A 57,671-nucleotide genomic window follows, 5' to 3' on the forward strand; every position below is an offset into this window, starting at 1 on the left:
ATTCCTGCAGCATTGCTTGCCGAATCAGAGGTCGTGCTGGATAACCTGCCACTTTTGAGTGATGTGGCGGTTTATGCTGAAATTTTGGAGGAACTCGGAGCTCGTGTATTCTGGGAAGGCAGTCAGATGAAGATCGATCCTTCCGATATCAAATCTATACCTATGCCGAATGGTCCCGTGAAGAAGCTGCGTGCTTCGTATTATATGATGGGAGCATTGCTTGGACGATTCAAAGAAGCAACAATTGGTTTGCCTGGAGGCTGTAACTTTGAGCCTCGTCCGATTGACCAACACATCAAAGGTTTTGAAGCGCTTGGCGCAACAGTAACGAACGAACATGGATCCATCCATCTGCATGCCAAAGAGCTGCGTGGAGCTAAGATTTATCTGGATGTAAGCAGTGTAGGTGCAACCATTAACATTATGCTGGCGGCCACACGTGCCAAAGGCTCTACAATTATCGAAAACGCGGCTAAAGAGCCTGAGATTATAGATGTAGCAACACTTTTGAATTCAATGGGTGCCAGCATCAAGGGTGCGGGTACTGAAACTATTCGTATTGAAGGCGTGTCGGAGCTCAAAGGCTGCCGTCATTCCATTATCCCGGACCGCATACAGGCGGGTACGTATATGATCGCCGCAGCGGCAACGCGCGGTAATGTTTTGATCGACAATGTCATTCCCAAACATCTGGAGGCGTTAACTGCCAAATTGCTGGAGATGGGTGTGGGCATTGAAGAGATGGATGAGAGTATTCGTGTCATTGGACAACCTTCCTATAGTCATGTGGATGTTAAGGCACTGGTGTACCCGGGGTTCCCAACCGATTTGCAGTCACCGATGACAAGTGTATTAACTCAAGCGACAGGCGTAAGTGTCCTGAGCGATTTTGTATACAGCAATCGATTTAAGCATGTGCCAGAGCTGGTGCGTATGGGCGCCAAAATTCGAGTGGAAGGTCGTTCAGCCATCATTGAAGGCGGTGCACTGAATGCGGCCAAAGTAAAAGCATCAGATCTTCGTGCCGGAGCAGCGCTGGTCATTGCCGGTCTGACGGTTAAAGAAGGTGTGACTGAAGTGACAGGCGTCGAGTTTATTGATCGTGGCTACGACCATCTCGTCACCAACCTGCGTCTTCTTGGTGCAGATGTGTGGCGTGAAACGGAATAGCGTAAGTTACCATATTGCAAGATTGGTGACTTGACGTTATTATTTTGACAGAACTGCATAACCTTACAACAATTGGGTAAACCTATTCTAATAGAGTTCTCAGCCTCTCCGGGATAAGACGAAATGGTTTTTATTTCCTTAACCGGAGGGTCTTTTTTTGGATCAAATATCATATGGCTGTATGAACTGACATCATTCCTTTTCCCCAAACCCCGATTTGTCTGTGCTCCATGACTGGGTACCCGGATCGAAAGCCTCGTGAATTATATGTTCACTTACAAGTGTGTAACACTGTATCATGGTCATCCCACCCGGAAACTTACACTCAACGACAAGTATTTGCATTATAACGGTTACATTCCGTACAATGGACAGAAGAGAACGCAGCTGATTTGTGTTGTTCTCCTATAGCCGATCATCAAGCGAAACTATCCATTTCACGGACTTATTAATTGAATAGGTGGTTATTATATGGATCTACAAATTTCCGATTTGGAAGAAATGAAACTAACGGACCTCTACAAACTGGCCAAAAAATATCAGATTCCCTACTATGGCACACTGAAGAAGAAAGAATTGATCTTTGCCATACTACGAGCTCAAGCTGAACAGAGTGGTTTGATGTTCATGCAAGGTGTGCTTGAGATCCTTCCGGAAGGTTACGGTTTTCTCCGCCCGATTAACTACCTGCCTAGCACCGAAGACATTTATATATCTGCCTCGCAGATTCGTAAGTTTGATCTTAGAACGGGTGACCTCGTATCTGGTAAATGTAGAACGCCGAAGGAAAACGAGAGATATTTCGGTTTGCTGCAAGTCAATGCGGTAAACGGTGAGAATCCTTCAGCTGCTGCGGAAAGACTTCACTTCCCGGCATTAACCCCACTGTATCCGCAGAAAAAGCTGGTTCTCGAAACATCCCCCAACCATTTGTCTACACGCATTATGGATGTGCTGGCTCCTGTAGGTTTGGGACAGCGCGGATTGATCGTAGCACCTCCCAAAGCAGGTAAGACGCTTCTCCTCAAAGAAATTGCCAACAGTATTTCAACCAACAATCCAGAAATTGAACTGTTTGTCCTGTTGATTGATGAACGTCCGGAGGAAGTAACGGATATGTCTCGTTCGGTAAAAGGGGAAGTTGTGGCTTCTACGTTCGATGAGCTGCCTGAGAATCATATCAAGGTTGCGGAACTGGTGCTGGAACGTGCTCTGCGTCTGGTTGAGGCGAAAAAAGATGTAGTTATTTTGCTGGACAGCATTACGCGTCTTGCTCGTGCATATAACCTGGTTATCCCACCATCCGGACGGACACTTAGTGGGGGTATTGACCCTGCAGCATTCCACCGCCCAAAACGTTTCTTCGGATCTGCGCGGAATGTGGAAGAGGGTGGAAGCCTGACTATTCTGGCAACAGCGTTAATCGATACGGGATCTCGTATGGATGATATTATCTATGAAGAGTTTAAAGGTACGGGCAATATGGAGCTTCATCTGGACCGCAAACTGGCAGAACGCCGTATCTTCCCGGCCATCGATATTCGCCGTTCGGGTACACGCCGAGAAGAAGTGTTGCTAAGCAAGGAAGAGCTGGATACTATCTGGACCATTCGTAAAAATATGAATGACTCCCATGATTTTGTGGAAAGCTTCCTGAAAAAACTGCGCAACAGCAAAACGAATGCTGAATTTTTGGCTGCGTTCGATGCAGCGGGCAACAATACAAGCAATTCGGGGACCACAACGACTCGGCGTTCGCCGAGACAGACGGCTACCTCAGCAACAACAACTTAAAAAGTAATACTTTTACGCATTCGAATTTGGCAGTTCTGCTGCTGGATTTACCATAAACTCGTCGTTCGGTTTAACCCATTAGATGTGAGGAGAACATCATGTATTTAGTATACGCAGATGAAAAAGGAAATGTATTTGATCACCCATCCCTGTATGGGCTTGCCCGTAGTGGAGATATGATCGTTGAAATTATGGAGGATGAACTCATTCCTCTACCAGAGGGAGCAACTCTGGTTGGATTACCAAGCACTCGTCCCATTGGGATGGATCCAGACACCGGCGAGATGATGCCTCTTCCGAGTGATACACAGGCGGTCGGAGCTTTGCTCCCGCAAGGGTTTACTCGGCTGTGTTTGCCGGGTTATGTGAAAACAGATAAAGAGTATAAGCTTCCTTTGTTCGGGTACTCCGCAGTGGTATGGAAAGATGACGCATTCTACGTTACAGCCCGGATGTCCGATCATCCGGATCAGTGGAATCCGCTGAACTGTGACCGTGATGACGTACGTGCTGGAGTTACGCGCATGACCGAAAAGTATCCTGAGAATCGTCTGTATACCCATTTGTCCAACTGTGCACTTGGATATGAATGTCTGACATCGTCAAATACGTTCCTGAATCGTTGGGAAGGTGGAGTTCCGGTATCGTATTCCTGTAACGCAGGCTGCTTCGGATGTATTTCAGAACAACCAGATGACAGTGGCTTTGTTTCCCCGCAGACTCGAATGAATTTCCGGCCTCGTGTGGACGAAATTGTTGAGGTTATGCTGGAACACCTGAAAACACCAGAGTCCATTATCAGCTTTGGGCAGGGATGTGAAGGTGAGCCGTCAACTCAGGCTAAGTTGATTATTGAGGCCATTCGTGAGGTGCGTTCCATTACGGATATGGGATATATCAATATTAACACCAATGCAGGTTTGAATGACCACATTCGGGGCATCGTGGATGCGGGGCTTGATTTAATGCGTGTGAGTACGATCAGTGCACTGGATGACCACTATAATGCGTACTACAAACCACGGGGCTATACACTTGCAAACGTTGAGAAGTCAATGAAGTATGCGGCTCAACAAGGTGTGTACACATCGATTAACTATTTGATCTTCCCAGGTGTCACGGATCGTGAAGAGGAGATTGAAGCAATGATTGAGTTTGCCCGGAGAACAGACCTGCGCTTAATTCAAATGCGGAATCTGAACATCGACCCGGAGAGTTATCTGGAACTTATCCCTCCAGCTCAAGGTGATATTCTCGGAATGAAGCAAATGATTGAGATCTTCGAAGAAGAGCTGCCTGATGTTGTTATTGGCTCGTATACACACGTTCCTCCAGCCGGGATGGCGCGTCCGAAACGACTCATCACCTCTTGATAATATTCGATTGCAACACGCATGAGGCCGTGTTATAATCTCTGAAGTTGTGCCATTTACTCTGGGTCCGCTTGAGGCTCAGGGCGGAAAGAGGTGAAAGGTAATGAAAGAAGCAATTCATCCTAAATACACGATCGGTCAAGTAACCTGCGCTTGCGGTAACACTTTTGAGACTGGTTCAGTTAAAGAAGGACTTCGTGTAGAGATTTGCTCCGCTTGCCACCCGTTCTTCACCGGTAAACAGAAGTTTATCGATGCTGGCGGCCGTGTCGATCGTTTCAAGAAAAAATACGGAATCTAATTCAGCAATTCCCTGGGGATTGTCTGCTAATTGCATCCAACCCACCCCTGCCTATTGGCAGGGGTTTTTATATAGGGATAAAGGTTCCAGTTCACACCTGGTTGCAATTTGGATAAGCTTACGTTATACTATTTCTTACCGTGCTAGATGGGGAGGTAGCGGTGCCCTGTAACTCGCAATCCGCTATAGCGAGGTTGAATTCCTGCTAGAGGTTTTGTCGATGTGAGGTTTGGTCCCTGAACGTGGTGTTGACGGTTGGGTCCTCCGCAATGAGTACTCATGAACCTGGTCAGGTCCGGAAGGAAGCAGCCATAAGTGAGATCACTCTTGTGCCGGAGGGTTGCCTAGCCTGAGCTGTTGTTCAGGGGTGCCACTTGGATCGCAATTATCGATAGCAGGTGCACGGCTTACCATTTGAAATGTAGAGACCTTTGCAGTTGTATGTATGCAGAGGTCTTTTTGATATGTACAAAAAAACTACGCATCATGAGTCAGATAAAGTTTGGAATCACCCCGGAATATAGTATAATGGGGGAACGACAAAGGACTCGAATGCGAAGTGGAAGGAAGGTAACGCATCATGGAGCATATCGCGTTATACCGGGCTTGGCGTCCCCAGTCGTTTCAAGATATGGTGGGACAACAGCATATTATTCAGACCTTGCAGAACGCGATTCGTGAACAGCGGACTTCCCATGCCTACTTGTTTAACGGGCCCAGAGGAACGGGGAAGACCAGTGCCGCCAAGATTTTGGCCAAAGCTGTAAACTGCGAGCGCGGACCTGCGCCTGAGCCTTGTAACGAATGTGAAACTTGCCGCAGGATCACGGCCGGTTCGGTAATGGATGTGCAGGAGATTGATGCTGCATCCAACCGGGGTGTTGAGGAGATCCGCGATCTTCGTGAAAAGGTTAAATATGCCCCAACGGAAGTCCGGCAGAAAGTCTATATTATTGATGAAGTGCACATGTTAACGACAGAGGCGTTTAACGCTTTGCTCAAAACATTGGAGGAACCTCCTCCACATGTAATGTTTATTTTGGCAACAACCGAACCACACCGCCTTCCGGCCACGATTATCTCCAGGTGTCAGCGATTCGATTTCCGCCGGGTTTCCCTAGAGGAGCAGACGGCCAGACTTACGTTGATCTGCGAACAGGAGGGTATGGAGGCTGATCAGGATGCGCTCCAATACATCGCTCGTCTGTCGGACGGGGGAATGCGAGATGCGCTCAGTGTTCTGGATCAGATCTCTTCTTTCACAGATGGAAGAGTAACATATCAGCAGGTTATGGATATGACCGGAGGAATCCCTTCAGAGCAATTTGCCAAGCTTGCCGCTTCACTGCTTAAAGGTGATGTCGGACATATTTTGCAGATGATCGAAGGGTTTATGCATGAAGGCAAGAGTGCAGATAAATGTATGGAAAACTTGCTGTATTACTTCCGTGATTTACTTATGATCAAGATGGTACCGGATGCTGATAAACTGACAGACCGGGTGCTTAACCCCGAGTCTTTCCGTGATATGGCAGAATCCTTCACGAAGGAACAGCTGTTCCAGATGATTGATACACTTAACCGATACCAGAGTGAGATGAAATATGCAGTACAGCCGCAAACGTTATTTGAAGTGGCCCTGCTCAAGCTGTGCAGTATACCTGCGCAGGGAGGGGTACCGAATCAAGCCGCTGTGTCAGCGGGAGCGACGGCGTCCTCGCAAGCTGACAGCGGCGAAATTAACCGCTTAAAACAACAGCTTGCTGAGCTGGAGAAGAAGCTGGATCGTGCACTGAAAAGTGGTCTCTCTGGTGGAGAGGCTGCACCAAGCAGTCCTTCACGATCGGCAACTCGTGCTCCCGTATCCAGGGGAAATTCTCCGGCGAAGCTGCCTGCACAGCTGGATCAATACGTGGCGCGCAAGGGATCTCCAGAATTCGTGGAGATCAGCAGAAAGTGGAGTCAAATCTTGCAGCGTGTTAAAGAAGAGAAGGTTACGGTCCATGCCTGGTTTATGGATGGTGAGCCTGTATCCATGCTGGAAGACAATGTATTGGTTGCTTTCAAAAACAACATTCACCGTGAAACGACAGAGAAGCAGGCTAATCGTGAAGTGATCGAGCGTGTGCTGTCTGAACAGCTTGGGCGTTCAGCACGTCTGGTGACGATGATGCTTAAGGACTGGACGGGAGCTATGGAAGGAGCTGCTGAAGCGCCAAAGGAGGACTTTAAGCTTGAACCTGAGCATGAAGACGGCGGGTCAGGCAGCAAGCAACCTTGGATTGATGAAGCCATCCAGCTCTTCGGTGAGGATCTTGTAGTGATTAAGGAATAGACGATGTACCTAGCGCTAGCGCGCATCATTAACTATAACAAAGGAGATGAACAATCATGAACAACATGAACCAAATGATGAAGCAAGTGAAGAAAATGCAGGAGCAAATGCTGAAGGCACAAGAGGAACTGGCTGACAAAACGGTTCAAGGTACTTCGGGTGGCGGTGTAGTTACAGCTGAGGTTAACGGACACAAGAAATTGCTGTCCATTACCATTAAACCTGAAGCGGTGGATCCGGAAGATGTAGAAATGCTGCAGGATCTCGTTATGACTGCTGTAAATGATGCGATGACCAAAGCTGATGAAATTGCTAACCAGGATATGGGCAAATTCACAGGCGGTATGAAAATTCCGGGATTGTTTTAATTAAAATTGATCCTGTCAAAGGAGACACAATCGATTGTATTATCCCGAACCGATAGCGAAACTTATTGATGCTTTTACCCGTTTGCCGGGTATTGGCCCCAAGACAGCTGCGCGACTAGCTTTTCATGTGCTCAACATGAAGGAAGATGACGTTATTGATTTTGCCAAGGCGCTTGTTAGTGTGAAGCGTAACCTTCATTACTGCTCGATATGCTGTAATATCACAGATACCGATCCATGCCGCATTTGTCAGGATAAATCCCGGGATGGTTCTGTCATTTGCGTGGTTCAAGATTCCAAGGACCTTGTTGCGATGGAGCGTACCAAAGAATTTGATGGGTACTATCATGTGCTGCAGGGTGCGATCTCTCCAATGGAGGGAATCGGCCCTGATGATATTCGGTTGAAGGAGCTGTTGACCCGGCTGAGTGATGAACGGGTGCAAGAATTAATTCTGGCAACGAATCCGAATATTGAGGGTGAGGCGACGGCGATGTATATTTCCCGTCTGGTTCGTCCGTTCGAGATTACAGTTACCCGGATAGCCCATGGACTGCCTGTGGGTGGAGACTTGGAGTATGCAGATGAAGTGACGCTATCCAAAGCGCTGGAAGGTCGCAGAGAGATCCGATAAGGTGTATGTGCGATTAAGAGGCAAATGGCTCTGCATAGAGTGAAATAGTTGAAGATTTGAATGAATTCATCCAGAGAGCCGAGAGGCTCTCTTTTTTTGTTGGCGAGAACGAAGTATCACGGAGAAATTTGTGGCTCATAGTTCTAAGTTTGTCCTTCCCTTGATAAGTATGAGAATATGCTGTGCTGAATCAAAGGGGGGGAGCTTATGTTTTTCTGGAAAAATGCAGGACGGGCAGTGGAGAAACGCACCCAAATGCAGAAGGAGCTTGAAGAAGAACAGATCTACTTGGAGATTGAAAAGGCAAAAGCGGAGTGGGAGCGTGCTGTAAGGCAGTTTGAAGAAGCGCAGGGGGAAGATGAAATTGATTATGCTATATATGTTCTGGAAGCAGCAGAGCGTAAGTACCAGATTCATCTGAAGCGGGCGAAAAGGGCAGGAATGAAGAAGTCAGCTGTAATGGATCGGGGTATGAGTGTGTGATGAAAGAATAAGACAGGGAGGTGCTTATTATGAAAAGTGTGATTCTAGGAAGTGTGCTTGTGGTTTCATTACTGGCGCTGGTGATCATATTGTTCAGAAAGCGAATCGGATTGTCGTGGGTAACATCATTTGGGATACATCTGGCTTTGGCTGCGATCGGGATCTATGTTGTCAATTATTCCGGTTGGATTACGGGGGCCTACATACCGCTGAATCCTGCTACAATCGGTACAGTAAGTATTTTGGGCCTGCCAGGAGTAGGGCTTTTGCTGGGGCTGAAAATTTCTTTGTTTGGGTAGTTGACTCTGTGCAGAGATCTATGATACATTATATCTCGTTGCTTTGCTTGCTTGGTCGAGAAAATTTGGAGAATAAACAAAGATCACTAAGAGCTTTGAAAATAAACTTCAAAAAAAGTGCTTGACGAAAACAAACGAAGTATGATATATTATAAAAGTCGCCGCTGAGAGAAAATAGTGACGACAACGAATGAATGTTTGATCTTTGAAAACTGAACAACGAGTGAGTAAACGATCTTGCTTGCAAGATCAACAATGAGATTTTTAATCTCGTCAGATTCAAAATGAGCTAATCGCTCTTTTCAATACTTTATTGGAGAGTTTGATCCTGGCTCAGGACGAACGCTGGCGGCATGCCTAATACATGCAAGTCGAGCGGACTTGAAGAGAAGCTTGCTTCTCTGATGGTTAGCGGCGGACGGGTGAGTAACACGTAGGCAACCTGCCCTCAAGCTTGGGACAACTACCGGAAACGGTAGCTAATACCGAATACTTGCTTCCTTCGCCTGAAGGAAGCTGGAAAGACGGAGCAATCTGTCACTTGAGGATGGGCCTGCGGCGCATTAGCTAGTTGGTGAGGTAACGGCTCACCAAGGCGACGATGCGTAGCCGACCTGAGAGGGTGATCGGCCACACTGGGACTGAGACACGGCCCAGACTCCTACGGGAGGCAGCAGTAGGGAATCTTCCGCAATGGGCGAAAGCCTGACGGAGCAATGCCGCGTGAGTGATGAAGGTTTTCGGATCGTAAAGCTCTGTTGCCAGGGAAGAACGTCCTTGAGAGTAACTGCTCAAGGAGTGACGGTACCTGAGAAGAAAGCCCCGGCTAACTACGTGCCAGCAGCCGCGGTAATACGTAGGGGGCAAGCGTTGTCCGGAATTATTGGGCGTAAAGCGCGCGCAGGCGGTCATTTAAGTCTGGTGTTTAATCCCGGGGCTCAACCCCGGATCGCACTGGAAACTGGGTGACTTGAGTGCAGAAGAGGAGAGTGGAATTCCACGTGTAGCGGTGAAATGCGTAGAGATGTGGAGGAACACCAGTGGCGAAGGCGACTCTCTGGGCTGTAACTGACGCTGAGGCGCGAAAGCGTGGGGAGCAAACAGGATTAGATACCCTGGTAGTCCACGCCGTAAACGATGAATGCTAGGTGTTAGGGGTTTCGATACCCTTGGTGCCGAAGTTAACACATTAAGCATTCCGCCTGGGGAGTACGGTCGCAAGACTGAAACTCAAAGGAATTGACGGGGACCCGCACAAGCAGTGGAGTATGTGGTTTAATTCGAAGCAACGCGAAGAACCTTACCAGGTCTTGACATCCCTCTGACCGTCCTAGAGATAGGGCTTTCCTTCGGGACAGAGGAGACAGGTGGTGCATGGTTGTCGTCAGCTCGTGTCGTGAGATGTTGGGTTAAGTCCCGCAACGAGCGCAACCCTTGATCTTAGTTGCCAGCACTTCGGGTGGGCACTCTAAGGTGACTGCCGGTGACAAACCGGAGGAAGGTGGGGATGACGTCAAATCATCATGCCCCTTATGACCTGGGCTACACACGTACTACAATGGCCGGTACAACGGGCTGTGAAGCCGCGAGGTGGAACGAATCCTAAAAAGCCGGTCTCAGTTCGGATTGCAGGCTGCAACTCGCCTGCATGAAGTCGGAATTGCTAGTAATCGCGGATCAGCATGCCGCGGTGAATACGTTCCCGGGTCTTGTACACACCGCCCGTCACACCACGAGAGTTTATAACACCCGAAGTCGGTGGGGTAACCGCAAGGAGCCAGCCGCCGAAGGTGGGATAGATGATTGGGGTGAAGTCGTAACAAGGTAGCCGTATCGGAAGGTGCGGCTGGATCACCTCCTTTCTATGGAGAATCGTTTCCCGTAGCGGAAACATTCAAAAAGTCTTCAGGAAGCATTGCTTCCGAAGCGAGCTTTACTTCGTAAAGCTTTTAACTCACTCGTTGCTCAGTTTTGAGAGCTCAAACTCTCGAACGTTTGGTGGCGATAGCGAAGGGGTTCCACACGTTCCCATCCCGAACACGACCGTTAAGCCCTTCAGCGTCGATGGTACTTGGACCGCAGGGTCCTGGGAGAGTAGAACGCCGCCAAGCGTAAACCCTATTGGGTTTCAATAATAATATACGGGCCCTTAGCTCAGTTGGTTAGAGCGCACCTCTGATAAGGGTGAGGTCGGTGGTTCGAGTCCACCAGGGCCCACCATTTACACTTTCATAATTTGATATGGGGCCATAGCTCAGCTGGGAGAGCGCCTGCCTTGCAAGCAGGAGGTCAGCGGTTCGATCCCGCTTGGCTCCACCAACAAGATTTCAAGCTTGTTCTTTGAAAACTAGATATCGAAACGAAAATTGCGAATTAGAACATTCCTTTTAGCTGAACTTGTGTTAAAACAAGTTTCAAATATTAGTGATACTGTATGAGTGAGTGATCGAATGGAACGACTTTTGGATTTGCGCAAGCAAACCAAGGGAAGAGACAGCTCGAACACGAGCGAATTGGTTAAGCTACTAAGAGCACACGGAGGATGCCTAGGCGCTAGGAGCCGATGAAGGACGTGGCGAACAACGATACTGCCTCGGGGAGCTGTAAGCAAGCTTTGATCCGGGGATGTCCGAATGGGGAAACCCAGCTGGGGTAATATCCAGTTACTCATAACTGAATACATAGGTTATGTAGAGGCATACCAGGGGAACTGAAACATCTAAGTACCTTGAGGAAGAGAAAACAATAGTGATTCCGTCAGTAGCGGCGAGCGAACGCGGAACAGCCCAAACCAGAGAGCTTGCTCTCTGGGGTTGTGGGACGTCTCACATGGAGTTACAAAGGAGCCGGTTAAACGAAGAGGTCTGGAAAGGCCCGCCAAAGAAGGTAAAAGCCCTGTAATTGAAAGTCTGCTCTCTCCGAGACGGATCCCGAGTAGTGCGGGGCACGTGAAACCCCGTATGAATCCGGCAGGACCATCTGCCAAGGCTAAATACTTCCTAGCGACCGATAGTGAAGCAGTACCGTGAGGGAAAGGTGAAAAGCACCCCGGAAGGGGAGTGAAATAGAACCTGAAACCGTGTGCTTACAAGAAGTCAGAGCCCGTTTTAGGGGTGATGGCGTGCCTTTTGTAGAATGAACCGGCGAGTTACGTTCCCGTGCAAGGTTAAGGTGAAGAGCCGGAGCCGCAGCGAAAGCGAGTCTGAATAGGGCGAGTTAGTACGTGGACGTAGACCCGAAACCGGGTGATCTACCCCTGTCCAGGGTGAAGGTGCGGTAACACGCACTGGAGGCCCGAACCCACGCACGTTGAAAAGTGCGGGGATGAGGTGGGGGTAGCGGAGAAATTCCAATCGAACTCGGAGATAGCTGGTTCTCCCCGAAATAGCTTTAGGGCTAGCCTCGGAAAACAGAGTCGTGGAGGTAGAGCACTGATTGGGTGCGGGGCCCGCAAGGGTTACCAAGCTCAGTCAAACTCCGAATGCCATAGACTTACTTCCGGGAGTCAGACAGTGAGTGCTAAGATCCATTGTCAAAAGGGAAACAGCCCAGACCATCAGCTAAGGTCCCCAAGTGTGTGTTAAGTGGGAAAGGATGTGGAGTTGCACAGACAACCAGGATGTTGGCTTAGAAGCAGCCACCATTGAAAGAGTGCGTAATAGCTCACTGGTCGAGTGACTCTGCGCCGAAAATGTAACGGGGCTAAACACACCACCGAAGCTATGGCTTGATGCTTTGCATCAGGGGTAGGGGAGCGTTGTATAAGGGTTGAAGGTGTACCGTAAGGAGCGCTGGACATTATACAAGTGAGAATGCCGGTATGAGTAACGAAAAGATCAGTGAGAATCTGATCCGCCGAAAGCCTAAGGGTTCCTGAGGAAGGCTCGTCCGCTCAGGGTAAGTCGGGACCTAAGGCGAGGCCGAAAGGCGTAGTCGAAGGACAACAGGTCGAAATTCCTGTACCACCGTAAATCGTTACGAGCGATGGGGGGACGCAGTAGGGTAGTGACGCAGACTGATGGATGTCTGTCCAAGCAGTGAGGCTGATGTGTAGGCAAATCCGCACATCGACAGGCTGAGCTGTGATGGGGAGTGAAAATTACAGTAGCGAAGGTCATGATCTCACACTGCCAAGAAAAGCCTCTAGCCAGATGAAGGTGCCCGTACCGCAAACCGACACAGGTAGGCGAGAAGAGAATTCTAAGGCGCGCGGAAGAACTCTCGTTAAGGAACTCGGCAAAATGACCCCGTAACTTCGGGAGAAGGGGTGCCCCGGTAGTGTGAATAGCACGAGGGGGCCGCAGTGAAAAGGCCCAAGCGACTGTTTAGCAAAAACACAGGTCTGTGCGAAGCCGTAAGGCGAAGTATACGGGCTGACGCCTGCCCGGTGCTGGAAGGTTAAGGGGAGCGGTTAGGGAGTAATCCCGAAGCTGTGAACCGAAGCCCCAGTAAACGGCGGCCGTAACTATAACGGTCCTAAGGTAGCGAAATTCCTTGTCAGGTAAATTCTGACCCGCACGAATGGCGTAACGACTTGGGCGCTGTCTCAACGAGAGATCCGGTGAAATTTTAATACCTGTGAAGATGCAGGTTACCCGCGACAAGACGGAAAGACCCCATGGAGCTTTACTGCAGCTTGATATTGAATTTGGGTACGATCTGTACAGGATAGGTGGGAGCCTTTGAAGCATGAGCGCCAGCTTGTGTGGAGGCACCGTTGGGATACCACCCTGATCGTATCTAGGTTCTAACCTGGTGCCCTTAGCGGGTACGGGGACAGTGTCAGGTGGGCAGTTTGACTGGGGCGGTCGCCTCCTAAAGAGTAACGGAGGCGCCCAAAGGTTCCCTCAGAATGGTTGGAAATCATTCGAAGAGTGCAAAGGCATAAGGGAGCTTGACTGCGAGACCTACAAGTCGAGCAGGGACGAAAGTCGGGCTTAGTGATCCGGTGGTACCGCATGGAAGGGCCATCGCTCAACGGATAAAAGCTACCCTGGGGATAACAGGCTTATCTCCCCCAAGAGTCCACATCGACGGGGAGGTTTGGCACCTCGATGTCGGCTCATCGCATCCTGGGGCTGAAGTAGGTCCCAAGGGTTGGGCTGTTCGCCCATTAAAGCGGTACGCGAGCTGGGTTCAGAACGTCGTGAGACAGTTCGGTCCCTATCTGTCGTGGGCGTAGGAAATTTGAGAGGAGCTGTCCTTAGTACGAGAGGACCGGGATGGACGTACCGCTGGTGTACCAGTTGTTCCGCCAGGAGCACCGCTGGGTAGCTATGTACGGACGGGATAAGCGCTGAAAGCATCTAAGCGTGAAGCCCCCCTCAAGATGAGATTTCCCAGTATGTAAGACCCCTTGAAGACGACGAGGTAGATAGGCTGGGGGTGGAAGTGCAGTAATGCATGGAGCTGACCAGTACTAATCGGTCGAGGGCTTATCCAAATTGCAGGTTTTAATCGCACGTTTCGTTTCGGATCTAGTTTTCAGGGAGCAATCCTTGTTATATTGTTTGATTGACTGTTTGGAGAGATACCCAAGTGGCTATAAGGGGACCCTCTGCTAAGGGGTTAGACTGCGTAAGCGGTGCGAGGGTTCGAATCCCTCTCTCTCCGCCATTTTTATTCTAAGATGGACAAGCAATCAGCGTTTATTAATATGGCGGTGTAGCTCAGCTGGCTAGAGCGTACGGTTCATACCCGTGAGGTCGGGGGTTCGATCCCCTCCGCCGCTACCATATTACCCAGGAGGCTTAGCTCAGCTGGGAGAGCATCTGCCTTACAAGCAGAGGGTCGGGGGTTCGAGCCCCTCAGCCTCCACCATATACGCCGGTGTAGCTCAACTGGTAGAGCAACTGACTTGTAATCAGTAGGTTGGGGGTTCAAGTCCTCTCGCCGGCACCATTAATGCCTGGAACCGTGGTGTAGTTGGCCTAACATGCCTGCCTGTCACGCAGGAGATCGCGGGTTCGAATCCCGTCGGTTCCGCCATTAATCTAAAAAATTAAATATGGCTCGGTAGCTCAGTCGGTAGAGCAGAGGACTGAAAATCCTCGTGTCGGCGGTTCGATTCCGTCCCGAGCCACCTTTTAATCCTGGAGGATTAGCGAAGTGGCCAAACGCATCAGACTGTAAATCTGCTCCCGTACGGGTTCGGTGGTTCGAATCCATCATCCTCCACCAGTTTTATGAGTCATTAGCTCAGTTGGTAGAGCACCTGACTTTTAATCAGGGTGTCGAAGGTTCGAGCCCTTCATGACTCATCTTGTTAAAAAGAGCGATTAATCATTAATTTGATTAATCGCTCTTTTTGTATATTTGAAAATTAAACAGCTGATTACAGATCCAAGGCATGGAAGGCGATGTATTGTAAGATATGATAAAATAATAGAAAAAAGCAAAGTGGTGGCGTTCATTATATGAAGCTCATACTTGGTCTTAAACAACAGATTGAATCCATTATTGGCACTAGCTTGGATGAATACGAGATTACCGTAGAAGAATGGAATCAGTCTGCAATGCAGTTAATTGGTTGGGAACAGAATCAAAGCGGTTTGCCTGAGATGGAAACTCCCGAGGAAGGGCAACCTAAACAGGAGTTTGCTTCTGACGCGATAGCGAGTGTAAAGAGTTTAAATACAGAGGAACGTATCTACTTCAAAGTTAAGTTTAATGAAAATGAAAGAACTTTAGTATGTTGGGGTTGTTCTGCTAGCTCCATAACCACGGAAACAAGGCGCTTAATTGAATTGCTGATTACCAACAGTTCAGACAGAATAGCTGAAGAGCTGCCAGTAATATATGAGAATAATCGGGAACAGGAACTTGCTGAACTGGGGAAATGGCTTCGGCAGAAGATAGAGCACCCGGCGGGGCAGGAATCCATTCCGGAGCGCTTTTCATTTCGGGATGAGATGCATTCTGAAAAGATCCCGTTTCTACTGCAATGCGAGACACCAGACGCCCATCGTATTCGTTCAAAGGAATTGAACAAGTTGCTGGGGAGTTATTTTGGTGAGGACATTATGCTGATTCCTCTGGGAGAGCAGGACTGGCTCTTTCTGAGCGATGAGCAGATTGTAACAGGTGAAGCGGAAGAGGATACTCTCGAAGCAAAAAAGGATTTACTTAATGCTTTTTGTTTAGGGCTATATGAATTGGTGGCGAGTGAATGGGCAGGAGTATTTCATTTATCTGCGTCCATGCCGTGTATTCCAGTACATGAGTTATCGGCAATTACAGGTCTGCTTCAAGAGAGCATTCATTTGGGAAGAGCATTTCACGTGGCTCAGCATATTCACTTACCATGGGAACTGCATCTTGAGCGATTGGTGGCGAGTATTCCTGAACAGCAGCGTCTTCGTTTTATCAAGGAGACAGGTAAGGATACGGTGATCTTTGAGGATAGTGAGACACTTGCAACACTGGAGACCTATTTTAGTCTGGACTGCAATGTCAGTGAGACAGCAAAGCGCCTTTTCATCCACCGCAATACGCTTATATACCGTCTGGATAAGATCAAACAGGAGATTGGTTACGATGTAAGAAGCTTTGAAAGTGCTGTTCTGGTGCGGCTTTTGCTCCTTATGTACAAAGTGACGAAAAAGCTCTGATATTTTTGTGCAGTTTGCGAATAGTCAAACATCACATGGATGGGTTAATATAAAACTACAAAATGTATTCGATTACAAAATGATCTCTGAGGAGGCAACAATCATGGCTGGTGTACGTTTAGAGCATATTTTCAAAAAATACCCGGGTTCTGATAAAGCAACAGTAGTTGATATTAACCTGGACATCAAAGATAAAGAATTCTTGGTACTGGTTGGACCGTCCGGTTGTGGTAAATCAACAACACTGCGTATGATCGCAGGCCTTGAGGAAATTTCTGAAGGTAAACTCTATATCGGTGACCGTGTCGTTAATGATGTTGCTCCTAAAGACCGCGATATCGCGATGGTATTCCAATCCTATGCCTTGTATCCGCATATGAGCGTATATCAAAACATGGCGTTTGGTTTGAAACTGCGTAAAGTGAAGAAAGACGAGATCGACAAACGTGTTCGTGAAGCAGCTAAAATCCTGGATATCGAGCATTTGCTTGAGCGTAAACCTAAGGCATTGTCCGGTGGTCAACGTCAGCGTGTCGCTCTGGGACGTGCGATTGTCCGTGATCCACAAGTCTTCTTGATGGATGAGCCTCTTTCCAACTTGGATGCGAAACTTCGTGGTCAGATGCGTGCGGAAATCACAAAGCTTGCTAAACGTTTGGAAACAACAGTTATCTACGTAACGCATGACCAGATCGAAGCCATGACCATGGGTGATCGGATCGTCGTTATGAAAGATGGTATCATTCAACAAGCAGCTTCTCCTGAAGAGCTGTACAACCACCCGGCTAACCTGTTCGTAGCAGGTTTCATCGGTTCCCCGACAATGAACTTCATCTCGGGTAAACTGGCTGAGCAAGGTGCTAACCTGCACTTCGTAGCTCCAGGCGTGGACGTTGAAATCCCGCAAGGTAAAGCACAAGTGCTGAAATCAAGAGGATACATTGGCAAGGAAGTTATTCTGGGTGTTCGTCCAGAAGACATCCACGAAGAGCCAGTATTCCTGGAAGCATCCCCGAACTCTGTATTCTCTACACACGTAGACGTAACAGAGAACCTGGGTCACGAAATGCTCCTCTACTTGAGCGGTGTGGGTAACGATACGACTATCGCACGTGTAGATGGACGTTCCAATACTCGTGATGGTTCCACAGTTAAAATGGCAATTGACATGAACAAGGTTCATATCTTTGACAAAGAGACTGAAGTGAACGTTCTCCTTCAAGACTAATCATACTGGGATTCCTCGGATCCGATGGAACATCAGTTAACGCAATCATACATTGTATTCAGAGCCCCTTCCGTTGTTGCTGGAAGGGGCTTTTTTGATTAATGGGCGGCTGTGGTCCGCGATTGCATTCAACACTGAATTCATTTAAGATTATTTGAAGGCTGGTTTTGTTTCGTAAAGTCTGTAACCTGAAACAAACAAAATGAATGCGCTAATAATGGAATGGAAAAGACGCAAAAATGCTGATGTACATAGAGAGGCAGCGAATGCTGAAAGGAAGAGACAAATGGCGAAAAAAGTGAAAGTATCTGAATTGGTACAGCAGTTCCAGCTTGAGGTCGTTTCCGGATCTCAAGGTTTGAAGAGAGTAATTACTGTAGATGACTTAAACCGTCCTGGCCTCGAAATGGCCGGTTATTTTGAATACCATCCACAAGAACGGGTACAGCTGCTTGGGAGAACAGAGCTGGCCTTTTTTGCAATGTTACCTGAAGCAGAGCGTCGTGACCGGATGCAGCGTCTATGCACGGAGGAAACACCGTGTATCTTGGTGACTCGTGGACTGGAAGTACCACAGGAACTTATCGAGATCAGCGAGGAGCAGAATCTGGCTGTGCTTCGCAGCAACATGGCAACGACGATTCTGTCCAGCCGTATTACCGGATTCCTGGAGCGTAAGCTTGCGCCAACGGCAACCATTCATGGCGTACTATGTGATGTGAACGGTGTTGGGATGCTGATTACTGGCAGCAGTGGTATTGGTAAGAGTGAAACGGCACTTGAATTAGTGAAGCGTGGACACCGCCTGATTGCCGATGATGCCGTTGAAATCCGTCAAACATCAGACTTCCAGCTGCACGGAACCGCACCAGAGCTTATCCGTCACCTGCTTGAGATTCGTGGAGTCGGGATCATCAACGTAATGACATTGTTTGGTGCAGGAGCTGTTCGTAACAATAAACGAATTACCCTGGTAGTGCGTCTTGAGGCTTGGCAGCAGGACAAACAATATGATCGCCTCGGTCTGGATGAGGAAACAACACGAATCATCGATACGGATGTACCGCTGGTAACCATTCCTGTTCGTCCGGGACGAAACTTGGCTGTCATTATTGAAGTAGCGGCGATGAACTATCGTCTCAAGCAAATGGGACTTAACGCTGCACTGCAATTTACGAACAAGCTAACAGCAACGATTTCGGAAGACATGGAAGACATGGATTAGGATAGTAGAAATATTTTTTAGAAATGTAGGAACATGAGTTATACGTATTTAAAATAAGGACCAAGAGTGGCCTGCTCTACTTCTTACGGAATTTGGAGCAGGTCCCATTTGGTCATGCATACAGATGAGTGAATTTATAGGAGTGTGAATGAATGGATACATTATTACTGTTGAACCCCATTGCGTTCTCCATTGGAGCGTTAAAGGTTCATTGGTATGGACTTATTCTCGGTACGGCAGCACTCGTAGGACTGCTACTGGTTATCCGGGAGGGCAAGCGGTACAACATACCACAGGAAGTATTTATGGATATGGTCCTGCTGGGTGTACCTTCAGCCATTATCGGAGCACGTATATACTACGTAGCTTTTCGATGGGATGATTATAAGGATAATTTCTGGGATGTCTTTAAGATATGGAATGGTGGTATCGCCATATATGGTGCGCTGATTGGTGCAATCATTTGTGCCGTTATTTTCTTCCGACGCAAAGGGTACAATTTTTGGCGCATGGCTGACATTTGCGCACCTGGACTCATTGTTGGTCAGATGATTGGACGCTGGGGGAACTTTGTAAACCAGGAAGCCTACGGTGGACCTGTGGAGGAGTCCTTTTTACGGGACAAGCTGCATTTGCCAGACTTTATCGTCAATCAGATGAATGTGGAAGGTGTATTCCACCATCCTGCATTTTTGTATGAGTCGTTATGGAGCCTTGTTGGCTTGGTCTTGTTGCTGGTTCTTCGCCGTCAGAAGTTTTTGCGTGCTGGTGAGTTGTTCATGTCCTACTTTATCTGGTACTCCATCGGTCGTTTCTTCATTGAAGCTCTGCGTACAGATAGTCTGGGCTTCCAGGCGCCTCAATGGCTTGCATCGCTCGTCAACGGTCTATGGTCTCCAATGACTGCACTGGGCTTCGAACAGGGTTACCTGGATTCAGCCTACGGTAACGTAAGAATTTCACAATTGCTCGCCATTGGCATCATTATTGCAGCTATCATATTTATTGTAGTGAGAAGAGTAACTGGAAAAGCTGATGCACGTTATAGCGATCCGATTGTATCTTCCAAGGTCTCATCTGAACCAACGGATGATATGCCGCAAGCAGGCCCGGTTGCCAGCAAAGAGAGTAAAGCAAGCCCAAGCCCCGCTAAAGAGGAGCCGAAGCAAGCTGAGGATAAAAAGGAGTAATGCAGCATGATTGAAACGGTACTATTTGATCTCGACGGAACCATTATTGATACAAATGAGCTGATTATCAGCTCGTTCCAACATGTCATGGAAGGATGGGAACATTCTGCTCCATGGACGCGTGAGCAGATTATCCCGCATATGGGGGGCACCCTGGAGCAGCAGATGCGTACCTTCTCAGGACAGGAGGAAGTAGCTGAGTACGTTAAAGGGTATCGTGCTTATAATGATATCCATCATGAAGCAATGGTAAGACCTTTTCCGCATGTGAATGAGGTTGTTGAGGCACTGCACCAAGCGGGTATTGTGATGGGAGTAGTGACAACCAAGATTCGCCCATCTACACTTAAAGTGCTGGAACGTTTTGACCTGATGAAATATATGAAATCCATTGTAACGGTGACCGATGTAACCCATCCGAAACCTCATGCTGAACCTGTGCTTAAAGCGATGGAGGAGTTGGGTGCAAACCCGGCTACAACGCTGATGGTTGGGGATAGCCCGGTCGATATCCAATCCGCCAAAAATGCAGGTGCACTTGCGGCAGGCGTTGCCTGGTCTCTTAAGGGGGAGGCAGCGCTGAGTGAATATGGCCCGGATTACATATTGCATAACATGAAGGATTTACTTGCGCTGACCCGTATTGAAACGGGACGTTCATGAGGAAAGTCACCCGCTATCCGGTAGAGGGCCACAATGCACTCTGGCATATCTACAAGACGGTAAGTCCGTGGAAGGGTGTTCGCAACTTTATATGGATTCAGTTGTCTCGATACTGTCCTATTCTTCCGGTGAAGAACTGGATCTATCGCCACATGCTCGGTATGAAGGTGGGCAAACATACGGCATTTGGACTGATGGTTATGGTGGATGTGTTCTTCCCCGAAAAGATCACAATCGGTGAAAACTCAGTCATCGGCTATAACACGACGATTCTCGCGCATGAGTACCTCATTAAAGAGTACAGATTGGGAGAAGTTATTATCGGCGAAAATGTGCTGATCGGTGCCAACACAACAATTCTCCCGGGGGTAACCATCGGGGATGGAGCAGTGGTCGCTGCAGGAGCGGTCGTTCATAAGGATGTAGCCCCAGGAGCTTTTGTCGGTGGGAATCCACTTCGTGAATTATCGCGCAATGTGGATACCAGTGAAGTGGAGCTTCTCGTGAAGATAGATGAGCGTGTCCATTAGGGTAGGGTATCAAAGGGCATAGCAGTGGACACCCCATGTAAGTTATGAGGAGTCGTCCAAAATTAAATGATATACAGAGGCACACGGTAATTGTGCTTCTGATGAGTTAAGCTGCTGATGGCAGCTTTTTTCGTATACAGATGTTGCTTAGAGGACTTGTTTCAACAGAAATAAATGTTAAGGCAGAGCGGGTAAGCTAGAGGACTGTATTGTTGACGATGAGGAGTCATTCATGTTATCATATCCCATATCCTTTAGTTTATTAGCACTTTACCATACGAAAGCATTATGGAGTAGTAAGAACTTATCATCAATCAAGAACAGATCAAGAATGCATCAAGAAGGCTGCCCGGCAGCATCTGAACACAGTCCCTTAATATAGGGTAATAGAAGATGGAATCGGGATTTACGATACATAAATCCTATTTAAGATAAAGCTAAAGCCCATAAACCAAACTACTGACTCGGGGTGAATGATACCAATGTCCAAACCAAAAGGCTTCGAAAAACCGACAGGTTTTCGTGACTATACACCGCTTGTGGTAAACAAGCTGAGAACGATTGAACGGAACGTACTGGAATGCATGGAACGCTGGGGTTACCGCCAGATTATAACGCCAACGATTGAATATTACGATACGGTAGGAGTGGCGAGTTCGACCTCGGATCGAAAGTTGTTCAAACTGCTGAATAGCCGGGGAACTACACTTGTACTGAGATCGGATCTGACAGCACCCATTGCGCGAGTAGTATCTTCTCTATTAAAAGATGAATTGCTCCCGCTGCGTCTGTCCTATCATGCGAATGTGTTTCGTTCAATTGAAGAAGAAGCCGGACGCGAGGCGGAATTCTTCCAGACAGGTGTAGAACTGGTTGGAGATGACTCACCAGAGGCAGATGCTGAAGTCGTTGCGCTCGCGATTGCCTCGCTGCAGGCAGCAGGGGTGTCTTCTTTTAAAATAGCGATGGGTCATATGGGTTTTCTAAACGGGCTACTGGAGGAAGTCATTCCAGGGCAGACGGCACAACAGGCTGCACTCAAAGAAGGGTTGCTCGGACGCGACTATGTTGGATATCGTCAGTCGATCGAGGAACTTAACCTGGAACCCAAACCGAAAGAACAATTGGAAGCCATTCTGCGGTTGCGTGGCGGGAAAGAAGTATGTGCACATGCAGCAGAACTTAGCTCCAGTGCTGAAGCAGCGCAATCGATTGCTCATCTGTGTGCTGTGTTTGAAGTGCTGGAAGCCTACGGTGTATCAGAACATGTACTGATTGACCTGACCATGATCGGAGACTTCTCCTACTATACAGGTATGACCTTCGAAGGGTATGCGGCAGAGCTAGGATCACCGGTGTGCAGTGGGGGACGATATGACAATCTGCTGCAGCAGTTTGGCCGCTCGCTTCCTGCAACAGGATTTGCGCTGAAAACGAACCGGATCATCGATGGAGTGCACGGCATTACGATGGAAGAGAACAAACCTGTGCTTATCCAGTATGACAAGGCACGCCGAGCTGAAGCACTGGCGGAAGCGGCCCGTTTACGGAGCGCCGGACAAAACGTGGTGACTAGCCTTTTATCGGATCATCAAGTAACAGAACCAGCAGCAGAAGTGGATGTAACATCCGGTGGTAGCTCAGTACGTTCGGCAAGGGACGTCTACGATCAGGTTATCACCTATCAAGCTGAACAAGGAGGACGCTGAGATGTCGGATATTTTGAAGGTAGCTATGCCCAAGGGCCGAATCTATAAAAAAGCTTCGAAGCTCTTCCGTGAAGCGGGCCTCGATATTCCAGTCGATGTGGACGATACACGCAAATTGGTCATTGAAGTACCCGAAGCAGGAATGGAGTTCATCATGGCGAAGCCTGTAGATGTGCCAACGTATGTTGAATACGGTGTAGCGGATATCGGAATTGTCGGTAAGGACGTACTGCTTGAGGAAAATCGGGATGTCTACGAACTGTTGAATCTGGGGATTGCACAGTGCCGCATGTCGGTGATCGGTCTGCCGGATTGGACACCAGGTATCCAGCAGCGTGTGGCAACGAAATATCCGAGAATTGCCTCTCAATATTTCCGCGAACAGGGTCAGCAGGTGGAAGTTATCAAGTTGAACGGCTCCATTGAACTTGCACCTCTGATCGGGCTGGCTGACCGGATTGTGGATCTGGTGGAGACGGGACAGACACTGCGTGAGAATGGATTGGTTGAGATGACAGGCATTCTGGATATCACGAGTCGCCTTATCGCGAACCGGGTGAGTTATCGGATGAAAAATGGACGGATTCAGGCATTGTGCGATGCATTGCAGCAGGTCATTCCTACGCCTAATGAATTTTCGGCAGGAAGCCTTCAGGGATAAATGATCGGGCAAGAAAGATTAGAGGAATGGATGAACACTTATGGCTGACAGGGAAGACAGGGCCAGGGAGGTAGAACGCATGAAAATTGTACCTGTACGGGAATTTGATCTGAAGCGTGAAGTGGATTACGGTACACCTGAGCAAAATGAAACAGTCCGGCGCATTGTCAGTGATATCCGCCGGGAAGGGGATGCGGCACTACTTCGCTATACGGAGGAGTTGGACCGCACGAAACTGACTGCTGCGGGACTACGCGTGCCGCAGGAAGAGCTCCAAGCGGCCTACGCTGCTGTAGAACCTTCCTTCGTGACAGCGATTCGGCAAGCCGCTGCCAACATTCGAGCGTTTCACGTGAAACAGAAACGTAATTCGTGGATGGATTGGCAGCCGGACGGCAGTCTGCTGGGCCAGGTCATCCGGCCGCTGAAGCGGGTCGGGGTATATGTGCCTGGCGGCAAAGCAGCATATCCTTCGTCGGTGCTGATGAATGTCATTCCGGCACAGGTTGCCGGCGTGCCGGAGATTGTTATGGTGACGCCGCCGGCAACCAACGGTGGCGAGGGAATTGACCCGTACATTCTCGTAGCTGCCGCGGAAGCAGGCGTGAACGAGATGTACCGGGTTGGCGGCGCGCAGGCCATCGCCGCCCTGGCTTACGGCACGGAGACCATTGCCCCGGTCGACAAGATCTGTGGACCGGGTAATATCTACGTGGCGCTCGCGAAGCGTGAGGTCTACGGCGCGGTCGATATCGACAGTATCGCCGGGCCGAGTGAGATTGTGGTGCTCGCCGATGAAACGGCGAACCCGGTGTTTGTCGCCGCAGACTTGCTGTCGCAGGCGGAACATGACGAGATGGCATCGGCCATTCTCGTCACGACCTCGGCCGTGCTGGCGGAAGCCGTGCAGGCCGAAGTGCAGCGCCAGCTTGAGGCGCTGCCGCGGAAGGCTATCGCCGCTGCTTCGGTGGAGCAGTATGGCGCGATTATTGTGGTCGATTCCATGAATGAAGGAATCGACGTGGTGAACCGGCTTGCACCAGAGCATCTGGAGATTCTGGTGCAGGAGCCGATGGCTTATGCCGGCCGGATCGAAAATGCCGGTGCGATCTTTCTTGGTCCGTACAGCTCGGAGCCGGTAGGAGATTATTTTGCCGGACCGAATCATATCATTCCGACAAATGGAACTGCACGGTTCAGTTCTCCGGTAGATGTGGATGACTTTATTAAGAAATCAAGTTTGATATACTACAGCAAGGAAGCGCTGCTTCAAAACGGAGCGGCTATCATAGAACTGGCCCGCCATGAAGGGCTTGAAGGGCACGCCCGTGCAATCGCTGTACGGTTAGAACAGGAAGGGAAGGCGGAATCGGACAATGGATAAGCAAAATAACGGAGTAGAACTTGAAACTAAAGGCGCTGTGCGCCAGGCAGAGGTTGACCGCAAGACGAATGAAACCAATATTCAATTGGCATTTGCCGTAGATGGTACAGGGCAATCGACGATTGAGACGGACGTTCCTTTCCTTAACCATATGCTCGATCTGTTCACGAAGCACGGACAATTCGATCTAAATGTACAGGCGCGTGGCGACATTGATATTGATGATCACCACACCGTTGAGGATATCGGAATCTGTCTGGGACAGACCCTTCGCGAGGCGCTCGGAGACAAGCGGGGCATCAAGCGTTATGCGAGTGTATTTGTACCTATGGATGAGGCACTTGCTCAGGTTGTCATTGATGTAAGCAACAGACCTCACTTCGAGTATCGTGCGGAGTACCCATCCCAGCAAGTGGGCAGCTTCTCGACAGAATTGGTGCATGAATTTCTGTGGAAACTGGCGCTGGAAGCGCGGATTACCCTGCACGTCATTGTTCACTACGGCCAGAACACACATCACATGATTGAGGCAATATTTAAGGCATTGGGACGTGCACTGGATGAAGCAACGATGATCGATCCACGTGTAACGGGCGTGCCTTCCACGAAGGGAGTGCTGTAGACGATGGCGATTGCAATTGTCGATTACGGTATGGGGAACCTGCACAGCGTCGGCAAAGCGGTCGAACGTCTTGGCTATGAAGCGCTGGTGACAGGTGACAGGGAAACAATTTTACAGGCAGACGGGGTTATCCTTCCTGGCGTTGGTGCATTTGGTGATGCCATGGAGCACTTGCGGGAGAGTGGATTGGACGCTGTTGTGAAAGAAGCGGCAGCTGGAACTAAACCACTGCTTGGGATCTGTCTGGGCATGCAGCTGCTATTCAGCTCCAGTGAGGAGCATGGGGAGCACACCGGATTGGATATCCTGCCAGGTAAAGTGGTGCGTTTTGCAGCAGGAGAACTGAAGGTACCTCATATGGGCTGGAATCGACTGGAGTTCCTTCATCCGGAAAATCCTCTCTTTGAAGGGCTTGAAGCCGGACATGTTTATTTTGTTCATTCCTATCATGCACGTACCGAAGTGGAGAGCGATCTGCTGGCAGTAACGGATTACGGACACCCGGTGACAGCCATTGTAGGAAGAGGAAGCAACTTCGGCATGCAGTTTCACCCGGAGAAGAGCGGTGAACTGGGCATGAAGCTGCTCGGAAACTTCCTGGCGTTGACAGGCAAGCCGAATCAGGGATAAATCGAATTCCCGAACAGAGACCCGTTTAGATTAAAGCTATGCTATGCAGGATAGGCAGCCCCTATCCTACTTTTAATAAGCAGTCATACTCATATAGATGGATAAACAAATAAAGAACAAATCAGGAGGCCTTGTATGTCATCTTTTATCATATATCCGGCAATTGATATCCGGGACGGCAAATGTGTAAGACTGGTGCAGGGGGATTACAATCAGGAGACGGTATATAATGATGACCCTGTACAGGTTGCCCTTTCCTGGGAGAAGCAAGGTGGTACATACGTTCATCTGGTCGATCTGGATGGTGCAAAGGCAGGTCACCCCGTAAATGACGAACTCATTGGTCGCATTGCATCCGCAGTGAACGTGCCTGTTCAGGTAGGCGGCGGACTGCGTACCGTAGCTGATGTAGAACGCTTGCTGGGTCTTGGTGTGAGCCGGCTCATTATCGGAACAGCCGCAATTGAAGACCGTGCATTTACCGAAGAAGTGTTAGGACGTTATGGAGATAAAGTGGCGATCGGTATCGATGCCCGAAACGGTTATGTGGCTACTCGCGGCTGGCTGGAAACATCTGAGGTACAAGCTGAAGTACTGGCGAAAGAACTGGCTACATTCGGTGCCGAGACGTTTATCTTCACCGACATTTCCCGTGATGGAATGATGCAGGGGCCAAATGTGGAAGCCATTGTATCACTTGCCAAGGCGAGCGGACGTAATGTTATCGCTTCCGGAGGTGTAAGTGTGATGGATGATCTGCTTCGCCTGAGCCGTCATGCGGATGATGGAATCGGAGGAGCAATCGTTGGAAAGGCGCTGTATACCGGAAGTATCGATCTGTCCGAAGCAGTGCGCGCAGTCAACAAGTAAAGGAACTGGATAGAGAGGAAGAGGAGTATGCTGGCAAAAAGAATTATCCCCTGTCTGGACGTTAAGGATGGCCGGGTTGTCAAAGGCGTGAACTTCGTGAATCTCCGCGATGCGGGTGATCCGGTCGAGCTGGCGGCACTGTATGACCGTGAAGGTGCAGACGAACTGGTATTTCTCGATATTTCAGCTTCTGTCGAAGGTCGCGAAACGATGGAAGAAGTGGTACGGCAGACCGCTGGCGAAATCGCCATCCCCTTTACTGTTGGTGGTGGCATCTCCAAAGTTGAAGACATGAAGCGCATCCTGCGTGCGGGTGCAGACAAAATTGCAGTCAACACGGCTGCTGTGCTGAATCCCCAGCTGATTGCCGACGGTGCTCGCCGCTTCGGTTCCCAATGTATTGTAGTGGCCGTAGACGCCAAGTACAATGAAGCCTGGGGAGAGTGGGAGGTCTACACTCATGGTGGACGGAAACCTTCAGGAATCAAGGCGCTCGAATGGGTGAAACAGGCTGAGGAACTGGGAGCCGGCGAAATTCTGCTGACCAGCATGGATGCGGATGGAACCAAAGATGGATTCGACCTGAAGCTGACGGCTGCTGTATCCGAATCAGTACGAATTCCTGTCATTGCTTCAGGCGGTGCGGGTAAGGAATCTCATTTCTACGACGTGTTTACTGCTGGCAAAGCAGATGCAGGGCTTGCTGCTACGATATTTCATTATAAAGAGATCGCTGTACCGGCGTTAAAACAACATTTGAGAGAACAAGGGGTGGAGATCCGTGAGTAATGTAAGTAACGAGATCAGGGAGCGCTTATCCCTGGAGCAGGTTGTAGAGCATATCCGCTGGAGTGATGGTCTGGTACCTGCGATCGTGCAGGATGCCGAGACACGCCAAGTGTTAATGATGGCATATATGAACCGGGAATCATTGAAGTTGTCGCTGGAATCGGGAGAAACTTGGTTCTGGTCGCGTTCACGCCAAGAGCTATGGCACAAAGGTGCTACGTCCGGGAACGTACAGACAATTACCTCACTAAAGTACGATTGTGATGGGGATACGCTGCTGGTAGAGGTAAAACCAAACGGTCCTGCTTGCCATACAGGTGAAGTGACCTGTTTCCATAATGAAATTGTGGGTCTGCCTCAGAAATCTACAGAACAATCCGGAAATGAGACAAACGCAGACTCTTCGGAATCAAGAGCAGAAGGCCGCTTTGACGTACTTGCTGAACTTGAATCCGTCATTGCTAAACGTGAAGTGGAACGTCCGGAAGGTGCATATACCACGTATCTGTTTGATAAGGGCGTTGATAAAATATTGAAAAAAATCGGTGAAGAAGCTTCCGAAACGATCATCGCCGCCAAAAATAAAGATAATGACGAGCTTCGACTTGAGGTCAGTGATCTGATGTATCACCTGCTCGTTCTATTGCAAGAGCGCAAACTGCCGCTGGACGACATTATGGCTGAGCTGAGCCGCCGTCATGAACGGCCACGCCGCGATTAGGGGGTGCTCTAATGCGCATTGATTATCACACTCACCATGAGCGCTGTGGTCATGCTGTCGGCAAGCTTGAGGCTTATGTACAGCGAGGCGTGGAGATTGGACTGTCCCAGATTGGACTGTCTGATCACATGCCTTTGCTGCATGTAGATCCATCGAATTATTATCCCGAAATGGCAATGCCCATGGAGGAGCTGCCTCGCTATGTGGAAGAATGCTTCTCGCTGAAAGAGCGGTACCGCGGACAGATCGAGGTGCGTGTTGGCCTTGAAGGGGATTACATCGAAGGATGGGAGTCCGAAATCCGGTCAATCATTGAACGTTATCCTTGGGATTACATCATCGGTTCGGTTCATTTCCTTGGGGAATGGGATATCACCGACTTCCGTCAGACCCATCACTGGGAAGGCAAAGATATTTTGGAGGTATACCGTCAGTATTATGATGCTGTAAGTAAAGCTGCTGCTACAGGCATGTACGATATTATGGGGCACACTGACGTTATTAAGCGTTTTGGCTTCAATCCCTCACCGGAGCAGACGGAAGAGCATATTGCACTGGAGAATGCTGCTCTGCAAGCCATTGCGAAGAGTGGCTGTGCTATGGAGCTTAATGCGTCGGGATTGTCGAAGCCTTGTGCTGAGATGTTCCCTAGTCGCCGGATGTTAACAGAAGCCATTAAGCTGGGTATCCCGCTCACCCTTGGTTCTGATGCCCACGACCCACTTAAACTGGGTGAACATTTGCCTGAAGCCGAGCAACTTCTGCATGAGCTGGGTTGTACGGAGGTGGCTGTTTTTGAAGGCCGCCGCCGCTCTTTCGTTCCTTTAAATGTATAAGGCAGTGGGGTATAATGAGGTTAGGAAATAACCTTGTTCAATAAGGGATTATATAGGGAATCTAACCCTCGGGAGGGGCATTATGCAACATTCGTTACGTATTTTTTCCGGTTCATCGAACCCCAAGCTGGCAGAACAGGTATGTGACAAGCTGGGTGTACAGTTGGGCAAAATTAAGCTGTCCCGGTTCAAGAGCGGAGAAATATACGTTCATTACGAAGAAACCATCCGTAACTGTGATGTGTTTCTGGTCCAGTCACTGTCTCATCCGATTAACGAGCTGTTTGTCGAACTGCTCGTGATGATTGATGCAGCCAAACGGGCTTCTGCCCGCACAGTGAACATTATCGTTCCCTATTACGGATATGCCCGTCAGGAGCGCAAGTCTGCACCACGTGAGCCGATCTCGGCTAAGATGGTAGCAGATGTCCTGACGACAGCCGGTGCAAACCGGGTGGTAACGATTGATTTGCATGCAGCAGCGATCCAGGGCTTCTTCAACATTCCTGTCGATCATATGACATCGCTTGATCTGATAAGCGAGTACCTGCTCAGCAAAGGCATTGAAAATCCGGTGGTCGTATCCCCGGATGCAGGACGGGCATCCATGGCGGAGAAGCTGGCCAATCGGTTGGACTCACCTTTTGCCATAATGATCAAAAAGCGGCCGAGCCACAATGAATCCATCATTACACATGTGATTGGAGATGTGGAAGGACGCACGCCGATTATTATTGAGGATCTAATTGATACAGGGACGACCATTTTGAATGTGGTGGAAGGGTTAAAGGAGCGCGGGTCCAAAAATGTGTATGTGTGTGCCACACACGGTCTGTTCTCGGATAATGCGCTAAGCAAGCTTAATCATCCATCCATAGCCGAAGTGGTTGTCACAGATTCCATTGCGCTGCCTGATGACCATCCGGAGTGCTTCAAAGTCCTGCCTGTCGCACCAATGCTGGCACGAGCTGTTCGCATTATTGTGGATGGCGGCTCCATGGCGACATTGTTCAGAGATTCGGGAATCTAAAGTGTTCATGAAGATTTGCTGTTCCGTGTTTGAGTAGTTTGCTGCTCAGCACGGTTTTTTGTTTTTTATCTAAATTATATATGAACTGCTTGATGCTATAATTCCCTGCTTGGCTGCTCTGAAGCTTGTGCTATAATAACATCAAATTGTATCTATCGGACTTATTTGGAGTTACCCGAAAGCGCCACAACCAGAGCAAGAATGAATGAAAGTGTGATAAATAGGAGAACCACAGCTGATGTACATTAGCTCAGTGGAGTGAGGAGTGGGGTCTATTGTCCCGTACTTGGTATTATCGGTTACTCTTTTCGTATTTCCCTATTTTTTTTCTTACCGTGACCATACTCATTTTTATTGCTTTTGTGTTCATTAACGATATTTCCAGAGAAGAAACGAGAAAAGCGGACCGTATATCCTCCAGTTATCTGGTAGATAACCTGGATCGTACTATTCGTGATATTGAACTGTCGGTGACGGAGGCCGTACAGAGTGAGCAGGCGTATAAGCTCTACTTCAATAATCCAGGTCAGGCAAGTAAGGAAACGGTCTATACGATTGCGCAGAGTTTGCGTGAACTGACGAATTCCTCTTCATGGATTCAATCGATTTATTTATATGACAAGAAAAATGATAGCGCTTTAACTTCAAGCGGAGCACGAGAAATAGAAGGCTTTGCAGATCAAAACTGGATTGATCAAATCATATCTGGCTCTCTTGCTCCCGGGTGGCAGCCCGTCCGAGTATATGATGTGGAGTCGGTTCAGCGTACCCCAATCCGGGTGCTCACGGTTAATAAGGACATGCCGTTACCCTTTGGTACCGATGGTGTACTGGTCATTAATATCAAGATGAGCAGTATTGAGCAGGGCATCGATAGCATGGTGAATGGACAACTTTCCTTCATGACTGTTACGGATCAGAAGGGTCAGGTTGTATATAATGCCCACTCAGACAGTGAAGGCGCTCATGGGGGACAACCATTAAATACACTTCACCTCGAAAGGCTTGGTTGGACGCTCCATAGTGGTATTAAGGCAGGTAATCTCTTTGGCTGGGTATCAGTCGTTTCTTATGTATGGGTGTTTATTGCTGCCCTGACCGTTGTCTGTGCCATCATTTATATTGTCTATATTACTCGCCGCAATTATAAGCCTATTCAGATTATCATGAACCGAATTGAGGCCCATCAAATTAGAGCATTGGAGCAATCAGGGTCAAGTGTGGACGAAATGAAGCTGATTGACGGCGTGCTGGAAAATCTGATTAATCACATGATGGATTATGACGAGAAAAGCAGGGAAAATGCGCTGCTGCAGCGGAGCAAGCTATTCAATGATCTATTGCAGGGTGACAATCTGGATCGTGCCACTGAACGATTAAAGGAGCTATCACCGTTAACGGATACGGATCAGTCATCACACTTCACGGTTGTACTGGGAGAAATCAATCGATATGAGAAGGGGTTCCAGGAACGATATACGCGAGGTGAGCAGAACACGCTAAAATTCGCTCTGATGAACGTCTTGCAGGAGCTCACTCGTAACACAGGCATGCAATGCTGGATGGAGTGGGTGAGTGCGGACCGGATTGCGATCCTGTTCCAGTCCCTGGAACCCAGTGAAGATATGACTGACCGAATCTGTGCAGTTGCAGAAGAGTTCAGGTCTTGGGTGGAACAGAATCTCCGTATCTCGCTTAGTTTCGGAATCGGGCCGATTGCCAGGGGCGTAGGAGCGATTCGTGACTCATATACAGCAGCAGAAGCCGTAATGCAGCGCAAGCTCCTGATGAATGGAGATGTGGTTCTGGCCGGGTCCGGTGAAACCTCTCAGCAGTTGCTGGAAACCTACACCTACTTGCAGATGATCGCCGATTTTGTGAAGCGATTCCGAATGTCGAGCGGCCAGTGGCGTGACCTGCTTGAGGAGATTTTTACTGCCTTCGAGCACAACATGCTGCCTGATGACGATATTCTCTCTCTTCTAGAGGCCATGCTGCAGATGCTTCGCCGCGAAGTGGCCATGATGTCAGAGGAGCTGCAGGAGAAATTATCCGAAGATAACATGAACAAGTGGTTAAAATCGATGAAGGAAGCGAAGACGCTTGAGGAATGTAAAGCCATGCTGTTTGATGATCTGACCGAACTGTTCCGAACCTATGTATCGGTGACCGAAACCAAGAGTTACAGAGCATTGGTCAATGAGATGAAAACATACATTGAAGAACAGTTTGCGAATCCGGATCTTTCGCTGAAGCATCTGAGTGATCGATTCCAGGTTTCGGGCAAGCATGCAAGTTATTTATTTAAAACAGAGTTTAACATGAAGTTTGTGGATTTCCTGACCGAGCTGCGGATGAAGGAAGTTGAACGACTTCTGGTCCACACCGATCTTTCGTTGCAGGACATTGCTCTGAAAGTTGGTTATGCCAACGGAATTACTCTTGGACGTGTGTTTAAACGGGTAACAGGGATTACACCAGGTGATTATCGCCGGTTGAAGCGTGAGCATCCCGCGAACAATCATGAAGAGAAAGAGTCGAGCGGCTGACTACATCAGGACATGTACAGGGCGGAATTCGTGCAGGCGCTCTCCGTCAGGAGAGCATTATGCACGAATTCCGCCCTATTACTGTTGGAGCATAATGACCCTACTGACAGAGGGACAGGTTATCGTGTAACGGACTCACATGATTCCAGTTTATTGCGCTCTTGCGAATATAGGCAGTGTATGAAAATGGTTTATCGTGTTTTGAAGGCGGGTCGGTTGGGCGGTAACAACACTGTGCAGCGTGGATGAATACATGGGGCAAGGGTCGATGAAAATGGTCAGTGTACGAAAATCGTCGCTCGCATAAACCATTATCCTTATGTAAGCGTTTACGAAACGGGTTTGTTGCCAATGTCAGGAGTGATGTGGAATACTCTGGGCAGGATTTAACCATTCACACAAGGGCAAAGGAGATGACACAAATGACAGGAAAAGCAACCAAGGGGAGTCTAAAGAAATGGGTAGGACTTGCGCTTACGATGGTAATGGGAGTTTCCTTGCTGGCCGGCTGTTCATCCGCATCAGAAGAAGACGGAGCAGATGGCAATGCGTCAGGTAATGGCGAGCGTGTCACCTTGAAAGTGGAAGTGTTTGATCGTGGTAACAGTCCTTCACCTTACACCATTACGAACAACTACTTATCGAAACTGGTGCAGGAAAAATTCGGTGACCCGAATAATATCGATGTGCAATTCGTACCGATTCAGCGCTCGGAAGAAGTGACGAAGCTGAATGTTCTCATGGCCAGCAATACCGATGTTCCCGATATTGTTTTTGTATATGACTCAAGTGTGTTCTACCGCTATGCCCAGCAGGGCGGGCTGACGGATGTCGGTGAACTGCTGGATCAGTATGGACCGAACCTGAAGAAGTTCCTGGGCGAGGATACATTAAAGTTTGGACAGCTGGAAGGCCAGCAGTTCGCTGTACCGGGTAAACGTGCGATTACAGGGCGATACAGCTCGTACATTCGTCAGGACTGGCTGGATAAAGTGGGATTACCATTGCCTTCAACGACCGATGAACTGTACACCACTTTGAAGGCGTTTAAAGACAAGGACCCTGGTCAGCTTGGCAGCAAAAACATTCCAATGGGAATGGCCCTTGCTCCAGCTCAATTTGAAACATTGATCTATTCCTTTATCAAGCCGGTTAGTGGTGATCTGACATACGCTCAGCGTTTTGAGTTGCCACTGCATGAGGGCTTCAAGGATGCCATGAAGTTCATGAACAAGCTGTACAACGAAGGCTTAATCAGCAAAGACTTCAGTCTGGATGAAGATAAAACCCAACTGGCCAAGGACGTGCAGAACGGTAACATCGGCTACTGGTCTGAAGATGTGGATGCCATTTTCTACGCGGATGGAACGCTGGACAATCTGCGCAAAAATGTAGAGGGAAGCAACCTGGTTCCAGTCGATGCTTATACCAATGCGAATGTAGACAACAAACATATTAAGTCTCGTTACGGCTCCAACGGCATGTACATTATGATTCCTAAAAGCAGCAAACGTGCTGTGGAAGCCATTAAATATTTGGACTGGATGGCTTCTGACAATAACCTGAGGGATATCCTTAGTGGGGTCGAAGGTGAGAACTATGAACTGGTTGAAGGACTTCCCGTTGTCAAAGAGGATGCCACGCAGGAAGCCAAGGATCGCCTTTTCAATGCAGGGGATATGGCCATCATTTCGAACGGCAAAAATGTGGGTGACCAGGCCATGAATGAAAAAGCTTGGGTCTTGGGATTCCCGCAGAACAATCAGGAGATGTTGAAGCAGTCCATCGATATTGCCAATACGGACACTGTAGGACCGATTATCTTCGATAAGCCAATTGAAGCAGAGATGAAATATGGTACAGCACTCAAAGATAAGCTCAATGTCATTATCGTGAAAACAGCAATGGCAAAACCGGAAGAATTCGAAGCGGTATACGAACGGGAAATGAATGATTACATGTCACTTGGCGGTGAAGCACTGAAGAAAGAACTTGAACAGGCCGTTCAGGAACTTGCTGCCAAATAAGAAAAAAGATCCTCGCAAGTGGTACAGAGCTACTGGATAGAGCGGATAAACTTTGAAGTGACCTGTGCCGTCACCTGAGGCGGCACAGTTTATCTTCACGGATTGGAGGAGACAGACATGACCCCCTACTTGAAGAGGTATTGGCAATTGTACGCGTTGATTTCCCTGCCCCTTATTTACTTCGTGATTTTCCGTTACGGACCAATGTATGGCGTACAGATCGCATTTAAGGATTTTAACCTGTTTCAAGGTATTGGCGGCAGCGAGTGGATTGGCTTTGATGCCTTCCGCGAGGTATTTGGGATGCGGGACTTCTACACCACTCTGCGAAATACCTTTATGCTCAACTTTCTGGATCTGATTGTATCTTTTCCTGCTCCAATTATCCTGGCAATCATGCTCTATGAAATTCGGTTTAAATGGTTCAAAAAGCTGTCGCAGACCATCCTGTATATCCCTCACTTCATTTCATGGGTGATTATCGGGGGGATCGTATACCAGCTGTTTGGCAACCAATCAGGTATGGTAAACGGTGTGCTCGAGAATATGGGGCTGAACCCCATCCCATTTCTGACGGAGAAGAATCCGTGGCTTGTAACCTACCTGTTTACCGGTGTCTGGCAAAGTGCCGGATGGGGAACCATCCTGTATCTGGCTGCACTGACGGGTGTGAACAAGGAGTTGTTTGAAGCGGCTGAGATCGATGGAGCAACACGTCTCAAAAAGATCTGGCATATTACATTGCCGAGCATCAAGCCGACCATCGTAACCTTGCTTATTCTGAATCTGGGGCACATGGTCACGATTGGATTCGATCGCCCTTACATTATCGGGAACACAGCGGTGCGTGAATATTCAGATGTTCTAAGCACCTTCGTATACCGGATGGGTTTGGAATCCGGGCAGTATACACTGGCAACGGTAGTCGGACTGTTCCAGGCCGTCGTGGGTCTTATTTTCGTGCTGGGCTCCAACTACATTTCGAAAAAGGTAACTGGTGAAGGGATTTTGTAGAGGAAAGAACGTACGCGAGCCTGTTATGCTGTAGACCATCAGTAAAGGAGTTGTGCACATATGAGTGACCGCACCTCAAATCGGATTTTTGATATCGTTAATATCTCCTTTGTAACCCTGTTTGTCGTGTTCTGTCTGGCTCCTTTTCTGCACACGATTGCCATATCATTTAGCTCCAACCGAGCGATAACATCGGGAGAAGTGACGCTGTTTCCGAAGGAGTTTAATTGGGATGCATACGTCAAGGTGTTCTCTGACCATTCCATGCTCTATTCACTTGGTTACACTGCGCTTTTGACGATTGCGACTACGGTATTATGCATGCTGTTTACTATTGCTGCAGCGTACCCGTTGACCAAGAAGAAACTGAAGGGCCGCAAGCTCTTCATGTATGTCATCATCATTACGATGTTCTTCAGTGGCGGGATCATTCCGGAATACTTGCTGATTCGTGATCTGCATTTGCTGAATTCTGTCTGGGCATTGATATTGCCGGGTTTGGTCAGTCCATTTAACCTGATTCTCCTGATCTCCTTCTTCAATGGCATCCCGGAAAGTCTGGAGGAGTCAGCTGAGATCGATGGAAGCTCACATCTTCATACGTTGTTGAAAATCATCCTTCCACTCTCGCTACCAGTGATGGCTACCTTGTCTCTCTTCTATGCGGTGGGACGCTGGAACGGATTCCAGGATTCCCTGATGTACATTAATGATCCACAGCTGTATCCGCTGCAGCTCAAGCTGTTCCAAATGGTACAGAACAATATGGTGAGTGAACTGACACAGATGGAGGGTGCAAACCGCGCACCGCTTACGCCGGAAAGTCTGAAGGCTGCCACCGTTATATTTGCTACCGTTCCCATCCTGCTTGTCTATCCTTGGCTGCAGAAATATTTCGTTAGTGGTGCCATGCTTGGGGCTGTAAAAGGTTGATTGAAGCCATATCCATCATATGTGGGAAAGGTTGCAACAGAGAAAGGAAGAGTGAGCTTGTATGCAGCAAAATGACAAGGGTGAGTATTCGTTCTCCACATGCTGGAACATTAAGCGTCACCAGGTAGGCGAGGCCATGATCCAGGAAATTCGCGAGCTTGGCTTCCGCCGTATTGAACTTAACTACAACGTGACGAAGGAAATGCTGACGTCTATTGAGCCTATGATTGAGCGCGGGGAGATTGGTATTTCCAGTGTGCATAACACATTTCCTCATGTGCCAGACCCGGATTACGGTACAGACTCGGTACTGCTCGGATTCCAGGACGAAACGAAGCGTCAAAAGGCCATCCAGCTGCTTGTCGGTTCCGCAGAATATGCCCATCGTTACGGAGCTGAGGCTGTTGTTGTACACCCGGGAGAGGTACCTATCCCGGAGAGTGTCAGCAAGGAGCTTGCACAGCTGTATCACGACGAGGGGAAGGATTCACCTAAGTATCGCAGCAAATGGGAGGAATTCATGGAACGGCGGCAGGCACTCAGCTCCGGCTACGTACAGCAGATCATTCGCAGTTTGGATGAGGTCTGCAATCAAGCGGCAGCCAAAGGACTGAATGTCCAGTTCGGTATCGAGACCCGCTCCAGACCACAGCAGATTCCTACGCTGGCTGAGGCCAAAACCATTATTGAGGCACTTCGAGGAGCTTCGGTTGGCATTTGGTATGATACCGGGCATGCCATCATGATGGATCGCCTGGGGCTCTACGACAGCGTGGGTGAGATGCAAGGACTGATGGATGATATCGTAGGCGTTCATATCCATGAGACGCTTGGCCTTTCGGATCATTGGTGCCCTTATGTGCACAGTCAAGATATGCATTTCTATGATGCATACCTCCCCATGATCCACCGAGCAAGGGTCAAGGTCTATGAACTGAAATCAGCTTGTACACCGGATGAAATTCACGAGAGTCACGAACTGCTTATGAAGAAGATGAATCCGGCAAGGGAGGGACGATGATATTGGAAACAGACCGCGCGCTGAATGAGTGCGCTGCGGCTGTTTCTTTGGCAATCCAGCCCAGCCGCGAGCAACTACTCAGTTTGGAGGGAACGGAACATGTACAAGCAACTGGTGGATAGCAATGACAAGGCGGTGGAGAGAGGCTTGTCCCGGCAGGAGCTTGATCCGAATAGCCGATACTACGGTGGAACAATCGATCCCTACACAGGAATCGCCTGGGTCAATCATACGACCGGAACCCCTACGGATATGTGTTACTGGGGGGCAGCGCTTGCCAATCCAGACTCACTCTACTATCGAAATGAAGAGCTGTTAAAGCGTCTTCTGCTGGCAACGGAGTTTGTGCTCCGTAACCAGCATGAAGACGGCTCTATATCTCCGGGATGGACCAACTATCACTCGCCGCCAGATACGGCATTTGTCGTAGTGGGGTACGCTCAGTTGTACCAACTGCTTCAACAGCAGGATTGGGAGAAACTGCAGCCTGTGCTGGACAACATGCGGTTATTTTTGGAACGAACCGTACCCGTCATGCTTACAGGAGGTTGCCATACGCCGAACCATCGCTGGGTGTTATGTGCGGCTCTTGGTTTTCTGCATCAGCTGTTTGACCTGGAAGAGACAGTCAATCGTGCAGAACAGTGGCTGGCGGAAGGAATGGATATAACTCCAGATGGGGAGTGGACAGAACGCAGCAACGGAATCTATAACGCGGTTAGCGACATTATGCTGATCCATGCGGCTCGCTTGTTGAATCGTCCTGAGCTGCTTGAGCCCGTCAGACTTAATCTGCGCATGATGGTGTACCTGGTACATCCGACAGGTGAGATTGTTACCGATTACTCGGGTCGTCAGGATCTGGGCAGTATGCATGACTTGTCCCCTTATTACCTGCCATATGCCATTCTTGCCCGGATTGACCATGATCCGCTCTTGGCCAACATGGCGAAATGGGCAGGCGATTCACTAACAGACCCTGGCGTCTGTTCGGTCAATTCGCTCATTCGGTTATTGCTGGAGCCGGAGCTGCAGAAGATATATGAGGCAGAAGACGAACTGCCTAAGCAGTATGAGATCATGTTGAATGAACACTTTGCGCGTGAAGGATATCTACAAAAAATGGCGTCAGCAGGACATTATGGGCATATTTCTCATAGCCGAATGCATACGGACTTTGGCGCGCCTGTTGCCCGTATAAGGGATCATGCGACAAGCATAACCATAATGACGGAAGTGCCGCCCTTTTTCGCCCTTCGTCATGGTTCGGTGCGTCTGCTGGCCGTGCAGCTGGCCTCCTACTTCAATCCAGGCTATGTGCCGATGCAGCAGATGGACCGATTGCCCGCAGGATATCGTCTGACGGGTGAGCAGAAGAAAGGCTATTATGCTCCTATTCCTGCAGATCAGCTGCCCGAGACTGTGAAAACTTCCACTAGTCCATGGTATGTATTACCTCATCAGAACCGTGAACTTACGCATGAACAGACATTCCGCACAAGTGCGGAGATAGTACCAACGGAGAAGGGGTGGAAGCTGGAACTGTCAGGTGACGAACCCGAGGAGGTTATGATGCAGTTGTCCTTCGTATTCGGAGATGAAGGAGAACTGTCATCTGGCGAACTGCTTGAGACGAGTGGCGGTCATTATCTGTGGAAGGGTGGTACACTCCGCTATTCTTGCGGAGAAGACTGGATCGAGCTGACCGGAGGCGAGATGGGCCATCTGGCAGCAACCGTACGCGAGGCGAAGTTACCAGACAGGTGTAAGGTTGTGCTGGTCAATTTCATGACACCGTTCAGGAAGACGATAGACATTACACTGTCACCGACGATGGCAGCGAAGTTGTAAATGGGGAGGGATCTCCATTTTGACAAGAAAAATTCCGATGATATCCAGATGGCATTTCACCCTTTGAGGAGGATGGAATGGCATCTTTTTTATGTGCAATTTTTGCATAAAGCTCTTGAAACTACATGTTGAGAAGACCGCCGCCAGATGTGGTATACTGGAGAGTATGAATGAAAGCAAAGAGGAGGTGCCTTGGAAGATGAAGGGCAAGCTAGTGCGGGCAGAAGGACCCCTTGCCAATATTATACCGATTCACTTGGATGCTTCTTTCTTTTTCGAGAGAGCTGTCCGCTCGCTGGACCGTAATCATGTTGACAAGGCATTAAAATATTTTCGTAAAGCTGTTGAATATGAACCGGAAAATCCGGTGAACCATTGCAATATGGCGGGTATATTATCTGAGAAGGGAGATTACGAAGCTTCCAATGCCGTTCTGGCGCATGTGCTGGAGGTGGTGGATCCGTCTATGACGGAATGCTACTTCTATATGGCTAACAATTATGCGAATATGGACCGGTTTGAGGAAGCGGAGCAGGCACTTGTTACGTATTTGGAGGAGGACCCACAGGGGCAGTTCATGACGGAAGCCGAAGAGATGATGGAGCTTCTGTATTATGAGCTGGATCGCCCGGCCAAGCTGAATCGGATCAAATCCCGCAAAGGTGTGGTTGAGCACGATCAGGCAAGAGAGCTGCTGGAAGAGGGGAAATTTGCTCAGGCAGCCGAACTTCTGGAGGGCATGTCACCCGACTACCCTGACTATTTGGCAGCCCGGAACAATCTTGCGCTGGCTTATTACTATATGGGACTGTTCCCCAAGGCGAGAGAGACGATTGATGAAGTGCTCGAGCAGGAGCCGGGAAACCTGCATGCCTTGTGTAATCTCGCGATCTTCCACCAGAACGAGAATCGGGCAGACCAAGTGCTATTGTTGATCAAAAAACTGCGTGTCATCATGCCTTTCCAAAAGGAACAGGTATATAAATTGGCTACCACGATGGGAATTCTCGGGCAGCATGACTCTGCCTATACCCATTTCCGCCGACTCTTGAAGGATGAAGAGACGGCAGCCGATCCGGCGCTCGCTCATTACGCGGCCGTGGCGGCGTATAATACGGAGCGTTACGACGTTGCAGAGCGGCTATGGCGCCATGTGTCCAAGCTAGATCCGGGCTCAGAGGTTTCCCAGTTCTATCTGTCTGGCCTTGATGCAGTTCGGGAAGGGGAGCTTGAGCCGGAGAAGCTCAGCTATCATTACCATCTTCCGTTTGACGAGCAATTCAGACAATGGGAGAACTATGGTAACGGTATCCCCGAAGAGATGAAAAATGACCCGCTCATCCGTTCATCGTTCTTCTGGGCGCTGCGCCATGGAGATCGTGCAACCAAGCTTCAGGTCATTCATGCCTTGGCCATGATCGGTGATTATGAGGTGCAGCAAGCCCTGCAATCCTTCGTACAAGAGCCTGATGAAGATCAGGACCTGGTTGCTGCGGCTGAATCTGTGCTGAGCGGACTCCAAATGAAAGAGCAGAATCATGGCACGAACCATGATCAACAACCGGTATCCGGTATAACAGACCGTCTTCTCCCTAAAATGCAACCAAGCACAGTGCACGCCAAGTCGGAAACGACTTCGCACTGGCAAGCCGTTGTGGAGCGCGCTCTGCAGATGACAGAAGCGAAAGCGGAGCTGCAGCAGGAGATGGAACGGATCTGGACCGATTATGTATCCAGAGTGCATCAGGATGGTCCAGGGCTCAAGCAAATTGAAGGCTGGGCTGCGGGGCTGGAATATCTCGCAGCCAAAATCCACAGTCGTCCCGTTACCTATCAGAGTATAGCGGAACGGTACGGCATATCGGCTTCAACCGTTAGCAAATACGCACGGCAGATTGTTCGGGTGTGCGGAAGCATCCCGCCAACCGTGTAGCATACTCCGGATTACATGTACCATTTTCTTGTTGGCCGTATAGATGAGCGACATTATGCGCTTGAAGACAGTTTGAGAAAGATCGGAATTTCATGAAGGATACAATTGCCTGCAAAACGGGTAAACTTAACGAATAGGCTTCGTCATATCACTCTAGAAGTTTTCCAGTCAACACACTCTCAACCTTATCAAGGAGGCTGTATCTATATGTCTAAATACAGAACGATTGTGATCGGAACCGGACCTGCAGGTTTGACGGCAGCGATATATCTGGCTCGTGCCAACCTGAAACCTTTGGTCATAGAAGGTTTGCAACCTGGAGGCCAGCTGACAACCACGACAGAGGTTGAAAACTTTCCAGGATTCCCTCAGGGCATCATGGGGCCAGAATTAATGGATAACATGCGGAAGCAAGCAGAGCGTTTTGGAGCGGAATTCAAGAATGGATGGGTAGAGGAAGTTGACTTCAGCAAGCCACCATTCAAGGTGAAAGTCGGAGGCATTGGTGAGCTTGAGGCGGAGTCGATTATTATCTCTACCGGTGCTTCTGCCCGCTATCTCGGCATTCCGGGAGAGCAGGAGAATGTGGGGCGCGGCGTAAGTACATGCGCGACATGTGATGGATTCTTTTTCCGTGGCAAGAAAATCATTGTTGTGGGTGGCGGCGATTCCGCGATGGAGGAAGCCAGCTTCCTGACCCGTTTCGCAACAGACGTGACACTCGTTCACCGCCGGGACGAATTGCGGGCATCGAAGATCATGCAGGACCGGGCGCGCAGCAATGAGAAGGTGAAATGGGCTCTGAACCGGACACCGCTCGAAGTTGTGCCTGAGGCACTTGGTGTCAAGGGATTGAAGGTGCGCAATAACGAGACAGGTCAAGAGGAGCTGCTCGAAGCAGATGGCGTATTTGTAGCGATTGGGCACACGCCTAACACAGGCTTCCTGGGTAACCAGATTGCTCTGGATGACCACGGTTATGTTGTGGTGAAGCCAGGAACCACCGAAACGAACATTCCAGGTGTATTCGCCTGCGGTGACGTTCAGGATACGAAATATCGCCAAGCCATCACGGCTGCAGGCTCAGGCTGTATGGCGGCCATGGACTGTGAGAAGTACCTTGAAGGCAGTATTATCCACGATTGGAGCGAGACGCTGGATAAGTAAGCATGACCAAGGTAGTGCACTGCATAAACTATAAATAAGAGACAACGGGAAGTCTCATCACGTGAGAGAAGCCGGGAGGCTTCTCTTTTTTTGAAACCAAATGGACATGAGATCGTATACATAATGGGCATATTAGCTGCGAGGTGAAGATTTTGGGGGAAATGATTAAAGAGTGGTTAAAAAATGCAACAGTCAGACGCTTTTTGATTCTACTGTTGTTTTGTTTGGTCCTGTTCAGCATGGGGAGTATGCTGCACATGATCTTGCTGCTATTTTTAGTGACGTATGTCATGAATCGGTTGCAGCAGTTTATTACGGGGAAACTAAATCGGTTATTTCCGATTAATTATAAAGTCGTCGTCATACTGCTCTATCTGATCGTAATTGCAGCCATTGTGCTGGGTATATCCAGATATTCACCGAGAATTGTCAATCAGGTCATTCAGTTAACCAATGAGATTATGACATTCTTCGATACCGCCGAAGGGGATAATCTGGCAGCCAAAGTGGCCAGCTTCCTTCAATCATACGACATCAAGAACTATGCGAACGATGCGTTGAAGTATATATTTGCTCTGAGCAAATGGCTTGAGTTTATTCTGCTGGTCATCATACTCAGTCTGTTCTTCCTGCTGCAGAAGCAGGAGATCGTCAAGTTCACATCCAAGTTCAAAACGAGCAAGATCGGTTGGTTCTACAATGAAGTGGCTTATCTTGGGGACAAATTTGTATCGTCTTTTGGTAAAGTGATTGAGGCTCAGCTGATGATCGCCGTATTCAATACTGCTCTGACCATTCTGGGTCTATGGATACTCGGATTCCCGTATCTGTTTGCTCTGACGATTCTCGTATTCCTACTGAGCCTTGTACCGGTAGCGGGCGTTATTATATCATTGGTGCCTCTGTGTCTGATCGGCTATCAAATGAGCGGAATACAGCTGAGCATTATCGTTATCGTCATGATAGTCATCATTCATGCACTGGAAACGTATTTCCTTAATCCAAAACTGATGGCACATAAGACAAAGCTGCCGATGTTTTACACGTTTATCGTACTGATTCTGTCACAGCACTTCCTGGGAATCTGGGGCCTCATTATCGGTATTCCGATCTTTGTCTTCCTGCTCGATATCCTGGATGTCAACAAAATGGAGAAGACCGAAGAACCGGTACGTGTGGAAACCAAGCTATAACGAACCGCTCGATGAATTGTATTCGTGAGGATTATACGGTTGAAAAAGTTAAAACGCCTCCCTTAAGGGGAGGCGTTTTATTTTGCGCACGGGCCAGAGGCCACATCTTTATATATGTAGTTCGCCGTGGATCGCGTCACTGGATGGCGCAAATCCTATTTACAACCATCCTTTCTCCTCAGCCATACTGACCGCTTCCATCCGATTTTTTGCCCCAAGCTTGTTAAAGGCTTCGGACAGATAATTACGCACGGTGCCGTACGAGAGATGGAGCGAGGTGGCGATATGATTGGCATTCATGCCGGTTGCCGCCAGTTTTAGCACTTCTTTCTCCCGCTCCGTTAAGGGATTAGCTTCCTTGGCTGCGCCAAAGACCAGTTCGGGGGACACTTCCCGTCCACCATTCATGACACGGCGAATGGCTTCCGCCAAACGGTCACTTGGTTCGTCCTTCAGCAGGTAACCTTGCACACCGGCCTGAATGGCTCGTTCCAGGAAGCCTGGCCGGGCAAAGGTCGTAAGGATGATAATGCGGCAGGTCAGGCCAAGCTGTTGTATACGTTCTGCGACCTCAAGACCCGTCATGACAGGCATTTCAATATCCATTAGGCATAGGTCAGGCTGAAGAGAAGAGATCTGCTGAAGTGCTTCTTCTCCGTTACCTGCTTCACCGATGACTTCAAAGTCGTCTTCGAGATCAAGCAGTGACGCAAGTGCACCGCGCAGCATACGCTGGTCTTCGGCAATCATGATTCGAATCATTATTACACTCCTCCTTGGGGTTCACTGGCAATCAGCGGAAAGGAAAAGACAAGAATGGTTCCTCCTGCATCGGATGTCATCCGTAGAGAACCATCAATCAGTCCCAGACGTTCGGACATGCCCTTCAGTCCGTTGCCTGGACGTTCGGTGGAAATCATGCCATGACCATTATCCCTAACCGTGATCTGAACGCCATCGTGTGTTCGTTCCAGATGAATCAGACTCTGAGAGGCACCGCTATGTTTCACAACATTGGTTACCGCTTCAAGCATGCAGAGACTGGCCATGTTCTGGGTCAGGTCCGGCACATCGCCATACGGCCCCAGATCACCTGTTATTTGAAGCACAATGTCTGCACTCTTCAGCATCTCTTGGGCGTCGGCTAGCGCTTCAGCAATGCTGATCGCCCGCATATCAGAGACGAGCTGCCTTACTTCTCGCAACGCTGCTCGAGAGGTACGTTCGATCTCACGCGCTTCCTGTATGGCACGTTCGGGATTTTTCGTGATCAATTTGGTGACGAGCTCGCTCTTGAGCGTGATCAAAGAGAGTGTATGTCCCATCGTATCATGCAGATCGCGGGCGATACGCATACGCTCTTCGCGTTTAATTAACTCCTTGATGTGCTGGTTGGCCTCATCCAGCTTCGCTTCCAGCTGCTGACGATCCAGCATGGTTCTGATTCCATAAGGAGATACCAGCATAATCAGGTAAAACGGAGTTAAGAAAAGGAGTTGCTCCGCAGTAAATTCCTCGATGTTAACAGCAATGGGGATGGTCTGGACGATGGCAAAAAGCAATAGAAAGCGCCGGAACTTCCGTCGATCCGTATACCATCCGATAAAGTTGGCCGAGAAAAAGCCCAAAAAGAACATGTTCGGATCAATCACAAGACTCAGTACCAGTACGACAGCCATCTGCAGACCAAGCCAGTAGGAGAATGCGGAGGACCCAGAAGTCATATATAGCTGCCGGTAGGTCAGGATAAAAAGAATGAATACCGTAACTCCTATGTACAAATCAAGTCCCTGAGCATTCCATAAATAATAAATCGGCATGGCAAGATAGATCATCCAGATGTATGGATATATCCCGTACCGTTTAGGGAAAAGCTCAAAACGCTGAAGCATGTAGAAAATTAAGCCTCCTTTTGTTTGCTGCGGATATAGGTGGATATTAACATAAATACCGCCAAGTATGCTGCCAATAGCAGGACATCGCGCAGATCAGGTACACCACCGGTTATAATGATCCAGGCTCCATGGCCGAAACTGTAGGAAGGCAGCCAGTGACCGATTTGTGCGAGCCAGCTCGGCATGACGTCCAGCCGCATCCACATTCCCCCAAGCAATGCCAGCGAAAGATACAGGGCGTTGCTGAGCCCGGTTGCGGTATCGACGCGGCGGAAGGTGCCAATACACGTACCCAGGGCGAGAAAGGGCAGAGAACCAGCCAAAATCCACAGAGCGGAGCCGATCCACTCGGAGGCTGTAAGGGAGACACCATTAATCAGATAGCCTGCTACAAAGATGATAACAATGGAACACAGATGCATGGCTGTCTGACCGATCATTTTGCCGCCAAAATAAATGGAGTCCGGGAGAGGAGTGACACGCAGATAGGTGACCCAGCCGTGCACTCTCTCCTGAACTAGCCGGATGCCTAGGGTCATAATGGATGAACCCATAACGCTAAAGCAGGTCATGGACATGAGGTAGTGTGCATTCCACTCCTTCGCATCAACTGCACCTGTGGTAAATATGCGAGTGTAGAGAACGTAGAAGATCACAGGCATCAGCAGTGACCAAAATACGAAGTAGACATTGCGCGACATACGAAGCATTTCAACGCGAGATTGGGCAAACAGCATGGTCATATCAATGTTCCTCCTTCATGGTTTCGAGCAAGGTTGCATAGGCGTCGTCCAGTTGTCCGGATTCAATACGTATTTCCCCAACGGGCAGCTGGCGAGTAATGATGACACGAATCAGAGCGTCTGTATCTTGGGTATGAAGAATACAGCGGTCTTTGCGATACTCGATCCGTTCAACTCCAGGCAGATCTTCAATCTGTATACGGATGTCCGGCGGTGCTGCATCGGGAGTTACAAGTACGTTATCCAGCTGGCCGCCTGGCAGCGAGAAGGAAAGCGTCCGTTTGGCGATTCCGCTTTTTATACGATCAGGCGTACCGTCCGCAATGATTGAGCCTCCGGCGAACAGGATAATCCGGTCGGCTGCTTCATCGGCTTCCTGCAGGTAATGTGTCGTGAAGAGTATCGTTTTGCCGTGCTGGGCAAGCTGGCGAATCTGCTTCCAGAAGTATCTTCGGGTCTCGGAGTCCAAGCCAACCGTAGGTTCATCGAAGAAGAGCACGTCCGGGTCACCTGCCATGGCAAGGGCGAAGTTCAGACTGCGCTTCTGACCACCGGACAGCTTCTCAGCCCTTTTGTTCATATCCTCCGGCTTTAGACCTGTCAAAGCTTCGATCTTGTCCGCATCCAGCGGGGTAGGATAGTAGCTGCGCACCATACGAATGATTTCCCGAACCTTAAGGCCGTCCATGACACTCACGTCCTGGAGCATGACACCGATGCGCTCGCGAACTTGTCTGTGACCTGGCGGCATCCCCAGGACAGTCACTTCTCCTGAGGAGGGGGTGGACAGGCCAAGCATCATGTTCAAGGTGGTTGTTTTGCCTGCGCCGTTTGGGCCAAGGATGGCAACGATTGAGCCACGGTCAATCTTCAGGGAAATAGGGTTAACGGCCAGCTTGCTGCGGAACCGTTTGCTGACTTGTTCAAGCTGTATGATGGTTGAATCGGTATTCATCTGTATTCACGTCCCTTGTCTGTTCTCTAAGATATTTCCATCTTACCGAACGAACTGTGACGGGATTAGTAAGAGTTGTCATGACTTTCAGGTGACAACTGTCATCTTTTACGCATGGAACGAGTGATCATGAAATATCATGAGTTGAGGCTTCGCTTTCTAGTAGGGAAGCATGAAAGCTTGCGTTTTGGTAGAAGAGAGGAGAGGTTGTATACGTATACATGATACGGATGTGATAGGGTTCACAATCGCGGCGAAGCGTTCTGTATCAATGGTCTTATCGTCTTGACCCAGGCGTATCCTTCAATTATAGTTGGTACGTAGGATTAAACTATTTTAGATAGATAAAGGTGGCTTGCGGCATGTCTGAGAAAATCTACGTTGGGGTCGATCTCGGCGGAACAGCAATCAAGGTCGGTATATGCAATGAACAAGGTCAGCTTATGCATACGTATGAAGGGCCGACAGAAGTGGATAAGGGCGTAGATACGGTCATCGCCAACATCGAGAAGTATGTCCGTCATATCGTGGCAGAATCGCCATATAGCTGGGAACAGCTTGAAGGTGTAGGGGCTGGGGTAGCCGGGTTCACGAATGTACGCGAGGGTATTATCGTTCTCGCTCCTAACATCGGATTTCGGAATGTAGCCATTCGTTCGATTCTGGAAGAGCGTCTGGGCAAGCCAGTCAAAATAGATAACGATGCTAACGTTGCTGCACTGGGTGAGGCTTGGGCAGGTGCCGGCAAAGGTGTGGAAAATTGCGTATGCTACACGCTGGGCACAGGTGTTGGCGGAGGCTTGATACTGAACGGCAAAATCTATCAGGGATTTTCCGGCATGGCGGGAGAACTGGGTCATGTCAGTGTTGTGCCTGATCTGGAAGCCATTCAATGTGGTTGTGGTAAAATGGGATGTGTTGAAACCGTATCGTCCGCAACGGGTATTATCCGTATGGCTAAGGATGCGGTAGAACGCGGCGATCATACGTCACTTGCGCTTGTGGACAAAATTGCAGCCAAGGAAGTATTCGATGCAGCCAAAGCTGGCGATGAAGTGGCTCTGCGCATCGTAAACCGTGCTGCATTCTATCTGGGTAAATCCATGGCGGCAGTTGCTGCAGTCATAAACCCGGAAATGTTCATCATCGGGGGCGGTGTATCCAAAGCCGGTAATATCCTGTTTGACGAAGTACGTGCTGTATTTGCGAAACTGACACCTGAACCGCTGCAGGAGGGTGTTCAGATCCTGGAAGCAACTCTGGGCAACGATGCGGGAATTGTTGGCGCGGCAGGACTTCTCTTGCGTTCTTAGTAACCTCGGAACCATATGATTAGGCAGCAATATGATAAGGAGGGGACATTTATGCTTGAAGGTGAAGTTTCACCGGGCACAGGCGCCACGCTCATTATCATTACGGGCATGTCCGGAGCAGGCAAAACGATTGCGGTACAGAGCCTGGAAGATCTCGGCTTTTTCTGCGTGGATAATCTGCCACCGGTGTTGATTCCGAAATTTGCGGAACTGATTGAACAATCGAACGGCAAGATCGGTAAGGTAGCCCTCGTGATTGACCTGCGGGGACGGGAATTCTTTACGGCTTTGTCCGAGTCTTTGAACTATATAAAAGATCATTTTACCATTCATTGCGAAATTTTATTCCTGGATGCTACTGATTCCGTCCTTGTACAGCGCTACAAGGAGAGCAGACGCAGACATCCGCTGGCTCCTGAGGGCATGCCGCTTGACGGCATCCGTCTGGAGCGCAAGATGCTGGAGGAGCTTAAGAATTCGGCTACCCAGGTACTGAACACAAGTACGATGAAGCCGGCGCAACTAAAAGAGCGGATTATTTCCCGCTTTTCTCATTTGGAAAGTCATATGCTGTCGGTGAATATCACGTCGTTTGGATTTAAATATGGCATTCCAATCGATGCGGATCTGGTGTTTGATGTTCGTTTCCTGCCAAATCCGCATTATATTGATCATTTACGTCCGAATACGGGGCAGAATAGTGATGTATATGAATATGTCATGAAATGGCCTGAAACACAGTCGTTTTTGACCAAACTGCTCGATATGCTGCACTTCCTGATTCCGCAATATCGGAAGGAAGGTAAAAGTCAGGTGATTATCGGGATTGGATGTACCGGCGGCAAGCATCGTTCGGTAGCCATATCCGAATATTTGGGCAAAATGTTGGGAAGCAGCGAAACTGAAGCTGTTACCGTGAGCCATCGCGACGCTGACCGTGATCGTCATTGAAGAGGGTGAAGGGATGAAAGAAGCCGGACCACGAAGAGAACGTCCGAGAATTGTTGTAATGGGCGGCGGAACCGGGTTATCCGTGATGCTGCGCGGTTTGAAAGAGAAGCCGCTGGACATCACGGCCATCGTCACGGTTGCAGATGACGGTGGAAGTTCAGGCATCCTGCGCAACGAACTGCAAATGCCGCCTCCGGGCGACATTCGTAACGTGCTTACGGCGCTGGCTGATGTTGAGCCATTGCTATCGGATATGCTAAAATATCGTTTTAATACAGGCGCGGGGCTTGCAGGCCACAGCCTGGGTAATTTGATTTTGGCTGCAATGACGGATATTTCAGGCGACTTCGTAACCGCAGTGCGGGAACTTAGCCGCGTGTTTGCCGTTCGCGGTGAGGTTTTGCCGGCAGCTGGGCAGGCGGTTGTGCTGCATGCGGAGATGGAGGATGGCTCAATTGTTACAGGCGAGTCCAAGATCCCTGAAGCAGGCGGGCGCATTAAACGCGTTTTCCTTGAACCGGATCACGTGGAGCCGTTGCCAGAGGCTGTGGAGGCTATTCGACAAGCAGATGCCATCCTGATTGGGCCAGGCAGCTTGTATACGAGCATTCTGCCTAACTTGTTAGTTCCCAAACTGGCAGAGGCTGTCGTCGAGGCAGAGGCCGTGAAGATGTTTATATGTAATGTCATGACACAGCCTGGAGAGACGGATAACTATACGGTAAGTGACCACCTCAAGGCGGTTCATGAGCACGTGGGGCATCAGCTCTTTGACTATGTTATTGTTAATAATGGTGAAATTCCGCTGCAGGTACAGAATAGGTATGCGGAAAAAGGAGCCAAACCGGTTGTTTTGGATATGGATGTACTAAAAAGTTCCGGCTATCAGGTGGTTGCGGATACACTCGTTCTGTTTAGAACTTATCTGCGTCATGATGCCGATAAGCTTAGTCACCACATCTATCAGCTGGTCCAAAATTGGATGTTACGGAAGAGGTGAAGTCCCATGTCGTTTGCAGCACAGACCAAAAAAGAATTAACCATGATTGAGAGCGAACCGTGCTGCGAAAAGGCGGAACTTTCAGCCCTCATCCGTATGCTAGGTGCGGTGCAGTTATCGAATAAAAAAGTGATCTTGGATATTTCGACGGAGAATGCCGCGATCGCAAGACGGGCATACTCTCTGCTTAAAAAGCATTTTCAAGTGCATACGGAATTGCTTGTCCGCAAAAAAATGCGGCTGAAAAAGAACAATGTATATATTGTTCGTATTCCGTCCATGGTACAGGAGATATTAAAGGATCTGTACATTGTATCGGAAGGCTTTTTGTTTACTCCAGGAATTAATCAGGAGCTGTTACGGAAAAACTGTTGTAAACGGGCTTATCTACGCGGCGCGTTTATGGCGGGTGGCTCGGTCAACAACCCTGAGGGATCCTCGTATCACCTGGAGATCGCATCCATGTATGAAGAGCACTGTCAGGCCCTCGTGGACCTGGCTAATGAATTTCATCTCAACGCCCGGTGTATAGAACGTAAAAAGGGATTCATCCTATACATTAAGGAAGGCGAGAAAATTATTGAGCTGCTCAGCATCATTGGTGCGCATCAAGCCTTGTTCAAGTTTGAGGATGTACGGATTATGCGGGATATGCGTAATTCCGTTAACCGGATCGTCAACTGTGAGACAGCTAATCTGAACAAGACGATCGGAGCTGCAGTAAGACAGATTGATAATATCAAGCTGCTGCAAAAGGAAGTCGGTTTGGAGTCTTTGCCTGAGAAGCTGCGTGAAGTCGCAGAGGTCAGACTGGCGCATCCTGACATTAACCTGAAGGAAGTTGGCGAGCTGTTAAAAGGTACCGTCAGCAAATCGGGTGTCAACCATCGGCTTCGCAAGATTGACGAGTTGGCTGAGAAAGTGCGGAATGAACGTCACGGTTAACGGATTTGGACCTGGTTGAATAGTCAGAATTGTTCTGGTTTTTTTTCTTCTAGTGTCCTGCGCGGGTTAATGGTATAATGTTATAAATATAATTGTGTATTTAATGTCTAGATTTCTAATAGGGGGTAAGTTTCCATGACAAAGCACCCGGTAGTTGTCCGTTTGAAAACGGGTCTCCATGCCAGACCTGCGGCACTGTTCGTTCAAGAAGCGAATAAGTACTCATCTGAAGTGTTCGTCGAGAAGGACGACAAAAAAGTTAATGCAAAAAGTATCATGGGGATCATGAGCCTTGCAATCAGTACTGGTACAGAAATCCAAATTAGTGCTGAAGGCGCGGACGCCGAACAGGCTGTAAACGCTTTAGTGAGTTTGGTGAGCAAGGAAGAACTTGAAAACCAATAAGATATGATTAACATGACATGAAGAAGTCCCGCAAGGGGCTTTTTTGCGTTATAGGGATAATCAAGTGCAACATTTTGGAAAATACCTCCGTCTGTTAGGGTATCAAACTGCTTTGAGATTGAGATCTTAAATATAAGGAGGCTATGCGTAATGGGTAAACAATGGATGAAACCGCTAGGTGCGGTATTGGTGGCAGGAACATTGCTCGTGGGTGGTACAGCGTGGGTGGCACCGGGGAATTATGCCTATGCTGCAGAAGTACAAGGGGTACAGCAAAATGTGATTAATGTCGTGGGGAAAGGGGAGATTCAGGTAAAGCCGGATATCGCTTATCTATCGATCGGTGTGAATAGCACAGCTGAGACAGCAGCCTCCGCCCAGAAGGCAAATGCCGCAAAAATTCAAAAGGTATCCAACCTGCTGAAGAATACGTGGAAAATCAGTGCAGACGACATTCAGACCAGTCAATTCTATGTACAGCCAAACTATACGTATAGCGAAAAAGAAGGTCAGAAAGTTAAAGGCTATACCGCTCATCATACGCTGACGATTACGTACCGCGAGATGGACAAGATTGGTGAACTGCTGGATGCTGCTTCGCAGGCAGGTGCCAACAATATCGAGAATGTACGCTTTACGGTAGAAAATCCGGAAAACTTCGAATCACAAGTGATCGAGAAGGCAGTAGCCAATGCAGATGTGAAAGCAGGAGCGATTGCCAAAGCAGTTAAACGTCAATTGGGGGCTGTGTTATCTGTGACCCAAGGTGATGCCAACGTGCCTGTATTCTATGCAACAGAAAGTTCGGTGGCCAAGGATATGGCACAGTCTGCTGCGGGTACAGAAATTGAAACAGGTCAGGTAAAAGTGAGCACGACGCTCAACATTACGTATGAAATGAAATAAACTTAGACGTAGATGAAGATATGAAGAGACTGTGTCCATCGGGCAGGGTCTCTTTTGTTATAAACACGAGCTTTAATGAAGTTAGGTGCCAACCACCTTGCTTCAACGAGAATAATGACGATGATTTGATGTCTTTTTTGTATATTTGTTCGTGACAAAACCTTTACCAAATGGATTTGGATTGAACAACATTGTAACTGGTGCTGTAAACCTTTCCTGAATTGGGTTAATTATAATAAAGAGGTGAGCGTATGAGACATGCGATCAGGATACATACGCAATGAACCCTAGGCAAATTCGAGAGGAGTTTTATATATGACATCATGGAAAAAGTGGACAAGTGCATTACTCGCGGCAGGAATCATTGTAGGTAGTGGGGCGGTATGGCAGGATAACTCCGTGCAGGCAGCTTCGGTTACTTCCAAAGTTACGGCATCCACAGATGTGACATTAAAGTCTGCAGGCAAAACGTTGACACAAAAGGGACTTCTACAAGGTGGATCCACGTGGGTATCCCTCACTGCTGTTAAAGATGTGGCTGGTGGTACGTTAACCTATAACGCAAAAACAAAAGAGTACGCACTGACTGCAGCGAATAACACGATGAAAATCAGCCTGGCGGATGGTGAACCGTCGCTAAGAGTAAATAATTATTATCCTAACGTTGAAGCGAAGCTGATCAAGGGACGTCTGTACATTCCTTTTTCGGCGATGAGAGATTATTTGGGAGTTCAAGGTAACTGGGATGGTAAAACCAAAACACTGGCGCTGAGCAAAGTGAAGCAAAATAGCGTAAAAGTGAAATCAGCAACTGTGAAAGTCGACATCAAAAATGCTGAGGTAGATATTCAATATCCACAGGTGAGTGGACTTGCTAGCGATGAAGCCGAAGCGGCAATCAACAAAGTGTTGAAAGACGAAGTGGATACATTCGTAGCTGCTTTCAAGAAGCAAACGGCCGAATACGGAACGGCAGCAGCCAACCGTCCATATGCATTTGAGAGCACCTATGTGGTGACGTACAACGAAAACGGCGTGCTGGGATTGGTTACTCAGCGTTACGAGGATTATGCCGGAGCCCACGGGATGACTACACGGACAGGTCACACCTTTGCGCTTGATACAGGTAAAGAGCTGAGTCTTGATGATGTGCTGCAAAACAACAAGACGATGCGCGATACACTTGGCAAAAAAGTTGGTGAACAGCTTAAAGCTCGCGGTGGTTACCTGGACGGCTATAAAGGGCTGAACAAGGATCAGGACTTTTATGTAACGCCTACAGGGGTAGTTGTCTTCTTCCAACTGTACGAATATACTGCTTATGCAGAAGGTTTCCCGGAATTCCCATTTACGTACAAAGAGTTACTCCCTAAAGGTACACAGCCATTCAGTGGACTTGCAGCTAAGTAATTATTCGATATCATTCTTAAAAAAAGAGCGCCCCTCGTCATGTTGATGACAAGGGGCGCTTCTTCGTAGTATGAACAGGTCAATCAGATTGGCCTGTTCCTATCTTCAATATACAGTTACCTCGGCTTATACGCCTTGGGAGCCAACGTTTTCGATGACTTTATCAATGATACCGTAATCGGCAGCTTCAGCAGCACTCATGAAGTAGTCACGGTCTGTATCTTTCTCGATGCGTTCCAGTGGTTGACCTGTGCGCTCAGCGATGATGCGATTCAAGGTATCACGCATTTTCAGAATGCGGCGGGCACGGATTTCGATATCCGAAGCCTGACCTTGTGCGCCGCCCAGCGGCTGGTGAATCATGATCTCACTATTAGGCAGTGCAAAACGTTTGCCTTTTGCACCTGCATTGAGCAAGAATGCACCCATGGAAGCAGCCATACCTACACAGATAGTAGATACATCAGGTTTAATAAATTGCATTGTATCGTAAATGGCCATACCGGCTGTAATGGATCCGCCTGGGCTGTTGATGTATAGATGAATGTCTTTCTCCGGATCTTCCGCAGCGAGGAACAACATCTGTGCCATGATGGCATTCGCAACAACGTCATTTACATCGCTACCTAGAAAGATAATACGATCCTTCAGCAATCTGGAATAGATGTCATAGGCGCGCTCACCGCGGTTGCTCTGTTCAACGACCATAGGAATATAACTCACGTGAAAAACCTCCTCGGAAATGTACATGGAATAGTGTATCTATTTAAACTGTTACCGTATTACCCACATCATAAACAATTTCAAACAAAAAGTCAAAGAAAGTCAAACTAACTTTGAAAAAAAAGAAACCTTTACGGTTCCATTGGTTAAAAGGGTTATGAGCTACTAATCAAGAATGGCGCGCCCGCCAAGAATCGAACTTGGATCTCAGGCTTCGGAGGCCTACGTCATATCCATTGGACCACGGGCGCACGTTGATGTGACAGCAATAATGATTATAGCTCATGGGATTCTGAAATGCAAGAGATATGATCAAGCTTATGGTTTGGAATGACCTGAAATTGATCATGATGATGAAGAATGGATAAAGAGAGCATTTAAGTAAATGCTAAGAGAAGTTTTGGACGGGTTGCATGAAGCACGATCCTGGAGTCAATAGAAGCGATATATAGATGTGAATTTTGGTTTTCTTCTATATATGGTATGAATGTGGCTGCACTTTCCTTTGGAAGTTGGAGATTGTGAAAATAAGCGCGTACAATGGGCCAAAACGTTGTGAAATAAGGCTTTTGAAACACTTGCATGTCACGTCAGTTTTAGGTAGAATAGACGTGGGACTTAAAAAGTTAACCCGGGACATTTTAGGGCCATGAAAGAGAGCTTGGAACGAGAAGCTTGCGGGAGTGGAAAGCATGCGAACGATTTTAGAAGTGCAAAAGCAGCTTCTGCCTGATCTCATGGATGTCTTGAAAAAGAGGTATACGATTCTGCACCAGATCATGTTATCGGATGTGATCGGGAGAAGGACGTTAGCCAATTCCATGCAGATGACCGAGCGGGTTCTGAGGGCTGAGACCGATTTGTTAAAGGCTCAGGGACTTATTGAAATTGACAGTGCAGGGATGAAGATCAGTGAGGCAGGGCATGATCTGCTGCAGCAGTTAGAGCCAGTAGCCAAAGAGCTGTTCGGATTATCCGAGCTGGAAGAACGCATCAAGCAAGCCTACGGTCTGCAAAAGGTAGTTGTCGTTCCCGGCGATTCGGACATTTCTCCATTTGCCAAACGGGAACTGGGTAAGGCTGGAGCGAAGGCTCTTAGTCAAGTAATGAATGATAACGACGTTGTTGCCGTAACAGGCGGATCAACAACGGCAGGAGTAGCAGAGCAGCTGACTCCGCCAACATCGCTTAAAGGTGTCTGGTTCGTACCGGCCCGCGGCGGATTGGGAGAAAGCCTCGAAATTCAGGCCAATACGATTGCATCGACAATGGCAAAACGGGTAGGGGCACAATACAAACTCCTGCATGTACCGGATTTGCTTAGTGATCATGCTTATGAATCGTTAATTCAGGACCCGAGCGTCCAGGAGATTCTTCAGCTGATCAGACAGTCACGCATCGTAATTCACGGAATCGGTGATGCCGTGGAGATGGCGCGAAGACGCAAACTTGCAACGGAGATCATTGAAGAACTTCAGGAGCAAGGAGCTGTATCTGAATCCTTTGGTTATTATTTTAACGATCAGGGTGAAGTGGTACATACCATGCTCACTCTGGGTATGCGACTTCAGGATATTGAACGGACCGATGTGGTGATTGGAATTGCGGGCGGCAAAAGTAAAGCAGCTGCCATTCATTCCGTACTGCGATTCGGACAGGAAGATATTCTGATTATTGATGAGGCAGCTGCCGAAGTCATCGTTGCCGAAATGGAATAAAGACTTTCTTTTACCACAACTCTTGTTGTCTTGACGGACTTCACCGTCTGTCTTGAATATATAGCTTCATAAAAAAATTAAATCAAAACTTGGGAGGAACTTACTCATGATTAAAGTAGGTATTAACGGTTTTGGACGTATTGGTCGCTTGGCATTCCGCCGTATTCAAAATGTAGAGGGCATTGAAGTAGTAGCAATCAACGACTTGACTGACGCTAAAATGCTGGCTCATTTGCTTAAATATGATACAACTCAAGGTCGCTTCGATGGCGATGTTGAAGTACACGACGGCTTCTTCAAAGTGAACGGCAAAGAAGTTAAAGTACTGGCTAACCGTAACCCAGAAGAACTTCCTTGGGGCGACCTGGGCGTAGACATCGTTCTGGAATGTACTGGATTCTTCACAACGAAAGAAGCAGCTGAGAAGCACCTTAAAGGCGGCGCTAAAAAAGTTGTTATCTCCGCACCAGCTACTGGCGACATGAAAACCATCGTTTACAACGTAAACCATGAAATCCTCGACGGTACTGAAACTGTAATCTCCGGCGCATCTTGCACAACAAA

Annotated in this window: 48 protein-coding genes, 11 tRNA genes, 3 rRNA genes and 1 other RNA gene (2 of these 63 cut by a window edge); 57 read left to right on the top strand and 6 right to left on the bottom strand. The window is 48.6% G+C overall.

The window, feature by feature from the left end:
- The 48 genes from MHB82_RS00615 to MHB82_RS00850 all read left to right on the top strand — a co-directional run.
- Positions 1–1,170 carry the 3' portion of a UDP-N-acetylglucosamine 1-carboxyvinyltransferase gene (locus MHB82_RS00615; RefSeq protein ID WP_095362302.1) on the top strand. Its footprint begins 84 nt before the window's first position, so 1,170 of the gene's 1,254 nt are visible here — the last part of the coding sequence; its start codon lies off the left edge, out of view; it ends in the stop codon at positions 1,168–1,170.
- 471 nt (positions 1,171–1,641) lie between these two features.
- Positions 1,642–2,964, top strand: a complete 1,323-nt coding sequence (rho, locus tag MHB82_RS00620) for a transcription termination factor Rho (protein WP_095293483.1) — start codon at positions 1,642–1,644, stop codon at positions 2,962–2,964.
- Between the two features lie 98 nt (positions 2,965–3,062).
- On the top strand, positions 3,063–4,337 hold the full coding sequence (locus tag MHB82_RS00625; RefSeq protein ID WP_095293484.1) for a radical SAM protein: 1,275 nt from the start codon (positions 3,063–3,065) through the stop codon (positions 4,335–4,337).
- Between the two features lie 103 nt (positions 4,338–4,440).
- Positions 4,441–4,638: a 50S ribosomal protein L31 gene (gene rpmE / locus MHB82_RS00630; protein WP_095293485.1), complete on the top strand. Its 198-nt coding sequence runs from the start codon at positions 4,441–4,443 to the stop codon at positions 4,636–4,638.
- Positions 4,639–4,776: 138 nt separating this feature from the next.
- Positions 4,777–5,044: signal recognition particle sRNA large type (gene ffs / locus MHB82_RS00635), an RNA gene on the top strand.
- Positions 5,045–5,218: 174 nt separating this feature from the next.
- On the top strand, positions 5,219–6,973 hold the full coding sequence (gene dnaX / locus MHB82_RS00640) for a DNA polymerase III subunit gamma/tau (protein WP_341173567.1): 1,755 nt from the start codon (positions 5,219–5,221) through the stop codon (positions 6,971–6,973).
- A gap of 56 nt (positions 6,974–7,029) precedes the next feature.
- Positions 7,030–7,341: a YbaB/EbfC family nucleoid-associated protein gene (locus tag MHB82_RS00645; RefSeq protein ID WP_095362300.1), complete on the top strand. Its 312-nt coding sequence runs from the start codon at positions 7,030–7,032 to the stop codon at positions 7,339–7,341.
- 34 nt (positions 7,342–7,375) lie between these two features.
- Positions 7,376–7,975 carry a recombination mediator RecR gene (recR, locus tag MHB82_RS00650; protein ID WP_095362299.1) on the top strand — a complete coding sequence of 200 codons (600 nt, stop codon included), beginning with the start codon at positions 7,376–7,378 and terminating at the stop codon, positions 7,973–7,975.
- Between the two features lie 255 nt (positions 7,976–8,230).
- Positions 8,231–8,458 carry a DUF2508 family protein gene (locus MHB82_RS00655; protein WP_095293491.1) on the top strand — a complete coding sequence of 76 codons (228 nt, stop codon included), beginning with the start codon at positions 8,231–8,233 and terminating at the stop codon, positions 8,456–8,458.
- A 29-nt stretch (positions 8,459–8,487) separates the two neighbouring features.
- Positions 8,488–8,757 carry a pro-sigmaK processing inhibitor BofA family protein gene (locus MHB82_RS00660; RefSeq protein WP_095293489.1) on the top strand — a complete coding sequence of 90 codons (270 nt, stop codon included), beginning with the start codon at positions 8,488–8,490 and terminating at the stop codon, positions 8,755–8,757.
- Between the two features lie 310 nt (positions 8,758–9,067).
- A 16S ribosomal RNA gene (locus tag MHB82_RS00665) occupies positions 9,068–10,619 on the top strand.
- Positions 10,620–10,751: 132 nt separating this feature from the next.
- Positions 10,752–10,868, top strand: a 5S ribosomal RNA gene (gene rrf, locus MHB82_RS00670).
- A gap of 32 nt (positions 10,869–10,900) precedes the next feature.
- Positions 10,901–10,977: transfer RNA gene (locus MHB82_RS00675), tRNA-Ile, on the top strand.
- Positions 10,978–11,000: 23 nt separating this feature from the next.
- A tRNA-Ala gene (locus MHB82_RS00680) sits at positions 11,001–11,076 on the top strand.
- Positions 11,077–11,272: 196 nt separating this feature from the next.
- Positions 11,273–14,200, top strand: a 23S ribosomal RNA gene (locus tag MHB82_RS00685).
- Together the 16S, 23S and 5S rRNA genes with 10 tRNA genes alongside form the textbook arrangement of a ribosomal RNA operon.
- An 81-nt stretch (positions 14,201–14,281) precedes the next feature.
- Positions 14,282–14,373 (top strand) — tRNA-Ser (locus MHB82_RS00690).
- Positions 14,374–14,415: 42 nt separating this feature from the next.
- Positions 14,416–14,492: transfer RNA gene (locus tag MHB82_RS00695), tRNA-Met, on the top strand.
- Positions 14,493–14,501: 9 nt separating this feature from the next.
- Positions 14,502–14,577: transfer RNA gene (locus MHB82_RS00700), tRNA-Val, on the top strand.
- A 5-nt stretch (positions 14,578–14,582) separates the two neighbouring features.
- Positions 14,583–14,658 (top strand) — tRNA-Thr (locus MHB82_RS00705).
- Positions 14,659–14,667: 9 nt separating this feature from the next.
- Positions 14,668–14,745 (top strand) — tRNA-Asp (locus MHB82_RS00710).
- A 21-nt stretch (positions 14,746–14,766) separates the two neighbouring features.
- Positions 14,767–14,839 (top strand) — tRNA-Phe (locus MHB82_RS00715).
- A gap of 12 nt (positions 14,840–14,851) precedes the next feature.
- Positions 14,852–14,937 (top strand) — tRNA-Tyr (locus MHB82_RS00720).
- Between the two features lie 7 nt (positions 14,938–14,944).
- A tRNA-Lys gene (locus MHB82_RS00725) sits at positions 14,945–15,017 on the top strand.
- Between the two features lie 156 nt (positions 15,018–15,173).
- Positions 15,174–16,367: a PucR family transcriptional regulator gene (locus MHB82_RS00730; RefSeq protein WP_341173568.1), complete on the top strand. Its 1,194-nt coding sequence runs from the start codon at positions 15,174–15,176 to the stop codon at positions 16,365–16,367.
- A gap of 103 nt (positions 16,368–16,470) precedes the next feature.
- The gene (locus tag MHB82_RS00735) at positions 16,471–17,595 is read left to right on the top strand and encodes an ABC transporter ATP-binding protein (protein ID WP_095292957.1); all 1,125 of its coding nucleotides are present in this window, start codon (positions 16,471–16,473) and stop codon (positions 17,593–17,595) included.
- Positions 17,596–17,881: 286 nt separating this feature from the next.
- Positions 17,882–18,820 (top strand): HPr(Ser) kinase/phosphatase, encoded by a 939-nt coding sequence (hprK, locus tag MHB82_RS00740; RefSeq protein WP_095292959.1) that lies wholly within the window; start codon positions 17,882–17,884, stop codon positions 18,818–18,820.
- Between the two features lie 152 nt (positions 18,821–18,972).
- Positions 18,973–20,010: a prolipoprotein diacylglyceryl transferase gene (gene lgt / locus MHB82_RS00745; protein ID WP_341173569.1), complete on the top strand. Its 1,038-nt coding sequence runs from the start codon at positions 18,973–18,975 to the stop codon at positions 20,008–20,010.
- A gap of 6 nt (positions 20,011–20,016) precedes the next feature.
- Positions 20,017–20,673 carry a pyrophosphatase PpaX gene (ppaX, locus tag MHB82_RS00750; RefSeq protein WP_341173570.1) on the top strand — a complete coding sequence of 219 codons (657 nt, stop codon included), beginning with the start codon at positions 20,017–20,019 and terminating at the stop codon, positions 20,671–20,673.
- Positions 20,670–21,203: an acyltransferase gene (locus MHB82_RS00755; RefSeq protein ID WP_341173571.1), complete on the top strand. Its 534-nt coding sequence runs from the start codon at positions 20,670–20,672 to the stop codon at positions 21,201–21,203. The genes ppaX and MHB82_RS00755 overlap by 4 nt, the downstream gene beginning before the upstream one ends.
- Before the next feature lie 482 nt (positions 21,204–21,685).
- Positions 21,686–22,912 carry an ATP phosphoribosyltransferase regulatory subunit gene (locus MHB82_RS00760; protein ID WP_341173572.1) on the top strand — a complete coding sequence of 409 codons (1,227 nt, stop codon included), beginning with the start codon at positions 21,686–21,688 and terminating at the stop codon, positions 22,910–22,912.
- A 1-nt stretch (position 22,913) separates the two neighbouring features.
- On the top strand, positions 22,914–23,573 hold the full coding sequence (hisG, locus tag MHB82_RS00765) for an ATP phosphoribosyltransferase (RefSeq protein WP_095362058.1): 660 nt from the start codon (positions 22,914–22,916) through the stop codon (positions 23,571–23,573).
- A 79-nt stretch (positions 23,574–23,652) separates the two neighbouring features.
- Positions 23,653–24,957: a histidinol dehydrogenase gene (gene hisD, locus MHB82_RS00770; RefSeq protein ID WP_341173573.1), complete on the top strand. Its 1,305-nt coding sequence runs from the start codon at positions 23,653–23,655 to the stop codon at positions 24,955–24,957.
- Positions 24,950–25,579 (top strand): imidazoleglycerol-phosphate dehydratase HisB, encoded by a 630-nt coding sequence (hisB, locus tag MHB82_RS00775; RefSeq protein ID WP_110821845.1) that lies wholly within the window; start codon positions 24,950–24,952, stop codon positions 25,577–25,579. Before hisD ends, hisB begins: the two co-directional genes overlap by 8 nt.
- 3 nt (positions 25,580–25,582) lie before the next feature.
- Entirely contained in the window at positions 25,583–26,209 is a 627-nt protein-coding gene (gene hisH / locus MHB82_RS00780; RefSeq protein ID WP_095362055.1) for an imidazole glycerol phosphate synthase subunit HisH, read from the top strand.
- Positions 26,210–26,344: 135 nt separating this feature from the next.
- Entirely contained in the window at positions 26,345–27,079 is a 735-nt protein-coding gene (hisA, locus tag MHB82_RS00785) for a 1-(5-phosphoribosyl)-5-[(5-phosphoribosylamino)methylideneamino]imidazole-4-carboxamide isomerase (protein ID WP_341173574.1), read from the top strand.
- 27 nt (positions 27,080–27,106) lie between these two features.
- Positions 27,107–27,868, top strand: a complete 762-nt coding sequence (gene hisF, locus MHB82_RS00790) for an imidazole glycerol phosphate synthase subunit HisF (protein WP_095362053.1) — start codon at positions 27,107–27,109, stop codon at positions 27,866–27,868.
- Entirely contained in the window at positions 27,861–28,589 is a 729-nt protein-coding gene (gene hisIE / locus MHB82_RS00795; protein ID WP_154896759.1) for a bifunctional phosphoribosyl-AMP cyclohydrolase/phosphoribosyl-ATP diphosphatase HisIE, read from the top strand. Before hisF ends, hisIE begins: the two co-directional genes overlap by 8 nt.
- A gap of 11 nt (positions 28,590–28,600) precedes the next feature.
- Entirely contained in the window at positions 28,601–29,425 is an 825-nt protein-coding gene (gene hisJ / locus MHB82_RS00800) for a histidinol-phosphatase HisJ (RefSeq protein WP_341173575.1), read from the top strand.
- An 82-nt stretch (positions 29,426–29,507) separates the two neighbouring features.
- A complete protein-coding gene (locus MHB82_RS00805; RefSeq protein WP_095362050.1) occupies positions 29,508–30,455 on the top strand; it encodes a ribose-phosphate diphosphokinase in 948 nt (315 codons plus the stop codon).
- 275 nt (positions 30,456–30,730) lie between these two features.
- Positions 30,731–33,004 carry a helix-turn-helix domain-containing protein gene (locus MHB82_RS00810; RefSeq protein WP_341173576.1) on the top strand — a complete coding sequence of 758 codons (2,274 nt, stop codon included), beginning with the start codon at positions 30,731–30,733 and terminating at the stop codon, positions 33,002–33,004.
- Positions 33,005–33,426: 422 nt separating this feature from the next.
- Positions 33,427–35,031: an extracellular solute-binding protein gene (locus MHB82_RS00815; protein WP_341173577.1), complete on the top strand. Its 1,605-nt coding sequence runs from the start codon at positions 33,427–33,429 to the stop codon at positions 35,029–35,031.
- Positions 35,032–35,148: 117 nt separating this feature from the next.
- Positions 35,149–36,045 carry an ABC transporter permease gene (locus tag MHB82_RS00820; RefSeq protein WP_341173578.1) on the top strand — a complete coding sequence of 299 codons (897 nt, stop codon included), beginning with the start codon at positions 35,149–35,151 and terminating at the stop codon, positions 36,043–36,045.
- Between the two features lie 60 nt (positions 36,046–36,105).
- Complete coding sequence (locus tag MHB82_RS00825; protein WP_110821838.1) at positions 36,106–36,978, top strand: carbohydrate ABC transporter permease; 873 nt, start codon at positions 36,106–36,108, stop codon at positions 36,976–36,978.
- A gap of 61 nt (positions 36,979–37,039) precedes the next feature.
- Positions 37,040–37,999 (top strand): sugar phosphate isomerase/epimerase family protein, encoded by a 960-nt coding sequence (locus tag MHB82_RS00830; protein WP_341173579.1) that lies wholly within the window; start codon positions 37,040–37,042, stop codon positions 37,997–37,999.
- Positions 38,000–38,098: 99 nt separating this feature from the next.
- Positions 38,099–39,850 (top strand): hypothetical protein, encoded by a 1,752-nt coding sequence (locus tag MHB82_RS00835; protein WP_341173580.1) that lies wholly within the window; start codon positions 38,099–38,101, stop codon positions 39,848–39,850.
- A 199-nt stretch (positions 39,851–40,049) separates the two neighbouring features.
- The gene (locus MHB82_RS00840; RefSeq protein WP_095362043.1) at positions 40,050–41,783 is read left to right on the top strand and encodes a tetratricopeptide repeat protein; all 1,734 of its coding nucleotides are present in this window, start codon (positions 40,050–40,052) and stop codon (positions 41,781–41,783) included.
- 207 nt (positions 41,784–41,990) lie between these two features.
- A complete protein-coding gene (gene trxB / locus MHB82_RS00845) occupies positions 41,991–42,950 on the top strand; it encodes a thioredoxin-disulfide reductase (RefSeq protein ID WP_341173581.1) in 960 nt (319 codons plus the stop codon).
- Between the two features lie 161 nt (positions 42,951–43,111).
- The gene (locus MHB82_RS00850; protein WP_341176562.1) at positions 43,112–44,143 is read left to right on the top strand and encodes an AI-2E family transporter; all 1,032 of its coding nucleotides are present in this window, start codon (positions 43,112–43,114) and stop codon (positions 44,141–44,143) included.
- Between the two features lie 159 nt (positions 44,144–44,302).
- On the opposite strand, the gene MHB82_RS00855 is transcribed toward MHB82_RS00850, so the two are convergent.
- Genes MHB82_RS00855 through MHB82_RS00870 form a run of 4 tightly spaced genes read right to left on the bottom strand, consistent with a single transcriptional unit; the run spans position 44,303 to position 47,736 of the window.
- Entirely contained in the window at positions 44,303–44,905 is a 603-nt protein-coding gene (locus MHB82_RS00855) for a response regulator transcription factor (protein WP_110821834.1), read from the bottom strand.
- A 2-nt stretch (positions 44,906–44,907) separates the two neighbouring features.
- Positions 44,908–46,035 (bottom strand): sensor histidine kinase, encoded by a 1,128-nt coding sequence (locus MHB82_RS00860; protein WP_341173582.1) that lies wholly within the window; start codon positions 46,033–46,035, stop codon positions 44,908–44,910.
- 8 nt (positions 46,036–46,043) lie between these two features.
- Entirely contained in the window at positions 46,044–46,781 is a 738-nt protein-coding gene (locus MHB82_RS00865; RefSeq protein ID WP_341173583.1) for an ABC transporter permease, read from the bottom strand.
- Position 46,782: 1 nt separating this feature from the next.
- Complete coding sequence (locus MHB82_RS00870) at positions 46,783–47,736, bottom strand: ABC transporter ATP-binding protein (protein WP_341173584.1); 954 nt, start codon at positions 47,734–47,736, stop codon at positions 46,783–46,785.
- Positions 47,737–48,098: 362 nt separating this feature from the next.
- Here MHB82_RS00870 and MHB82_RS00875 point away from each other — a divergent pair, with 362 nt between their 5' ends.
- From MHB82_RS00875 to MHB82_RS00905, 7 genes are all read left to right on the top strand, one after another.
- Positions 48,099–49,049, top strand: a complete 951-nt coding sequence (locus tag MHB82_RS00875) for an ROK family glucokinase (RefSeq protein ID WP_095362039.1) — start codon at positions 48,099–48,101, stop codon at positions 49,047–49,049.
- 51 nt (positions 49,050–49,100) lie between these two features.
- On the top strand, positions 49,101–50,000 hold the full coding sequence (gene rapZ, locus MHB82_RS00880; RefSeq protein WP_095293011.1) for an RNase adapter RapZ: 900 nt from the start codon (positions 49,101–49,103) through the stop codon (positions 49,998–50,000).
- A gap of 13 nt (positions 50,001–50,013) precedes the next feature.
- Positions 50,014–51,000 carry a gluconeogenesis factor YvcK family protein gene (locus MHB82_RS00885; RefSeq protein WP_095293013.1) on the top strand — a complete coding sequence of 329 codons (987 nt, stop codon included), beginning with the start codon at positions 50,014–50,016 and terminating at the stop codon, positions 50,998–51,000.
- Between the two features lie 6 nt (positions 51,001–51,006).
- Complete coding sequence (gene whiA / locus MHB82_RS00890; protein WP_095293015.1) at positions 51,007–51,945, top strand: DNA-binding protein WhiA; 939 nt, start codon at positions 51,007–51,009, stop codon at positions 51,943–51,945.
- Between the two features lie 135 nt (positions 51,946–52,080).
- On the top strand, positions 52,081–52,350 hold the full coding sequence (locus MHB82_RS00895) for an HPr family phosphocarrier protein (protein ID WP_017691248.1): 270 nt from the start codon (positions 52,081–52,083) through the stop codon (positions 52,348–52,350).
- Positions 52,351–52,500: 150 nt separating this feature from the next.
- Positions 52,501–53,256, top strand: a complete 756-nt coding sequence (locus tag MHB82_RS00900; protein ID WP_095362038.1) for an SIMPL domain-containing protein — start codon at positions 52,501–52,503, stop codon at positions 53,254–53,256.
- A gap of 315 nt (positions 53,257–53,571) precedes the next feature.
- Positions 53,572–54,666 carry a PdaC/SigV domain-containing protein gene (locus MHB82_RS00905; RefSeq protein WP_341173585.1) on the top strand — a complete coding sequence of 365 codons (1,095 nt, stop codon included), beginning with the start codon at positions 53,572–53,574 and terminating at the stop codon, positions 54,664–54,666.
- A gap of 126 nt (positions 54,667–54,792) precedes the next feature.
- Here the strand turns inward: MHB82_RS00905 and clpP are convergent, their stop codons facing one another.
- Positions 54,793–55,389: an ATP-dependent Clp endopeptidase proteolytic subunit ClpP gene (gene clpP, locus MHB82_RS00910; RefSeq protein ID WP_095362036.1), complete on the bottom strand. Its 597-nt coding sequence runs from the start codon at positions 55,387–55,389 to the stop codon at positions 54,793–54,795.
- 176 nt (positions 55,390–55,565) lie between these two features.
- Positions 55,566–55,640, bottom strand: a tRNA-Arg gene (locus MHB82_RS00915).
- 441 nt (positions 55,641–56,081) lie between these two features.
- Between MHB82_RS00915 and MHB82_RS00920 the strand changes: the two genes are divergently transcribed.
- Positions 56,082–57,107, top strand: a complete 1,026-nt coding sequence (locus tag MHB82_RS00920; RefSeq protein WP_095362035.1) for a sugar-binding transcriptional regulator — start codon at positions 56,082–56,084, stop codon at positions 57,105–57,107.
- A 106-nt stretch (positions 57,108–57,213) separates the two neighbouring features.
- On the top strand, positions 57,214–57,671 hold the beginning of the coding sequence (gene gap / locus MHB82_RS00925) for a type I glyceraldehyde-3-phosphate dehydrogenase (protein ID WP_095293026.1). It continues 550 nt past the right edge of the window; only the first 458 of its 1,008 coding nucleotides appear in the window; its start codon is at positions 57,214–57,216; the stop codon falls past the right edge of the window.

The organism is Paenibacillus sp. FSL K6-2862 (assembly GCF_038005125.1).
Lineage (GTDB): Bacteria > Bacillota > Bacilli > Paenibacillales > Paenibacillaceae > Paenibacillus > Paenibacillus illinoisensis_A.

Bases quoted from the DNA above. Each gene is read 5' to 3' on its own strand.
- rho (WP_095293483.1), top strand. From the start codon at position 1,642: ATGGATCTACAAATTTCCGATTTGGAAGAAATGAAACTAACGGACCTC.
- MHB82_RS00625 (WP_095293484.1), top strand. From the start codon at position 3,063: ATGTATTTAGTATACGCAGATGAAAAAGGAAATGTATTTGATCACCCA.
- rpmE (WP_095293485.1), top strand. From the start codon at position 4,441: ATGAAAGAAGCAATTCATCCTAAATACACGATCGGTCAAGTAACCTGC.
- dnaX (WP_341173567.1), top strand. From the start codon at position 5,219: ATGGAGCATATCGCGTTATACCGGGCTTGGCGTCCCCAGTCGTTTCAA.
- MHB82_RS00645 (WP_095362300.1), top strand. From the start codon at position 7,030: ATGAACAACATGAACCAAATGATGAAGCAAGTGAAGAAAATGCAGGAG.
- MHB82_RS00655 (WP_095293491.1), top strand. From the start codon at position 8,231: ATGCAGAAGGAGCTTGAAGAAGAACAGATCTACTTGGAGATTGAAAAG.
- MHB82_RS00660 (WP_095293489.1), top strand. From the start codon at position 8,488: ATGAAAAGTGTGATTCTAGGAAGTGTGCTTGTGGTTTCATTACTGGCG.
- MHB82_RS00730 (WP_341173568.1), top strand. From the start codon at position 15,174: ATGAAGCTCATACTTGGTCTTAAACAACAGATTGAATCCATTATTGGC.
- MHB82_RS00735 (WP_095292957.1), top strand. From the start codon at position 16,471: ATGGCTGGTGTACGTTTAGAGCATATTTTCAAAAAATACCCGGGTTCT.
- hprK (WP_095292959.1), top strand. From the start codon at position 17,882: ATGGCGAAAAAAGTGAAAGTATCTGAATTGGTACAGCAGTTCCAGCTT.
- lgt (WP_341173569.1), top strand. From the start codon at position 18,973: ATGGATACATTATTACTGTTGAACCCCATTGCGTTCTCCATTGGAGCG.
- ppaX (WP_341173570.1), top strand. From the start codon at position 20,017: ATGATTGAAACGGTACTATTTGATCTCGACGGAACCATTATTGATACA.
- MHB82_RS00755 (WP_341173571.1), top strand. From the start codon at position 20,670: ATGAGGAAAGTCACCCGCTATCCGGTAGAGGGCCACAATGCACTCTGG.
- MHB82_RS00760 (WP_341173572.1), top strand. From the start codon at position 21,686: ATGTCCAAACCAAAAGGCTTCGAAAAACCGACAGGTTTTCGTGACTAT.
- hisG (WP_095362058.1), top strand. From the start codon at position 22,914: ATGTCGGATATTTTGAAGGTAGCTATGCCCAAGGGCCGAATCTATAAA.
- hisD (WP_341173573.1), top strand. From the start codon at position 23,653: ATGAAAATTGTACCTGTACGGGAATTTGATCTGAAGCGTGAAGTGGAT.
- hisB (WP_110821845.1), top strand. From the start codon at position 24,950: ATGGATAAGCAAAATAACGGAGTAGAACTTGAAACTAAAGGCGCTGTG.
- hisH (WP_095362055.1), top strand. From the start codon at position 25,583: ATGGCGATTGCAATTGTCGATTACGGTATGGGGAACCTGCACAGCGTC.
- hisA (WP_341173574.1), top strand. From the start codon at position 26,345: ATGTCATCTTTTATCATATATCCGGCAATTGATATCCGGGACGGCAAA.
- hisF (WP_095362053.1), top strand. From the start codon at position 27,107: ATGCTGGCAAAAAGAATTATCCCCTGTCTGGACGTTAAGGATGGCCGG.
- hisJ (WP_341173575.1), top strand. From the start codon at position 28,601: ATGCGCATTGATTATCACACTCACCATGAGCGCTGTGGTCATGCTGTC.
- MHB82_RS00805 (WP_095362050.1), top strand. From the start codon at position 29,508: ATGCAACATTCGTTACGTATTTTTTCCGGTTCATCGAACCCCAAGCTG.
- MHB82_RS00815 (WP_341173577.1), top strand. From the start codon at position 33,427: ATGACAGGAAAAGCAACCAAGGGGAGTCTAAAGAAATGGGTAGGACTT.
- MHB82_RS00820 (WP_341173578.1), top strand. From the start codon at position 35,149: ATGACCCCCTACTTGAAGAGGTATTGGCAATTGTACGCGTTGATTTCC.
- MHB82_RS00825 (WP_110821838.1), top strand. From the start codon at position 36,106: ATGAGTGACCGCACCTCAAATCGGATTTTTGATATCGTTAATATCTCC.
- MHB82_RS00830 (WP_341173579.1), top strand. From the start codon at position 37,040: ATGCAGCAAAATGACAAGGGTGAGTATTCGTTCTCCACATGCTGGAAC.
- MHB82_RS00835 (WP_341173580.1), top strand. From the start codon at position 38,099: ATGTACAAGCAACTGGTGGATAGCAATGACAAGGCGGTGGAGAGAGGC.
- MHB82_RS00840 (WP_095362043.1), top strand. From the start codon at position 40,050: ATGAAGGGCAAGCTAGTGCGGGCAGAAGGACCCCTTGCCAATATTATA.
- trxB (WP_341173581.1), top strand. From the start codon at position 41,991: ATGTCTAAATACAGAACGATTGTGATCGGAACCGGACCTGCAGGTTTG.
- MHB82_RS00850 (WP_341176562.1), top strand. From the start codon at position 43,112: ATGATTAAAGAGTGGTTAAAAAATGCAACAGTCAGACGCTTTTTGATT.
- MHB82_RS00855 (WP_110821834.1), bottom strand. From the start codon at position 44,905: ATGATTCGAATCATGATTGCCGAAGACCAGCGTATGCTGCGCGGTGCA.
- MHB82_RS00860 (WP_341173582.1), bottom strand. From the start codon at position 46,035: ATGCTTCAGCGTTTTGAGCTTTTCCCTAAACGGTACGGGATATATCCA.
- MHB82_RS00865 (WP_341173583.1), bottom strand. From the start codon at position 46,781: ATGACCATGCTGTTTGCCCAATCTCGCGTTGAAATGCTTCGTATGTCG.
- MHB82_RS00870 (WP_341173584.1), bottom strand. From the start codon at position 47,736: ATGAATACCGATTCAACCATCATACAGCTTGAACAAGTCAGCAAACGG.
- MHB82_RS00875 (WP_095362039.1), top strand. From the start codon at position 48,099: ATGTCTGAGAAAATCTACGTTGGGGTCGATCTCGGCGGAACAGCAATC.
- rapZ (WP_095293011.1), top strand. From the start codon at position 49,101: ATGCTTGAAGGTGAAGTTTCACCGGGCACAGGCGCCACGCTCATTATC.
- MHB82_RS00885 (WP_095293013.1), top strand. From the start codon at position 50,014: ATGAAAGAAGCCGGACCACGAAGAGAACGTCCGAGAATTGTTGTAATG.
- whiA (WP_095293015.1), top strand. From the start codon at position 51,007: ATGTCGTTTGCAGCACAGACCAAAAAAGAATTAACCATGATTGAGAGC.
- MHB82_RS00895 (WP_017691248.1), top strand. From the start codon at position 52,081: ATGACAAAGCACCCGGTAGTTGTCCGTTTGAAAACGGGTCTCCATGCC.
- MHB82_RS00900 (WP_095362038.1), top strand. From the start codon at position 52,501: ATGGGTAAACAATGGATGAAACCGCTAGGTGCGGTATTGGTGGCAGGA.
- MHB82_RS00905 (WP_341173585.1), top strand. From the start codon at position 53,572: ATGACATCATGGAAAAAGTGGACAAGTGCATTACTCGCGGCAGGAATC.
- MHB82_RS00920 (WP_095362035.1), top strand. From the start codon at position 56,082: ATGCGAACGATTTTAGAAGTGCAAAAGCAGCTTCTGCCTGATCTCATG.